We start from the raw sequence: 57,671 nt of genomic DNA on the forward strand, positions 1-57,671 counted from the left end.
ATTCCCAGTTCCTTAGCTTTTTCAGCCAACCGCATATTAAAATCAGGGTAATCTATGACTACTAGCACATCAGGCCGCTCAAAAGCCATTAATTCGACAAGGCTGTCGCGCAGCTTAAATAATCTTGGCAAATTTTTTATTACTTCGACAAAGCCAATCACGCCTAAATCGGCGATATCGTGCACAATCTCCACTCCGGCTGATCGCATAGCTTGTCCGCCCATACCAAGCAGCTTAATATCGGGCTGAATATTTTTCAAGGCAGCAGCTACACTGGCCCCATGCAAATCTCCTGATGCTTCGCCTACAGAAATCATGACTTTGTACATAGTTTGCCTCCAAAATACTAGAATACGACTATGAACCGCAGAGTACGCGGAGGTCGCAGAGGGAACGCAAAGTAATATTTGCGCGATAGTTATCGCGCTAAAAAAGCATTTTACTCTGTGTACTCTGCGTACTCTGCGGTTAAACCGTTTATTTCCACAAATAGATAAAAACGCGAAGACGCTTAGTGACAAAACATCCTCCGCGCCCTTCGCGTCTTATTATTAATTATTTACATGGCAACAATAGTTATTCCATTATCGTCAGCCATTTTAATTACTTTTTCTCTTTCAACCACTAAGGTTTTTCCAGCTTCGATCGCTAGTGCTTTTGCGCCTGCTTCAATCATGGAATGTATTGTATTAATACCGACTGCAGGAACATCAAATCGCATATCCTGGTTAGGTTTAGCTACCTTAGCAACAGTCGCATTGCCGCGGCTAAGCTGTCCGCTGCGACGAATGCAGGAATCTGTTCCTTCAATTGCCTCAACCGCAATCACTGCTAGGTTTTTTACGACAACGGTTTGTCCGATATCTAAGCCACCTATTGCTTTAGCCATTTTAAAGCCAAATTCCATATCGGCCTGTTCTTCTGGCGTAGGTTTGCGGCTTGATAAAACACCAGGCGCTGGCATTAGAGTACGAATCAAGGTTGTTTGGTCAAATACACCAATTCCGTCACTTGCTAATTCCCTGACAAAAGCCAACATTATAGTATCATCACTATTGTCTGTCAGTGCTGCAAACATCTTTCGAATGCGAGCATCTAGCTGTACTGAACCGCTAAACATAAGTTCCTTTGTTACTTTGCCCAGCATAGTAACTTGTTCTACGCCTTCACTTTTTAAAGCGGCGATGACCTTATCAAGTTCGCCAATGCTGATATTATATATTGTATCAGCAGATTCACTTAGCTCAGGGTCTACACCCGGCACTAAGGCCACTGCCGTCACGCTAAAGCCCATGCCGCGAGCGGCACGGGCAAACTCTACTGGCAAACGTCCAATTCCTGCTAATAAACCTATTTTCTTCATGCATATCTCCTCCGGATAATCATATCGCCAGGGCAGTTAATCGTTGGAGTCCCTGCGCCCACGGCAGATACCACGTTCCGCATTGCGGAGAAAACGCAGGAAGTGTTCTACTTCTTCACAAGAATCAACTTCTTGCTCTATCATAGCTATAGCCTGCGCTAAGCTTAGGCCTGAGCGATACAACAGTTTGTAAGCTTTTTTGATTTGACTGCGAGAAGCTGCAACAACTCCGGCACGTGACATTCCCACACTGTTTAGACCGGAAACCTTTGCCGGATGGCCATCAACTATAACATATGGAGGCACATCCTGAACTACTTTAGTAAGTCCGCCAACCATCGCATTGCGGCCAATTTTAACAAATTGGTGAACACCAGATAAGCCACCTATGACTGCTCGGTCTTCAACAACAACGTGGCCAGCTAACGTCGCAGCATTAGACATGATAACATTATTTCCAACTATGCAGTTGTGAGCCACATGAGTATAAGCCTGAAGCATACAGTCAGAACCGATACGGGTTTCTTCACCTTCACCAGTAGCTCGGTTAACTGTAGCGAATTCTCTTATCTTAGTATTGTCACCAATAAATACATAGCTCTTTTCGCCACGGAACTTGAGATCCTGTGGTTCTGATCCAATTGAAGCACCAGGGTAAATAATGCAGTCTTTACCGATACTAGTCCAGCCATCTATAACCGCGTGGGCACCGATTTTTGTTCTATCATCAATAAGAACATGCTCCCCAATTACCGCATATGGACCAATTTCAACATCTTTGCCGATGCGGGCGCCAGGATGCACAACCGCCGTTTCATGTATCTTGCGTAAAGCGATTACAACCTTTTCCGGTTTCATCAGCATATCACTCCTTCTAACAGGTAATCTTAAATTACCCAATACTATATTCTAAATAGTTATACTGTGTTAATTTTATCCGATGACTAATCCGCTCAAATAATCCCATATTCTATAAGCGGGAGTTATACCCAAAGGGCACAGGAAAGCAGCTAAGTCCCTGGATAAATTCGATAAAGGAAACACGGCTTGCGTCGAGCCTTAGCGACAGCGCAAGTCGATGTTGCACTTATCCTGCCTTTAAGAAAGTTATACTTTCTGTTAGGACTAGAAATTCAGATGGGGTTCTACCCGAAGAGCACAGCAACTCCACTAAATTAAGTCTCATTTGATACATCTATTAAATATAGTCCGACTAGTCAGACCAACTATAACAATCATTTTTTCGCCAAAACAAGCCATTTTAAGCAATTAAAATACTTTATCTCAATAATTCAAATAAGTTTGACCACTTTACGGCTTTTTTCAAAGCATGATACCGTTTATGAACCGCGAATGTGCTAAAACGCAAATGTTTACTTCGCGATATGCTCGCGTTGAAAAACTATTCCCTTATCTTCCCTTTGCGTCTTTGCGGTTAATCCTCGTACCTACGACATTGCAAACATTAACTCGCCTTCAGCAACGAGTTGACCATCTACAAAGGCCTCACACCATAGTTTACCCATGCCACCACGAACTTTAACCAATTCTGCAACCATTTTAAGTTGGTCACCTGGTACAACTGGTTTTCTGAATTTAACCCGATCTATGCTGGCGAAAAATGCGACTTTACCGCGATTTTCAGCTGGATAAAGAGCGGTTACTGCTCCTACTTGCGCCATAGCCTCCAAAATCAACACACCTGGCATTACAGGCTGTCCAGGAAAGTGTCCTTGGAAGAAAGGCTCGGTGATCGTAACATTTTTAATACCTACAGCACGCTTCATTGGCTCTAATTCGATGATACGGTCAACAAGCAAAAATGGATAACGATGTGGAATTATTTTTTGTATTTCAGTCGATGATAACATTATTAAATTCAACTCCCTCGCAATTTAGGATCGACCTCTATGCATCTCTCTTGAGATACTAGACCGTCTCTATTATATTAGCTAATATTTTGTTGGCTAGTGCTGTATTTAGCGTATGACCAGATTTAACAGCAATAATATGGCCACGTACGCAGCCAGCAAGTGCTAAATCGCCTATAACGTCTAATATTTTATGCCGTACAAGTTCATCCGAGAACCGAAGCGGCGTTAATACATTTTCAGCATCATATACTACTGCATTCTCGAGGCTGCCGCCAAGCGCTAGCCCCTGTGCTTTTAGTGCTTCAACTTCATGCATAAAGCCGATAGTTCGAGCCGGGGCAATTTCCTTTATAAAAGTTTCTGGCGTTATTTCATAATCGCCAAACTGCACCCCTAATAATGGATGAGAATTAATAGAAGTAAAGGTTATTCTAAGTCCGTTATATGGAAGTATAGTTATAAATTTATCTTCATGCCTTATAGTCTGCTCGGCACTTACCGCTAGTATTTTACGTATAGCGTCCTGCTTTATAATACCAGCTTGTTGGATAAGCTCAACAAAAGGCATCGAGCTTCCATCTGCTACAGGCGGCTCTACTGAATCAATTTCAATAATACAATTATCAACCATCATTGCTGAAAATGCCGCTAGAAGGTGTTCAACTGTAAAAACCTTGGCATTACCTGACTCTAAAGTTGTAGCACGCATTGTAGAGGTTACATTGCTGGCCTTTGCTGCTACCTGCGGTGCACCAGGCAAGTCAACTCGAGCAAATACAATACCGGTATCAATTGGTGCGGGATTAAGCCTGATGGTTACATCCTGTCCGGAATGAAGTCCGATACCGGTATATGTCACCGTCTTGCCTATAGTAGTTTGGTGCTGCATGGAAAATCCTCCTGACATGATAACCTTTGTTTATTCTACAAAATATTCGCTCTTCCTGCAAGGGGGAGTGCTGCTAAATTTTTCATATTGGGGGAGTAGAAGTTTTATTAACCGCAGAGGGCGCAGAGTACACAGAGGGTTTACGAAGTGATTTAGCGCGATATTTATCGCGCATAGACATATTCTTTGTGTCCACTCTGCGCCCTCCGCGTACTCTACGGTTAAAAATTCCTTCTCCACAATGTCACTAGGCAATTCGTTTGCCGGCGAGGGTGAGGGCACTTGTGTTCATTTGGTATTCAATGAGTTCTTTGTACTGCTGACCAATTGAAGATGAAGGTTTAAGGAAAACTTGCGACGGTATGCCTTCTTCAACTATTTTCCCTTTATCCATCAGGACAATACGGTCAGCAACGTGAAGGGCAAAGGAAAGTTCATGGGTTACCACAAGCATAGTACTTGCACGGTATTTGGCCAATTCTTCCATAACTACAAGCACTTCACGCACCAATATAGGATCAAGTGAAGCTGTAGGTTCGTCCCACAGCATAAGTTCAGGTTCAAAAGCTAATGCTCTAGCTATCCCCACCCTCTGCTGCTGGCCTCCTGACATTTCAGTCGGTTTATGGCTACTATGTTTTTCTAAGCCAACCTTTTGAAGAGCCTCACTTGCTTTGGTCTGAGCAATTTCCCTCGGTATACCGCCCATAACTAAGCCAAGCATCACATTCTCTAAAGCAGTAAGTCTGCTAATTAGGTTAAAATGCTGAAATACAAAGCCAATCTTTTTACGAACTTGCATAAGTTCGTCCGTACTTAGCTTGATAACATCAGTATCACCAATAACCACACTACCACGGTCTGGTTCTACTAATCGATTAATGGTTCTAATTGTTGTTGACTTACCACATCCAGAAGGGCCCATTATTACAACGGTCTCACCACGACCTACCTGTAAGTTCAGCTCGTCAATAGCAACCAGGCTGCCAAACTGTTTATATAAGTTCTCAATCTTAAGCATAGGTATCACCTCGTTTCTGGTTTAGGAACTTCAACGGCGGATACACGGAGAGCACGAAGATATAATGGACGGTGATAACCGCGAAAGCGCAAAGGATGCAAAGGGTTACGATCGCGATAACTGTCGCGTTTGTGCTTATTTATTTGCGTTCCCTTTGCGCTTTTGCGCCTAAAAATCAGTCTATTTAAACATTACTTTGCGATTGTTTAATTTTTGCAGTAAGCCTGGGCGACCGCTAGGCACAACTATTTCACGCATAACTTCGTCAAAGGACATCCCTAGAGATTCTCCCGCCATAAGCTCTTCGCCAGATATTGGACTAATTTTATCAGCGTAGTTGGCTACAATTAATCCAAGAACAGCACCAATTAGCGGTACTCCAATCACTGGCAGGTAAGGAATACCACCGCCGCTAATTAAGAACATGGCTGTCAGCATTACTGCACCAACAAGCATGCCATATTGCCGCTCTGAAGATGTAAAAGTAATAGCAACACGAGTTGCTATACCTCGCCAGCCGCTAATCTTAATTTTCGCTTGGGATGCTAAACGCTTACGGCGCATAACAGTCATAACTGCAGTGTGGTCGAGCACTAAGAACAAGATAGTAACAATAACTGCTGCCATTCCCGCTAATATCGCTTTTACCTCGTTTAAGAGTTGATACACTTCACTTCGTGTATTAGGTTCAATCACACCCAGCGAACTTGAGTAAAGTGAAACATTATTATGACCAACCTGCTTGTGAACAACAGGCGTAACCGCCTCAAGGCTGAGTTTACCTGAAGTCAGCACCTGGATACGCTGACCTGGAATAACCTGGCCATCTATAAATTTATCCAAAACTGATACTGAATGGCTTATATCTTCATCTTTCAAATTTGGGGCTGAAGCTGCCATATATTGCAGCTGAGCAGTAATAAGAGGTACATCTAGCTGTTGCAATTTAGCCAGCCTGTCATCTGCACTTGTTAAGTTGCTTCTAGCGCCAGCTGCATCAAAATTTCTTAGTGATGCCAGAGTACTATTACCGCTAGTCACTACATTATCAATCGTATATTTAGCACTGCGAGCATCTGCAGCAATATTGTCCAGTGAACTTAATCCCGATTTTAAGCTGTTTAGGTTATTTTGACTTGCTGTGAGATTATCAATGGCCGTGCCAGCTTCAGGATTAAGCAGTTTGACAACTTGCAGTGTGCTTATTAGCCCCCCCATTGAGCGTGAAGAACTATCAAGCTGATTCTGAATTGAACTAGTGTTAATATTAGCAAGTCCACTTGTGGCTGCTTGTATAGCAGTTCCAGCAGTCTGCATGTTTTTTAGAGTTTGCTCAATTGCTCCAATGCTATTGCTGTAATTATCGAGCGCACCTAAAGCAATTTGACTCATATTTTTAGTGTCTTGGGCAAACCCTGGTATCTGCCCCACTAACTTGGACGTTTCTGTTAAGGCTGAACTGAGCTGCTGGCGAGGACTATGGTAGGTAGCACTGCCAATATACTCCCCAATTAAATTATTAGCTAGCTTATAGCCTTGGTTGTTGGTTAATAGAGAAGAATCACCTTGAGTAATTACTCCCTCCGCTATACCATCAGGACGAACAGCAGTAATTGAAACCAGCACATTCCCACTTATTGGAGCATTCCCAGCAGCAGGCTGAGTAGCTGCTGCACCTTGAAATGCAACAACATCTCCCTTCATGAATTTTGCACCAGCATTTGGCTTAATAGTTACTTGGGAAGCATATGCTGACAAAAACCTTTTTAACTCCATCATGGTACTTACCATATAAGTCATATCATCATTTTTACCATCAATAGATACATTCTGCGCATAATCAGCCTTTAGCTCCGTTTTAATATCCCCTGCGATAGCTTCACCGAGTCGAATAGGGTTAGACGGTTCAGCTCCAACCGGAAAACTGATTTCGATGACTTGGTATTCGTTTAGTATGGCTTTTATTTGCTGATTTACGGATGATGTTTTTTCAAGTGAGGTCATAATTACCCCAACAGAATTACCATCACGGAAAGCGAATTTAACTCCATCCATCTGCATAATTCTTTCGATAAGCATATTTTTGGCGCCTTCCGGTACACCTCGGACATTAAGCTTCGGCTCAGTAAGTACACCGGCTCCAGCACCGCCAGGAATACTTCCGAATATCTTACCCAGATTTTCATAAATTTGTTTAGTTCTATATTGCTCAGGCAGTGCAATAAAGAAATTGGTCTTACCAGTAATTGTAGGACCTTCTTTAAGGCGGGCACCCTGGAAGTTTTCATCGATAATCTTTTGAATCTGAACTGCCGTATCTTCTTTCATTTCTTCACGGGCTTGGATAATTAAGTCATATTCTCCGTAATCGCCGACAAGACTTGCCAAAGTCTTCGAGAAATACGCATTAGCACCATATGATATAGCCCCAGCTGCTATCGAACCAATAAGAATACTAACAATAAGAAGGGTTAATATATCACGGTTAAAGGAATCTTTTAAAACGCTTCTGGTTATTACTTCTTTAACTCTTTTTAGGTATTTAACCACTGCTTTTTCACCCCGTTTCTCAAGGAGACATTATATCACGTATATCACATTTTTGTCTAGTTATATATACTATATTTATATACTCCTAGCGTCTAATCGTATATACTTTTTATAGATTTTATACTAAATCCAATTCCATATCATTAGTAGAACAGATTGACTAAGTAAAAAAATAAGGGTCAGGCATGATAATCACTTGCGATTATCATGCCTGACCCTTATTTTACAAAGTTAATTTTTTAATCACTTATCTGGACGATTTTTCCATAAATTATGAAGCCAAAACCATTCATGGGGGTAGCTTCTTATATGTTTTTCTATAGTTTGAGCAAGATGCTGCGTCATAATTTCAACATCATGGTTTCTATTTTGTGTCGCTTCTATCCAAATTGGTTTATTAAGGTAAATTGTATGTGTTCCATCTTGATTCTCAGTAATGAATGCAACAACTATTGGCGCATTTTTCATTCTAGCTAGAGCAGCGGGGCCTTGAGGTATTCGTGTCGGACGATTAAAAAATTCACTTAAACTACTCTGATTTCCTGCAGTCTGGTCCATTAGTAAACCGATGATTTTGCCTTCTCCGAGCATACGAACCATCTCTCTAACACCAGTCTTGTAGGTAATATGCATACCAGTGAGGGTACGATATTCATTAATAAACTTATCCATTTGCTGATTGGATTGCTTCTTGGCTACACCGACCATCGGGAAGCCATTTAGAGCAAGCGCGCCTCCAAGCAATTCCCAATTGCCGCTGTGAGCTGTCGCTAATACTACTCCTTGCCCATAAGACAGGGCTTCTTCTAAATGTTCTTTTCCTTGGATGCGAACGTGTTTATTAACATCTTTTTTTATATCAGGAAAAGCGAGTATTTCCATGAACATTCTTCCAAATCTGGTAGAACTCAGTTTTGCAAGCCTATACGCATGATTAGCTTCAAGATCTAAACAGGTACGCACATTATTTATTGCAATATTTTTTCTATTTTGAGGTATTATCAGCCAGCAAACTTCACCCACCAGGTTCCCTAAGGTAACCCTAGCGTATCTAGGCATTATACATACAATCTTACTAAGTATTTTTACAAATTGATAAAGCATGTATACCTCCGTTACTTAGCGATATCATACATAAGTTAGTTAGTAAAAGTCACTCCAACATATGTCCGATCATCGCGCCAGCCAGCATCCACCTTAAGCCCAGGGACTATAGATAAGCGGGCCCCATAATTCATTTCACGGCCGTCATATTCTGCAATCAGCGTAGTTGCAGGGAAGGCACTGTCGCCAGTCAGAACACTTATAGGATTTATAGTTTTTTCAATGCCGGCAAATAGACCATCATACCGACCTTTGCCAACCCCTGCATGAATTCTAAAACCAAGCGGTAGTCCCTTACTAGCAACTGCGTAATAAGTGCGATCAGTTTTATCCGCTACATCTTCAATACCAATTGCTAATCCCGGTGAAAGTATTGTTTCGGGGAGCAAGCCGAGCTTGGCATTAAGATATGTCTGATCTTGGTCACCATCATAACGAAAACCTGCCACCCCTATTTCGAAGTTTTTAGCGATACCAGTATTAAAGGTGCCAACGCCACCCTCTTTAAGGTTGTAATAGCCAAGTGAAAACTGGCCTTCATGTAAAACATCAGCTGATGGTGTGCTAATCAATCCAGTAGAACCATTAATTGAAGGTGCTGCTGCTGCTGTAGCAGTTGCCATGAAAGCAGCACAGATAGTTGCAAGCAGAACTTTTTTCATTGTTAAATTCCTCCTTAAAGCATTGTCGAAAATGGTCAGATAATCTCGCTATATATTCAGCATTAAAACTATTATATCCTGCTTTTTTACTCTAGGTAATATATGTAGAAATTTTTTAACCGCAGAGTACACAGAGTACGCAGAGTGGTTACGAAGAAAATCCGCGATAATTATCGCGGAAAATATATTTCGTTTACCCTCTGCGACCTCCGCGTACTCTGCGGTTGAGTCGTAGCTATTTCTTTATTTCTTACCCTCGACTTCGGCTAGGCGTTTTTCTAATTCCCTAACCTTTTTAAGTAGATCAGGGAGCTTATTTACTGAAGCCTCGGTTCTCAGCCATTCTTTGTGAGGTTTTGCTGGGAAGCCTGCGTAGAAAGAACCTGCAGGAACATCACCTATTGGTGCTGATCTAGCAGCAAAGACACAATTGTCTCCGATAGTAATGTGACCTACGCTGCCGCTTTGCCCGGCAAAAGTTACATTATTACCAGCTTTCACACTACCGGCAATGCCTGTAAAAGCTACTAATAGGCAGTTCTCACCCATTACTACATTATGAGCTAGGTGGACAAAGTTATCAATTTTAGTACCATTCCTAACTACAGTGCTTCCAGTAGTGGCCCGGTCAATAGCTGTATTCGCACCTATTTCAACATCATCTTCAATAACTACATTACCGACCTGAGGCACCTTATGGTGGCGGCCCTGAGCTGTTATAAATCCAAAGCCATCACTGCCCACCACAGCGCCGCTGTGAATAATTACACGGCTGCCTATATGGCAATACTCACGAATGGTTACGTTAGGATATATAAGGCTGTCGCTGCCGATTACCGCATCCTGCCCAATATATGAGTGTGAATATATGATAGTGTTGTCACCAATACTTACATTGTCTGCTATCACCGCGTATGGTAATATTGCAACGTTTTCCCCAAGTTTAACATTCATCCCAATTACCGCAGTAGGGTGAATTTCACGCTTAATAGTAACAGGCGGTGTAAATATTTCAAGCAGCTTAGTAAAAGCAGCTCGAGGATTAGCTGCACGGATTGCTGGTTTAGGAAAATCGTAAATGGTGTCTGGAATAATCACGGCAGCAGCTTGTGAATTAGCCGCTTTGTCCAGGTGAGGTGGTACTGCAAAAGTAATATCTTTTATCCCTGCATCCTCAATATTCGTTACACCGGATATTTCTGTGTCTCCATCACCCAATACTACACCATCAACCAGTTCGGCGATTTCTTTTAATCTCTTATTCAAAGGAAAGCCTCCCGGATACTATTGCAATTTTTTAATTACTTCCTCAGTAATATCTGTTCCACCTTGTGCTACGCCATTTTTATATAAAATTACGCCAAGCTTCTTTTCTTGAGCTACTTGATCAAGCACTTGTTTAATACTTGCATCAATCTGCCCTTCCATATCCTGTTTAGTTTTTAAGAATTCGCCGTAAGCTGCCTCTTGACGTTTTTGGAATTCTTCTGCACTAATCCCTGCTTTTTCTTTTTCTAAGTTATCACTAAGTTCTTTACCTTTAGTATTTAGTTGATCCTGGAACTGCTTTACTTTCGGGCTTTCGGTCATGACTTTATTGACGTCTAGTACACCAACATTTTGGTTACTGGAACTGCAGCCACTAATGAAGATAACGGCAATAAAGGTTACCATAAGTAGTAATACGTGCTTCTTTGTTAATTTCATAAATTAATCCCCCAATTCATTCCTTTAGTTTTTCTATACAGGATAGGAGACTGCTGTAGCAGTCTCCTAATATTATGCACTACTCACTTATTTCTTAAACTCAGCAATTACAGACTCGGTGATATCTGTTGCATTTACATTCACCTGAATATTTGTTATCACACTATCCAGTCGGCCTTCAGCGGCAATCTTTGCTGCCTTATCACGTACGTCTTGAATAATAAACTGCTCTAAAACAGTTACTTCTTGGCGTTTCATGCCTAACTGCTGTTCTAATTCAGGATTTACAATTACTGCAGACGAAGCGGGCTGTAAAGCTTGAGATTTGTTACGTGCTTCGATTGCAGCACTTTTAGCAGCCGCCTTTTGCGCAAGCTCATTATTTAGTTGACTTGCATAAGCGGCAAGCTGCTGTTCAACAGCTTTTTGTTCAGGCCCCATAATAGCATCCATTTTTGCTGCTAACTGTCTTTCTTTATCAGCCAGTTTATTATTACGAGACTTTTGGAGCTGCTCTAACTGATTCTGTAAATCAGTCATCTCCTCTTTGCTCAATTGAACCGTTTTTAACTTGAGCTGGATGCTAAAGATCTGAGGATGGTATTCCTTGTCCACTTCGGCAGTATAGGCTTTAAGCTCATCAGTTAGCTTTCCGCGTGCTTGATCAGCTTTTGCGGAAAGTTTAGCATTTAGTTCAGCCTGCTCCCCTGCCATTTTTTCCTTAAACTCTTGTTCAAAAGCTGTATTTAAAGCAGTATTATCAGGCGATGTAATAACTGAAGACATTGAACTAAACTGGCGCGCTGCTTTTACCTTTTCAGCATCAATTTGAGCAGATATTGTGTTTAACTGCTGTTTCAGTAAAACTAACTGCTGATATTTAGGATGTGCTTGAATTGCCTTATTCATGTCAATAATGCCAATAGCAGAAGGAGTATTGGTGTCTTTGTCGGTCTTGCCGAAACAACCGGCAGTAAAGGCTGCAACAGATACCATCAATACAAGAAACGGTATAACAGTGCGTTTGATTAACACCAAACCACCCCTTTCTAAAGAAGAGCCGAGCTTGGTAGTCCCTGCTCGGCTGCAAAGGTTCTATTTTAAAATTCAATTATTTGCTAGTAAATTTCTTAGCAACCTCATCAGTAATGTCTTGACCGCCGTACACAACATTGCTTTTATCCATAACAACACTAAGTCCTTTTGCGTCCGCTACAGCTTTAATTGCAGCATCTACCTTATCAAAAACAGGAGCAATTAACTCTTGCTGCTTAAGGTTTAAGCGTTGCTGTAATTGCATATAGTAATCTTGCTTTTCTTTATCGCCCATAGAAGCAGACTTTGCGTCAAAATCTTTTTTTGCTTGCTCAACTTCGGCTTGCATCGCAGCTTGAGCCTTTGCCATATCTGGATGCTGGGATACTAGCATTTGATGGTTAACTACACCAACGTTTGACGAACTGCCAGCAGCGGCAGCATAAGATTTGCCTGATTGTGAAACAGCAATTCCTACTATGCCAAGTACGAAAAATACCGTAATAACTAAGGTAATTAATTTAATTTGTTTCTTTTCCAGTTTCAACATAGTTGACCCCTTCTCTCTGCCTAATGGCAATCAATTTGTCCAAGTTAGCTCAATAATAATCTCTCAATTTAGATGAGCTATTTTATGCTAATCCTGTTCTATTATAGCAAAATGCCATTTTTTATTCAACAATTGTCTATAAATTACCTACCAGTCTTAACCAGTTTTCATTGTCAGTAAATACATATTCAGCACTAAGAAATTCGTGAAGCTTATACCTAACGCCAAGTTCGTTTAAGCTCCATGATTGATTTCGTTCTAGGCGCAGCTGCCAGTTCGAGCCCAAATCTTGCTTAGTCCATAATACTCCGTCTTTTTCACTAATGTCATATTTAATACCTACTGTAGTGACCGAGCTTAGACTATGACCCCACCCTGGAAGAAAACGCCAAGTTACGCTGTTGGGGATAAACTCGATATCAAGAAAAAGCTCATCTTTAGGACTTGCATATTTTCCCACATGTAGTTTTAACGATGTACTGTCATCTTGACGTCCAATATCAAGGTAACCTTCTAACGATAAATTATATTTTGTTGTTTCAACGTCCAAACTGATTTCAGTATTAGCAGAAGCATCAATTGTCGGATTAACCGTCAGTTCATACCGCCTGGTAACAGGATGTTCAGCAGCTGCAGTCTTTATCTTTTCAGTAAAGTAACTACGGTGCCTTTCAACAAAGGCAACCGGTAATCCATTTAAAGTGTTAGCAGCTTCAGTAACAGTAGGCCTAGCTTGCAAAAGCAAAACATTCGGAATAGTATTAGATCTCAAAGATACTCGAACATCTTGAATTAGTTTACCTTGTGGTATTAAGGACAGCTTTACTATAGTGGTTGGTCCAGGAACTATTTCTAAATTGGAACGAAACTCCGGCAACTGAGCAGATAATAACTCACTAACAACTGATTTGGACACTCCCCCAGCCCAATCAACCGCATCTATCGGCAAACCAAGTAAAACACTGTCAATTCTTTCCTCAATATTACCTAAGTCACGTTGCATTAGGTTAGCCAGTTCCGGTGATAAGCCATTAAAATCAATGTCTAGAATTACATTATTTATTACCTCTCCCCAAGGCGTAACTTCAACCATGATTCTAGTCGAAGTACCTGGAGTAATATTTACTTGCTTTACCGAATATCCAACCAAAATGCGGTCAAAAACTTCTCTAACTAGTTTTTCATACGACGCTTTTTTTTCAGTTACGTCAACAATCGTGTGTCCTGCTAAAACGTTCTCACCAATAGTGTGAACACTTGCTGCCATTCGTTTAGTAATTCGCGCCGGTGGTGCCGGAGCAGTGTCACCGGTAGTAACTTGCACCGTAATACTATCAACAGTATCACCAGCTGCGGAAACTACACTAGGCATAAAAAGTAATACCGCGAGAAATATATAGACAGCCTGTAAGTTTTTCCTGAAAATAATCTGCACCTCCAGTCTGCGGCATTGAAGCTGTCCAACCTCATCATATGCCGTTGGTTATAGTAATAGAACTTTGGATTAACCGCGAAGGCGCAAAGGACGCAAAAGGCACGGTGCGGGTTTTGATGCGCAATATTATTGCGCGTATTTGATCCCTTTGCGTACTTTGCGATTTTGCGGTTTAAAATACGTTACCCTTATAACAAGAGCCAGGCTTTAGCCTGGCTCTTTGGTTTGTGATTAGAATTGTCCGCCAAAGCTGAAGTGAGTTTTACCACCATCTGCACCTTGAGCGTAGTCAATACGGATAGGGCCAATAGGTGTGGTTACACGGACACCGACACCAGCACTGGCTTCAAGATCATCAAGCTTATAACCTTCACCATTCCACGCTTTACCGATATCGGTAAAGACAACGCCTTGAACCTTCTTGGCGATTGGGAAACGGTATTCGGCTGTAGCTGTCAGCATTTTGTCACCTTTGAACTGATCATCATTATAACCACGCAGCGTATCGGAACCGCCGACAGCAAATAATCCGCTCTCTGGCATGTTACCATCAGCATAACCAGCTGCAACTTTGAAAGCTAAAACATGGTCGCGGCCTACTTTAAGGTACTGGCGGTTTTCAACGGTGTATTTATTAAAATCAAAATCTCCACCAAAACTGCGCCCAGCAAATTCAGCTGTTAAGGATAAACGCTGACCTTCAGTAGGATTGAACACATTATCACGCGAATCAAGGATACGAGCTAAGCTTATGCTACGAGTTGTTCCGAAGTTATCCTCTAGATACTGCTGGTTATATACAGGGTCAGTATTGGATTCATAGTCAATACCTTCACCCTCTACCCAACCAACATAGGTATCTTGTCGATGCTTCAAGGTTATATAGTTCTGAATATACTCCCCTTGCGGACGGCCTATGGTAATATCCCAACCGTGACGACGCTTATCATAAGTGGAGCGAAGATCACCATTATCATAATAATCGCTGTATTGGTTGGTCATGTCATATAGGCTGAAGCCCAAGGAAGTCTGTTTAGCATCCAGCCATGGACGAGTGTAGCCAAACTCGTAGTTCTTGTTGCTAGCTTCACCGCCAAACTCCCAGTGAAGCTTAATTTTATCACCTGTACCACGGAAGTTGTTGTCGCCAAGTTCAATAATACCAACTAAACCATCAGATTTGCTATAACCGCCCCCGATAGAGAAGGTACCAGTTTTTTGCTCAACAACACTTGTTTCCAGCACTACAGCATTTGGATCCTTACCAGGATTTAGTTTCATATTTACATCTTCAAAAAAGCCAAGATTGTACACTTTTTGCATACTGCGGCGAGCATCTTTAACGTTGAACGGCTCACCAGCCTTAAGCTTCATTTCACGGGTAATTACATCTTGTTTGGTTTTCTCATTACCCTTAACGACTATACCTTCCAAAGCACCTTCATTAATGCTAATGGTCAATACACCACCTGGACTCATCGCGACATCACTGATCTTAGCTAAAATGTAGCCTTGATCATGATAGTACTGCTCAACGGCCCGAGCATTGTCATTTAAGGCTTTAGTATTAAGAGTTTTCCCTTTAGTAACACCAAGCAGACTTAAAATCTTTTCTGTTGTTACCTTAGTGTTTCCTTTAATAACAATGTCCTTAAGAGCCGGGTTTTCCATCACAGTGTATACTACTTTCACACCTTCTGGAACTTCGGTGAAATTGGCTACAACGTCAAAGAAATAGCCCAATTCATAAATGGCCTGCATATCCTGTTTAACATTATCTGCTGACAATGTATCGCCAGGCTTGGTCTTAACAGCAGCCATTATTGCGCTTTCAGCTACTGAGTTATTGCCGGTAATACTCACAGCGGTAACTGTTTTGCCGGTGAGATCAGCAGCAAACGCAGGGGCAACAGCGGAAAGAATGATACTCATGCTGAAAACAGCTGCAAGTAATAAAAGCCCGTAGCGTTGTCTAGTTCTCATGCATTACCTCCTTATTAAATTACTGACCGCGTAAAGACTTTCCGGCGGCCCGCATAAGCTTTTGCATCTGATCAGGCGGCAGTTCTACCGCACTGTCTGCCTCGTCTGCAACGCTACGCCGCGGCTCGCGCTTTACTTCTTGGCGGTCTGTTGTTTTAAAACTTGTTGGTTGTGCTTGAATGGGTGCTGGTTTCTCCGCAATCAATGCTGAGTTACTTAACTCTTTGAACGGCTCTTGTGGTAATGTTTTCTCGCTTGATACAAGTTCAACCTTCGGCTCATTAAGCTTAACCGAATTAGCAGGACGCTGTCCCTCACTAGGCGGTACTAAAGCTTGACCATTTAAAAGAAAAAAGGCACCGCCAAGCCCGCCTACGGCGACCAGCATAGCTAGTCCAAAGGCGAATCCATGACGCATTACAAAATATTTGTAGCGCCATTCTCCTGCTCGTTTGGCCTCTTTAGCATGCTGAAGTTCGGCTTGTGCCAACATCAAATCAAGCTCACCGCGAATATCGCTTTGCTTGTCAAATGATTCTTCAGCCCTCGTAAGCCATTGCTTCGCTGATTGCAGATGCCGGGACATGTGCTGTTTAAAGTCAGCCATTTTCACCACCCCTACATTATAACCACAATATATAATCATGGGAAGAGGCCAGATTCTGGTCATTGAAATTTAGCCTAAATTCGTCTATTAAAGCTGTTTATTAGCTATTTTCATCACTTATCGCACTAAGTTAACCGTTTTACGCAGATTATCGTTAATATTAACATAAAAATATAAAGAATTTGCTTAACCGCAGAGTACGCAGAGGTCGCAGAGGGTTACGAACGCGATAATTATCGCGCCAAAAATTCTTCGCGTTCCACTCTGTGTCCTCTGCGTACTCTGCGGTTCATAAAACGTTTTCTTACCAGTTGTGCATGAATTTGGACAGCATGCCGCGGATACGGCGGATACCTTGTTTTTGCAGACGGTAGATGTGCGAAACGCTTAGGTCCATAGATTCAGCAAGCTGTTTTGGCTCCTGATCTTGTAGATATACACCGCTAAGCACTAGTTGTTCCTTGTTCGGAAGTCGGTTTAGTGCATTTTTTACTTGCTCAGCTAAGAAATTCCGCTCTGCCTGATGAGCTACTGCTGGGGCTGTATCAATAAGCGTGTCGCCAAGGGTAGCAGTTTCTTCACCATTCAATGGACTGTCGATATAAGCAAAATTTCTCTTACCTTCGCGCTCCATAAAATTGAGCATACGACCGCGAATGCGATGTGAAGCAAATAAACTAAAAGCTACTCCGCGGGTGTGATCGTAATTTTCCACAGCTTCAATCAGCCCCACCGTCCCCTCCTGCACTATATCCATCAGAGTGGATTCATCTGCCTTCCAATTTACAGCAGATTTAAAAACTAACGGCTGGTAACTTTCAATCAGCTTTCTGCGGCAATCAATATTATCATTTTCTTTATATTCACGCCATAAATATTGTTCTTCACTAGCTTCCAGCAAACGAACTTTATTTAGTTCGCTGAGGTATTGCTTTAACTGCATGTTCATCATCCTTAATTAAAACTTATACCGTGTCTCTATGCCAAACATATGACGATTAAGCTGATCATAGGAGCCGGTAAAGCTCATTCGTTTACTTAAATCATAGCGAAATGCAATTTTATTGATGTCATGACCAACACCCATAGTATAGCTGAGCATAAATCGGTCAGTTAGATATTTACCAAATTCAAGATTATACACTTCGCGATCTCTATCATACCCAAGCCCATTTTTATCATCGGTCGTTTGACCTGGCAAAAGTGTATCACGTACAATACGGAATTCATCTAAGCCAAACGCTTCACGAACAATATTCTCCAATTCACTTACAAAACGCATCTGCAAACCAGCGTCAAGTATAGTTAACAGCTCGTCCCGGCCTAGACCGGTGTCGCGTCCATCTGCACTGCCATTTTGTTTGTCAAAATAGCGACTGCGCAGCGTTAAAAGAGACATTATTTCCTGTTGACTCATTGCCGGTTCGGCAGTCAAGTTAAAATCCATAGTGCTAATAGGACCATTTACTGCTAGCAGAATTTTGGTCTTCTCCAGCCGTGTTTCAGCCTCTAGCTTGATTATCGGTTCAAAGGAAGCAAACTGGGTAAACTCGGCACTTGCTTCTTTCACCTTGAAGGAAGTTCGAAGATAACTGACTGTTCCCCTTGTAGCAGTAATCTTTCCTGACACATCAGGACGTTTTGTAGAGCCTTTAAAGTTAACCCGACCCTCTGCCCAGATATCGTATAGATAGGGATTATAGAGGCGAACCTTTTTACCTGCTATAAGTTCAACATCAAGTTCAATATTTGGACTGTCAGATGTAAACTCTGGGATATAAGGGATATCAATTATATTATTCTCAAATGTCAGCTTACCAGAAAGTTTAGGTCTTTTACTGCCACTAACAAGTGACAGCGCACCATCTACTGGTCCCTTGAAGTATTTGCTGTTTACACCAAGTTTATCCAGCTTAAGAGTAAAATCATAATCACTTAACACCACGCCTCTAAGCTGAGCCCATCCGGTAAGATTATATGACCCTGCCCCCATTACCCCTTCAAAGGTTTTAACATTAATTTTATCACCATTAAAACGAATATCAAGGACCACTTTTTGGATTGGGTCTAGAAGTGAAGCTAATTTAAGAACTCCATTTTGAACTGAAATTATTCCATTAATTGACGGATGTACTAGTGTACCACCGATTGTCAATTCACCTTGAGTACGTCCAGCGGCCCAAGATACTTCCTTCGTTAGCAGCGGCAGGATGCTTAAATCGGCTTCATCTAAGCGCACCTTAAGATCCATTTGGTCTTGGATATCACCTTGTTTGCGCCCCTCTGCAGTAAGAGCTGCTACAGGGATTATACCATAAGCACTGGCACGATACTGACCTTTCGTCAACATTATCTGGTTTACATGAATACTCCCTTGATCAAGCAGTAGCAAACCATAAAGCGAGTCAAATGTCGCATTTGCTACACCGCCACCTGCTATCTCTAACGACACTGCAGCCTTGGGGCTTTCGGTCGTGCCTGATACTTGCGCGGCAAAATTGAGTTTTCCCTTGGTTTCAATTTTTGCATCCAGCCAAGCTGTTATAAGGCCGGCATCAATATCACGTCCACCAACTTCAAAGTTTAGCGGTCCATCTAGATCTGCGCTGCCTTCAATAGCCAATATACCTTGGCCTTGCTTAGCCATGAACTTATTAACTGTAATAATATTATTGCTTAGTGCTATGTCTATCTCTACATTATCAAGCGGGTAGTTTTTTAGACTGCCCTTTGTTAAGGAGCCAGTCACCCACATATTGGGCCTTGAGGTATTACCACTAACCAAAACGCGGCCATTTAGCTGACCATCGATCTCTTTTGCTGGTAGATTGATTATGGCCAGTAGTGCAGCCAATTGGCCGTTTTCTACCCCAATATCGCCATATACCTCACTTGACAATAGGTTAATCCCGCCCGAAAAATTGAATTTACCTGCTCCTTGACTAAAGCAAAGCGAAGGTACATCGATCTGACTTCCTTCTATAGAAATATTACCTTCAACTTGCTTTAATTGCTCTGAGTTAAAAGAAAGACTATTAGCAGTAAGCTGACCACCGAAAATCGGGCTATCAGATGTACCTCTTAGTTTTCCGGTAAAGTCGATTTGACCATCAATAGGATAAGGGAAGTTAAAATGAAGTTTTGAGATATCAACATCTTTCGCAGCAATGTCCAAATCAAACTTGCTGCTTTGGTCAATAATCCCGCTTATCTTCACCTGCGTATTAAGAGAATTTATAGCAAAATCCTTTATTGTGGTTATGCCATTCTGTTTCTGATAACTACCAGCCCCCTTAGCAATAAGAAAGCCGCGGAAACTGCCGTCAGTAAGCGTAACATTGCCAACTGCATTAAAATTATCCAAGGTACCAGAAAGCACAACCTCATTATCAACATTACCAGTCAGTCGCTCACCTGGAGCTAATAATTTAACTAAGTTTTCAGCTCTAGCTTGTTTGGTAACAACTTTAATATTTAGACTATGTTCGCCTTTTAAACCTACGATACCTTGCGCATAATGCTGTGTTATGCCTTCGTTTAACACAATTTCAGTAATTTCAAGCATTTCAGGTGAAACTATCAAATTTCCTTGCGCATGTGTAAATGGCTGATTAAGTACCTGTCCATTAGCTGCTGAAAAAACTGTCTGAAACTTAGGGCTAATAATTGATCCCGTAACAGTTCCATTAAAGTTAGCAGTACCATCCATATTCAGTTTGGGTTCGTATTTAGTAACAAGATTCAGCGGCAAGCCATTTCCACGAACATCTAAACTCAATTTATCATCAGTAATAGTCCCACTGGCTGTGACGATTCCCTGACCTAAACCAATATTGATATAATCAATTACTGCATTACGGCCATTCTTATAAAAACTGCCAGCTAAATTAGTAAACTCAACACCTTGATACTTTCCTGCCCCTATAGCAGCAGTACCATGTATTGATGTTTCAGCGAAGGATTCATTACCTGAAGCATTTATATCAAAATCGACATATCCGTCTAAACCTGGTAAGTAATTTGACATTAACACAGTATCAAGCTGTTTACCAGTAACATGCAAATTATAGCGCTGAGATTCCGGTTCTATAGACCCTTGTGCTGTAAGCTGCCCTCCAAAGGTAGTGCCTTCAAATGATTTTATGTTAATAATTTTGTCCACATAAATTAAATCAATCTCGGCACGTTCTATTGTTTGGTCATAAACTCTAGTTTGTTCTAAGCTAAAGTGACCATCTATAGTTGGATTATCAGACATGCCAGTTATTTGTGCATTAAAGTCTACTTTCCCACTAATAGAATAGCTTGTCTCAATTGCACTTAGATCAAAACCCTCTGAGGACACGGACAAATCAAGTACAGGTTTTACAGTATCAGTAGCTATTTTACCGCGCAGCTTTAGCGGCTGCTCAAAAACTTTAGCGGTATTAAACAAATATATGTAGTTGTCGGTAAAAGTAATCATTCCTTGCAGATCTCGTACCGCTATTCCATCAACATTTAACGAACCATTTTCAATTCTGGCTTCACCGTCATAAACCGTTTGTCCGTTATTCCTGCTTAATAGCAATTCAGCCTCTGAAGCTGTTCCACCAAGCAGCTGAGTTGAGCTTTCATACTGAAAAAAAGGCTGGTAATTAGCTAACATCAAGTTCTTAGCCTTTATTGTTAATGAACCACGCTGACTATTCCAATTTCCTGTTAAAGCAACAGATGCTCCGGCCTGATTCAGGGAAAGCTTTATATTACTCAAAGAATGCTGATGAATTTCGAGCGATCCATTAACAGTTTCTATCAGCCATGTACCTAGCTCATTACTAATATTTGCTGTACCATCTTTTATCGTTAGTTTTATATCAAGAGCTTCTGTGTCAGAGCCTTTAGACTTAAGTATTTTTTCAATATTCCAAGTTTTATCCGGATATTGATTAAGGGATATATAAGGTCTAAAAATAGTGATTTCACTAATGGCTGCGGCTGCTGTGTGTCCCTGTATTATACTTAAGGGGCTAAACGACACTTCCAGTTGATCTGCAACTGCGATTTTTTCCCCCTCGTGATCATATAGTTCAAAATCACTTACACTTAGTGAGTCAAATGTCCCAACTTCGATCTTTCCGACTTTTACAGTTGTTCCGAACATCTGGGAAAGTTCAGCGGATAAAGTACCGCCAGCAGCAGTCATATATGTCTGGCTTTTGTTATGCCAAACAATAGCTAAAGCGGCAAAAATCATCAGTGCTATTATAATCAGCGCTTTGGCCTTTTGCTTCATGGTCCGCCTCCCAGGTATTTATTCATCAAATACTTCGCCATAAGGCCTACGCCTTCCTGTGAGTATTATTTGGAATATAGTTATTCTTTGCGGAAAAATATGGAATGATACTTAAAATCCCCGCTTTTGGCGGGGATGTTTTTTGTGGGGAACGATTTAACCGCAAAGGCGCGAAGGACGCGAAGGGTTCGCGAAGTGTGATGGAACGTTTAACCGCAGAGTACACAGAGGACGCAGAGTGGTTATGGGGTACGCGATCATATCGCGTAGAGTTTTTTTAAAATTTTGTGTTAAGTAAAGACTTTTCAGGTGTCAGCGGTGGTGATTTTCTCTGCGGGACTTGTGACCACAGCCGTCGACAGCTGTGCTGTCGGTACGGCGTAGGGAACGTCCGTAGCAGAGGAATTCACCTCCGCTTTGCCGGCTGACTTATTGTGGCGGAAACCATGGTTAGTTTTAACCGTAAAGGCGCTAAAGTCTCAAAGGTTCTGCGCTTTTATATTAAATTTATTCGCGTTCCCTTTGCGCTTTTGCGTCTTTGCTGTAAATAAGTCCTTATTTAACAGCTACACCCATGGCTTTTTCTAGTTTTGCTTTGCTGGTGTTGTAGTCATACATAGCTTGAATATAATTGGTTTTTGCTTGGGTTAGTGCTAACTGAGCATCGATTACGTCTAAGTTCGTACCTACGCCAGCACCATAACGGACTTGGGCAATTTTAAAGTCTTCTTCTGCCTTATCAACAGCTACTTGGCTGGTGTCGATGCGTTTTTCAGCTTCATTCATATTGAGATAAGCTTGGCGTACTTCAAGCTGAATATTATCCAGCGTTTGTTTTGTTTGTTCGTTAGCTTTATTTACACCAAAGTCTGCTTGTTTTACTTTTGCTTTAGTTGCGCCTGAGTCAAAGATATTCCAGGAAGCTGCTACAGAAAGAGACCAAGTGTTGTCTTCTGTGCCTGGGAAATCTTTATCGCTCCAGCCAGTATTACCGTTAAAACTTACAGTTGGTTTGTTGCCGCTGTTTGCTACGCGGACACCTTGTTTAGCATAGTCAACCGCAAGTTTAGCTTGAGCAGCATCCGGACGGTTGTTCAGTGCATATTTTATACTGTCATCTAAACTCGTATTGTATTTGGTGTATTTTAAATCATCTTTTATGGCAATTTCGCTATCTAATGGCAGACCTATAACATTATTTAAGCTGGAGATAGCAAGATCATAAGCATTTTGGGCTTTAATCAAATTCTGCTCTGCATTTGCAAGTTCCACTTCTGAACGTAATACATCGGATTTGGCTACTGTGCCAACATAGTATTGAGCTTGTACATTCTTTAAGTGAGCCTTAAGACTGGCAACTGACTGTTTGCTGACTTCAAGCAAATTACGTGTCTGAAGTACATTGAAGTAACCCGAGGTTGCATCTAATTTAATTTGCTGTTTAGTCTTTTCAAGCCCTAAATCCACCGATTGGGAGTTTGTTTTGGCTTGATCTATTAAGCCTTCAGTCTTACCTCCAGTATATATAGGTAAACTAAGATTTACAGTATTACTGAAATCATTACCTACAGCAGATACCCCATTATCAGCACGACTGCTTGTGTGCTTTAGTGTCACACTAGGCTGTTTGCTGCTTTTAGCTTCATTTATACCCCAGGAAGCTTTTTCTTTATCGGCTTGCGCTATTTTAATTGCTGGATTGTTTTTTAATGCAAGTTCAATACTCTCATCCAGCGATAGCTCTACTGGAGCGGCAAATACCGCAGCTGTATTCAATAATAAATACCCACCTGCCAACAGGCTAGTAATGTGTTTTTTCCAAAGATTTTTCCTTAGCATTTACATTTCCTCCTCGATACACGAAACCTTGACTATATAGTCATTTCCAGTTTAATTATATTATCTGATTTTTCCAGTGTCAACTAAAAGGTGGAATTATTTGGAGACGTTTTTTAACTTAAAGTGTACTCGAAGTACTCAAAGGGGACACGAAGGCACCGGGTTCGGAGGGGGTATTGTTAGCCGCAAAGACGCGAAGGACGCAAATGGATTCGGGCGATGTTATCGCACTTTGGGGTTTAGTGTTTAAAGTTTGTAGATAAGGACTTGCTGGTTTGGCGGTGGTGATTTTCTCTGCGGGACTTGTGACCACAGCCGTCGGCAGCTCTGCTGCCGGTAACGGCGTTGGGAACGTCCGTAGCAGAGAAATTCACCACCGCTTTGCTGGCTGGCTTTTGGGGAGGTCCAGGGGTTAGCGTTTAACGCAAAGTACACAAAGTACTCAAAGGGGACGCTACGGGGGTGATTTTTTAACCGCAGAGTACGCGGAGGACGCAGAGTGGTTACACTAAAAGTTATGACGGACACCTACGAAGGTGTTGTTGTCCGTGTCCTTGTTAATATTATTAGCCTGGCCGACGATGGAGGTATCGGATGTCATCTGATATTGGGTACGAAGTTTAACACGAACATCATTAGGGTCGTACACATCTACTGACATCTTCAGCTGTTTACCCAATTTTGTGTCAACACCAACACCGGCTTCGCCGTCTATAATACCGGCGCGACCAGCAAATTTATCAGTGCCAGAGCCGATTTGGAAATTATTTTTAGATCCTTGACCAATATCGTTTACACCAATTATGGCGAAATCTTTATCAGAGGTGTTAATTCTAATGTCAGCATTAGTACTGTACTTTCCGGTATCAGAGTTGTACAGCATCTCAACGCCAGCCTTAGCGCTTACCGATTCAACTTTATTTAGCATCTTGTCAGCTTTTTCGGTAACTGAACGCGCATTTTTCAGCGTTTCTTTTATATTTCTCGATGTTTCAGGATCGGTTACAATTCCTTCTAGGGAAGCTGCCATTTTTTCTACTCTTACACTAGTGCTGCGAAGGTTTGCTATTGTTTCTGTTAAATCTTTTGCTGTCTGTCCGTCGTTATCGACACTTGCTGCCATCTTGTCCACTCTGGCAGCAACATCACGCAGACTGCCAGACATTGCACTTAAATTTCTAACCATTGCGTTAACATCATCTTCATTATTTACTGCCATTCGCGCCATAGCAGCACTCATAGCATTCATGTTTGAGGTTATCTCCTTAACATTTAAAGCGCTTTCCTTCATAGACGCTTTTACCTTTTCATCACCTAAAACATCATTAAGGGAATTCACCAATTTTTGGACATCAATCAGCACCTTGTCTGCTGTAGCTATAAGCTGGTCGAGGCCTTGAGGGTTCTCGCCCCGCACCACTGCCCCAGGCGCTAATATACCTGAGTTATTACTTGGTGGTACAATATCAATAAATTTCTCGCCTAATAATCCATCAGAGCCAATATTAAATTTTGAGCCCTCTGGGATTTTAACACCAGGGTTGATCATTACTGTAACCTGAACGCCTTCAGGAGTGACTTTAACGGCACTAACTTTACCAATATCTACACCGGCATATCGTACTGTATTGCCCTCTTTCAAACCATTAACCTGACTGAACACTGCATGGACAGGATAGCCCTTATCTCCAAACGAAAAGCCACCAAGATGAATTATCATATATGCTAAAAGCGCTAGACCTATTACAGTAATTGAGCCAACTCTTGCTTCGGTACTTAACATTCTGTCTTGCCCCTCCTTCTTGCTAATAGTCCTGGTGTTTTTTCTCCGTGAATAAACTGTTGTACTATTGGGTTTTTTGACTGCTTAAACTCTTCGACAGTACCAAGCTCAATAATCTTACCACCATAGATCATGGCTATTCTATCGGCAATATTGAAAGCACTCGACATATGATGGGTAACAACAACTGATGTAACCCCCATAATCCGACGGGTACTTGTAATCAATCGATCGATTTTTCCTGACATTATTGGATCAAGTCCAGCGGTTGGCTCATCATACAGCACTATTTCCGGATTAACAGCAATAGCACGTGCCAAGCTTACCCTTTTTTTCATCCCACCTGAAAGTTCATTCGGCATAGTGTCTTCTTTTCCGAACAGACCAACCATTCTTAGTTTCCTACTGACTACTTTGGCAATTTCATCCTCAGTCATTTTAGTATGCTGTCGTAGTCCAAAGGCGACATTATCGCCTACTGTCATAGAGTCAAACAACGCTGAGTACTGAAAAACCATTCCCATTCTAAGGCGGATCTGATTGAGTTCTGTTTCGGAAAGCTGAGTTATCTCCTGACCGTCAATATATATTTCCCCGCTGGTCGGCTTAAGAAGACCGACAATTAGCCGAAGGAGCGTACTTTTCCCTGACCCGCTCGGTCCTATAATAACCATTATTTCGCCTGTTTTAATTTCGAGGTTTATGTCTTCAAGTATTTGCTTGCCTTTGTAATTCATATTTATATTTGATAGTTTTATCATTAGTACACCTCTTAGCGGTATAACAACAACGACAGAAAGTAGTTGCTGATGAAGATTAGAATAATTGAACTAACAACTGAGCCAGTCGTTGCCTTGCCGACTCCTTCGGCTCCGTCTGGTGCATTAAGTCCTTTGTAGCAGCCTACCATTGCAATTATACCGCCAAATGCTACAGACTTAATCAAACCGCCGATAACGTCATTTATTACGGCAAACACTTTAATCGATTGAATAAAAGTGAACGAACCAATTCCCGAATGTAATGTAGCCACAAGATAGCCGCCGATAGTGCCAATGACATCAGCAAATATGACTAAAACAGGAAGCATCAACATACAGGCAAGCACACGCGGTACTACTAAATAAGCAACAGGATTAATCGCCATTACTCTTAAGGCATCTATTTGCTCTGTAACCTTCATTGAGCCAATTTCCGCTGTGATTGCTGCACCGACCCGTCCTGCTGCTACAACTCCTGTTAAAACAGGAGCCAGTTCTCGCCCCATTGCTATGGCTATAACACCGCCAACTGAAGATTGCGCACCGTATTTTATGAATTCGTGCGATATTTGTACAGTCATAACCATGCCGGTAAATAAGATGGTGAGCATAACTATCGGAAGTGAATCTACGCCAAGATGTGACATTTGGTATAAAACATGTTTAATATTTGGTTTACTCAAAAGTTTATATGTATCCCAAACCAACATCATGACGCGTCCACAGTTTTCAAAACCAGCAATCATCGAATGCCCGATTTTTTCTAAGTATCTTACAAGCATGTTGTATTTCTCCTACTTGTATATTTGTAATTTATTAAACGCTAAGGTGCAAGAACGCAAAGAATTATGGATTTTTCATTATAAAGTAGAGATATTCAATATTTTTGGCGTGTTCCCTGCTTATTTCACTTGTTTTTATAATGGCATTATATTCATTTTTTCCATCTTTTAGCCCAAGAAAATACTATTTTTAACGCAAAGTACTCGAAGTACTCAAAGGGGACGCAATTGGGGGATATTGCTAACCGCAAAGGCGCTAAAGACACAAAGGGGATTGGGGCGATGTGAGCGCATAAAAGTTTTGTTTTTTTGCTTAAGGGTTTAGGTTTGTAGATACGAGCTCGCTGGTGTCAGCGGCGGGGATTTTCTCTGCGGGACTTATGACCATAGCAGTCGGCAGCTCTGCTGTCGGTAACGGCGTTGGGAACGTCCGTAACAGAGGAATTCCCCGCTGCTTGGCTGACTGGCTTTTGGGGGGATGTTAACCGCAAAGGCGCTAAGGTCGCAAAGGGATTCGGGCGATGTTATCGCTTAGGGTTTTTGGTTTGGAGAAACAGGCTACCTGTTGGCAGCGGCGGTGATTCTCTCTGCGGGACTTGTGACCACAGCCGTCGGCAGCTCTGCTGTCGGTAACGGCGTTGGGAACGTCCGTAGCAGAGGAATTCACCGCCGCTTTGCTGGCTGGGTTTTAGGGGATATCGCTGACCACGAAGGCGCTAAGGACGCAAAGGGATTAGCGATGTTTCACTTAGGATTAAGGATTTTAGGTTTGGGATACAGACTTCCTGGTGGCAGCGACTTGGATTTTATCTATGGGACTTGTGACCACAGCCGTAGGCAACTCTGCGTCGGTAACGGCGTTAGGAACGTCCGCAGCAGAGGAATTCACCGCTGCTTTGCTGACTTGCTTTTTTGGGGATGGACTTACGGAGGGAATAGATTTAGAAAACCCAGCCGCAGATTAATCTGGGCTGGGTTTCAACTTAAGGGTTTACTATATTTATTATTACTTGCGTATCATTATCAATGATATAGTCGGTAGCAAAGTTAGTCTTCGCAGCCTCCTTGCTGTCTGCAGCTGCACCAATTGCTACTGCCGGTTTAACGGTTTTGCTTGGGTTAGCCTTAGTTGCCTTTTTAGGCTCGATAGGCGAATCTCCGCCTGTTTGCTCTAGCATATTTCCGATATTCATATCCATGATTTCAACTACGATATCATTATTTCTAGGCCCATTTTGAAACTCTTTCAAAATATCTGCAAAAGATTTTTGCCTATCTTGATTTTTAGATAAATCAATACCCTGCTGTTTAAGAAGAAGCTGCGTAAGTGGTACCAGTCCTCCACCCCTTACTTGAAGCATCAGCGGTCCAGCCGGCTGATTTTTAGGAATAACAAATGGTACTATTCTTGTAACAGTTTCACCACGAAACGGCTTTAACTTTACAGTTAAACTGATAGTTTCACCTGGTCTAGCAGTAGCTACTGCTGAACGTGCTTCTGTAATGGAAGCCGTTCGACGTTCTTCAGTTAAATCAACGTTAATTTTAACATCCATTATGTCTACAGAATTGAATTTATTATTAGCAATCATATTCATAGCTTCGAAAAACTCAGCAACACTAAGTTCGCCGATACTGCCGGCACTGTAGAACATATTATCTCTTTTAATTACATCCCCCGGCATACCGCGGGCCATAATTTCGAAGCTGACCTTAGCAGTTCCTGGACCAACGCGATCAATAGTTTTATCAATTGCGTTGAAGGCAACCGTCGCTGCTAGTGCTGGCCCTAACTGATCGTCGTGAACTACTTGAACAGCATAATCCTGATTCACACCTAATTGCTGATCAGACACTTTAATACGGACAGGTATTACACTAGGGAATTTATTAAGTTGTCCGGCAATACCAGCACCGCGATCTTGATTAATTAAACCAATTGCTTCACCTGTTGCCCCGACCTTAAAGCCGCTCTCAAGACCATCAACCGCCGTGAAAATGTAGGCATTAGTCATGAAATAGCCTGTATTGCCTTTTTTAAGAAAAGGATGACCAAAAGCAAGAACTTTGCCATTCTCAACATAAGTAGCAGTACCTAAAGCACTCAAACTTATATCACCGCGAACTAACTCTACACCAACAGCACTTCCTGGTTCAATCGCCCCAAAGTCAGTATCGGAAGGCGCACCTCCAACAGAATAGGGGACCATATTTAATGGTTTTAACTTATCTGTAAGCATCTTTAAAGCTTGTTCGGTAAAACCTGAAGCCATTAGAGGAGTAGCAACAGGTACTGCTTCCTCGGCTGGTTTATCAATGTTTTCAAATAGATTAATATCTTCGGATAGATCAATCTGTTCAAATACTCTATTATTTACTTTATCCGGGGCTTCCCATAATTTCAGCATATCACCGATAGGTGTAACCATTCCAATTTTGTGGTCACTCAGCGGCCAACCATAAGCTATAGCACCAGCCAGCTGACCGTCGAAATATACTGGACTGCCGCTCATCCCCTGGACGATCCCGCCCGTACGATTAATAACGTCACCATATGTACGCACAAGTATTAAATCGCCGGATGGACCTTTATTTTTCATTATCCCTAAAACTTCAACACCGAACTCTTCTATCTTCGTGCCGTTAACTACAGTTTTGGCAATACCATTCATTCCTGGTTTTATTTTATCTACAGGCAAAAACCCAGCTGCCGCATTGGCAATAGCGGTAGGCAGTACTATCAACATTAATAGTGCTGCCAGGCACCGCTTAAACAATTTTAACAACAAAACCATCCTCTCTATTATCGGCGCGTTGACTGAATACGAGCTACAACATCACCGCTGCGAACACTATCACCTGGATGCACTAAAACTTCCTTGACTATACCGTCTGTTGTAGCTCTAGCTACAGGAAGCGATCCGGTTATTGTAGAGATGCTCGCAAGTGTATCACCTTCGCAAACGCTTGCACCTACAGCTACTACCCCAGTGACCTTGCCAGACAATACTGCTTTTTGATCAATTAAGGCATTAGCTGAAACACTCCAAATCCCAACTGCTGCAATTAAAACTAAAGTGAAAACTATTATGCTTTTTCTATGAAGCATAATTACACCCCCCTTGCTTAAAATTAATTATACATTATTAACGCTAATTATCAAGGTGCTCCCTCTGCTGCTGAACCACGATCAAGGCATTGCCAACCTTTCTTTCGCGGCCATCTGAGGGTTTGTTAACTATTGTTCCATTAACTACCATTTCACTTGAACCGCCACCATCAAAATTCATTGCATCTACGGAACCTGATTCTTGCATAAATAATGCCATTTCTAATAATGTAAAACCAACGCTGCTGTATTGACGACCATCGACAACTGCAAGCAATATGTGCCCATCTTTAGTCATGCCTAGTGCAGTACGAGGAGCTTTTCCACCTGCAACATCAGAACCGAACTGCTCAAGCTTGGTTGTCAGATACACACTATTATTCTTGACAAGCCTCGGTCCTGCGCTGAGAATATGGACAGCTTTATCCCATTTTTCTCCAAGCGTCTGGTTTACTTTAATTGTATCTCCAATTTTAAGTGCTGAAAACTTTTCTATCATTGTACCATGTACTGATAATACTATTCCGTTACTTGGAATTTCCGAATTACCCTTATTGATCGCAGTTACCTTACTATCTACAACTATGTATTCAATACCATAATCATTTGTATTAGTTTTGGAATCATAGTAGCTGTTGTATAAAACTAAACTATTTGGACCTCGCTCACAATTGATACCGCCTATAGGAATTAAAGTTTTATCCGGCAATAATACATTCCCATCGTAATCGACTTGGTCGATAAAAACTGTGCCCTCCGGAGTTATGCCCATCGCAGTTCTGGCTAGTCCAGCAGTACTTACTATTGTGCCATTCATCTTCAGTAAACCTAAGATATCACCACTTAGGGAAAAATACGACGCATTAGTTGCCGCAATTGCCTGAGTCCGGTCTGCCATTGATTTTACTGTTTCTAAATTAGCAACATACTCATTTGACAACACTGGTTTAAAGGCATAACCTGCCTTTGGATCAATGTCAAGGACGTGAGCAGAGATTGGTCCCTCCTGACGGCCCCGCAGCAAAGTCGTAAGCTTAATACCAGGTGCTACTTCTTCCTGTATTTTTTGATCATATACCTTAATTAGATCTACAACTAACCTATTTGGTCCTTTTAAAGTGAAAACCTTATACATTACCGCATGCTTTAATTCAATCACAGCTTTGACACTTAAACCGCTGTCAACAAACTTAAGTCCTTTTACAGCTGGATCATTAAAGGCTATTTGAGGTAACCCTGTTTTATTGGTGGCACCGACTAACTCTATCTCGAGACTTTCCGGTTTTCCGGTCATGGTTACATTATATTCAGGCAGTTTGTCAACGTCAAAAACAATACGCATAACTTCTGGAGTCTGGCTAAAGCGAACTTTACTAACAGCGGCCAATGCTTGTTTCTGAGCAGCCAATGATTTTGCGGGAGCCTGATTATTCGCTGGTACAGGAGCAGCCAACACTGCCTGTGCACTAAATACAACAACTAATAGCAGCAAACCTAGCTGCTGATAAAAATTCTTCATAATTATCCTCCTAAATGAGAGGTAACGTTAACCGCAAATACACAAAAGCGCAAAAATCATATGGTAATATTTATTATAATAATACCTTCGCGTAATTCGCGTCTTAGCGGTTTATACCCATCATATATTGAACGAAAACCAGGCTAGCGAGCCTGGTTTTTATTATTTGAGCCAGCTGTTGGGGTAAGCTGACGATAAAGCATATCAGCTAAGCCTATTCCACCTGCTTGGGCCATATTTTTAGTCATCTCACTGTCAAGCAGCGAGCGCATCATTTTTTCCTTTGATGAGTCACCTGTCAAGTTTGAGTGTTGGACAGTTTCGCGCATTTTAGATAGCATCATATTCAAGAAAACAGCTTCCATATCGCGACATACCGATTTTAACTTTGCTTCGTCTTTGGTATCTGCAGCACTAGCGACAGCTTTTTCTAGCGTAACGGCAAAGTCACCTTCAGATTTATACTGGGCAGAAGTAAGTTTATTTGACGTTATTGGTGATCCAATAGAGTTAATTTTCATATCTTCACCTACAGTTAGATAATTTGCAGATCGGCATGCAGAGCACCTGCTGCCTTCATAGCCTGCAATATTGATATTATATCTCTTGGTGTAGCCCCTATCGCATTTAATGCATTTACTACATCGCCAACACTAGATGTTGCTGGAAGCAACACAATATTTGCCTTATCTTCCGTTACATCTATATCAGTATTTTTCGTCTTTTCGGTATTACCCCCAGAAAACGGCGGCGGCTGTGAGATATCAGTATATTTGCTTATCTTAATACTAAGACCGCCTTGGGCAACAGCAACCTCGTCTACAGTTACGTTTGATCCCATGACTATAGTTCCTGTCCGTTCATTAATTACAACTTTTGCAATATTATCAGGTGTAACAGCCAGTTCCTCAATGGCAGCAATAAAGCCAACTATATTGTTTCTATACTCATGAGGTATGTTTATTTGAACCGTACCAGGATCTTTAGCAATCGATATTCCGCCAAAACGGCTGTCAATTGCCTCACTCACTCGGCTGGCTGTAGTAAAGTCTGGTTGAGACAGAGATAATGATATCGTACTGTTAGAGCTAAACTGCATTGGCACATCGCGTTCTACAATTGCACCATTTGGTGTTGTCCCCACTGTCGGAAAGTTTTTTTGCTGGCTGCTCCCGCCGCTCGAAGCAGCAAAACCGCCAGTTGAAACAGCCCCTTGGGCAACAGCATATACTAGACCATTAGCGGCTTGCAGCGGTGTCTGCAGCAATGTCCCCCCTTGCAGACTCTTAGCGTCACCAATCGACGATACTGTTATATCAATAGTATCACCCGGTTTAGCAAAGGGTGGCAGTTGGGCTGTTATTATCGCGGCGGCAACGTTTTTTGACTGCAGTTGAGCAGTATTAACCGTTACACCAAAAGTTTTAAGCATATTAGCGATTGATTGTATTGTCTCAAGACTCTTATTTGAGTCTCCAGTTCCCGCTAAACCAACTACTAATCCGTAACCGACAAGTTGGTTTGAACGAACACCTTGAACTTTTGCAATATCTTTGATACGGCTGTTTACAGCAAATGGCCCAGCCGAAACTAGTGATATTTGACTGCCTAGCAGCATTAACATTAGTGCTGCCGCAATTAATTTACGCATAAAGGCCTCCACTAAAATAAAAAGTTAAAAATTTGACTTAATATGCCTTGACGCTGCTTGCGGGAAATTGGGCCTTTTCCATCCATTTTAATTTGAGCATCGGCAACATAATTCGATAGCACTGTATTGTCAGATGTTATATCATCTGGACGTACAGTTCCCGATATAGTGATCCGATGTTCTTCACCGTTTTGCTTTATGGATTGGGTACCTGAAACGACGAGATTGCCATTTGGTTTAACTTCAGTCACTTCTACAGTAATTTTGCCATTGACTCTATTACTGTTATTGATTGAACCCTGTGCCTTAAAGCTGTCAGAGCTACTGGCACTAGCCTCTGCTAAAAATTTAAAAATGCCAACACCAGCATCAGCCCCAACTTCTGATGACTTAGAATTACTTGCGCTGCCTGTGCGGCTAGCAGTAGAATTCTCGTTAATTATAATTGTAAGCACATCTCCTACTGCCCGGGCCTTATGATCTATAAATAACCCAGCTGTTGAAGCACTATCACTCCAAAGTGATGTTGCCTGACCAATTGAAATAGGAAGAAACGTTATCATTAAACCTAACATCAGAGCTGCTGCCGCCTTTAATACGCTCTTCATTTGTGTCACCTTCCATTAAAAGTTACAACCTGGGCTGTACCTTCATCCAGCACCCTGGCCGAAACACTTTTCTTCGAGTTTGTATTTTGAACGCGGATAATCTGCCCTTGGCTTCCATCCTGCTGAGCTTGTCCTGCTGCTTTAACTTCAATGTCACCAATGCGAGCCAAAATATTTATTATACTGCCACGTTTCACAATAATCGGCTTCGCCAACATAGTTTCGGAAATTAATTCTCCTGGCACAATCGGTCGGCGAACTTGCATTCCTGCAACCTTTTCAGTATTCGTGAAATAACCTGCATTTAATCTGCCAATATCCGTTCGTTCATATCGTAAATCTTCTGCCGCCAAAACCTGGTTCCTAGAGATAGGCTTGGCAGCAACAACAACCTTACCGTATTGCTTCACCTCAAAGCTGCTGTTTAATCTTGTATAAAGAGTACCATCGGTACTAATACTGATTCTGGCAATTGTGGGCGCATTATATCGAATACCATACGGCAGCTCGATATTCAGGCTGATTTGACCTAGTGGGATCAGCACGTCCTGCAACTCATTTATTGGCGTGACACTTAAGTCACTACTTGCAATAGCTGAACCAACTTTATTTCTTATTGCGGAAATTGCTTCATCGACGAGTATCTGACCACTGATTACTTGTGACCCGGTAGTCACCCTTACTGATAAAGGAATATGCCAGGTAATCCCGGCATAGTTTGTACCCGCCGCTGCTAGACGCATTCCTAGTATATCGCTGGTAAGTTTTATACTGCCACCGGGTGTAGGTGCGCTGCCCAGCTTAGTCTGCTGCAAAGCCTGAACACGGCTACTATCTTCGCCGCTAATTTCGGCCAATTCACCTAGTGTTATTAACGGTCCCCTTACTGTAGCGTGTTCTGTAACTGTAACAGTAATAGCTTCAGCATACACTAGCGGAAAATTTATGTATAAACTTAATGCAACAACAAAGCAGATAGCCAATATTTTTTTTAGCATAATTTACACCTAGCGTTTTAGGTTATTTGCCTGCCCCAGCATTTCATCAGCTGTCGTGATTGCTTTGGAATTAACTTCATAGGCTCTTTGAGCAACAATCATGTTAACCATTTCCTCAACAACTTGGACGTTAGACATTTCAAGATACTTTTGTACTATTGTTCCAGACCCATCTGTGCCGGGATTAGTTACAACAGGAGCTCCTGATGCGGCTGTTTCCTTAAGTAAGTTACGGCCAATATTATCTAAACCAGCTGAGTTAACGAAGCGGGCAAGCTGTATCTGTCCAATTTCCTGCGGTTCTGTTTGCCCAGGGATTGTTGCAGTGACTCGGCCATCAGCCGATATAGTTACATCCGTAGCTTCAGCTGGAATTGCAATTTGCGGTTCAAGTGCATAACCCTCAGATGTACATATACGACCTTGCGAATCGCGCTTAAATGAGCCATCTCGGCTATAAGCAATAGTACCGTCCGGCATTGCTATCTGATAAAAACCATCACCCTCGATAGCCATATCAAGGGAATTTCCTGTCTGTTGAAAGCTGCCCTGTGTATATATTTTCTGAGTAGCTACCTGACGCACACCGTGTCCTATTTGAACTCCGGTTGGTAACTGATTATCCGGTCCAGTAGTGGCACCAGCCTGCCGAATAGTCTGATACATTAAATCTTGAAAATCAGTACGGCTTTTCTTAAAACCGGTAGTATTTACGTTAGATAAGTTATTAGAAATTACATCAATATTTCCCTGTTGGGCAACCATACCAGACCCAGCTGTCCAAAGTGCACGCATCATGTCTTTTTCCTCCTCGAAAACGGTAATCGCTTAGATTTACAAAACTGCCTCTGTCAGTCGGCAGCCAGCAGGGCCTCCCATTTTGGTCCAGCCCTTTCTCACATACTAATTATCGAATAAAATCCTAATAAACTTAAGCGGTATTTAATGGATACTAAACTCGTCCTACTTCTGTCACCGCTTTTTCAAGCATCTGGTCCTGGGATTGTACTGTTTTCGCATTTGTTTCATATGCTCTATAGCCATTTATCAGGTTGATCATTTCAGAAATTACATTGACATTTGAGCCTTCAGTATAGCCCTGTGATATTAAGCCTGAAGCCGGCCTTTCTTGATTCTCGCCTGCACTATACAAACTTGCGCCTTCTTTAACAAGTTGTTTCTCGTTTTCAAACTCAACAACTTGCAGACGACCGCTTTCAACCCCGTCAACCAGCACTCTGCCGTCCTCACCCACAGTAAACTTATTGCCGTTAATGCGGATAGGACCATTTTGACCTAAAACTTTATGACCTTCGTTAGTAATTAACTCACCAACTATATTTTTACTAAAAGTACCATTGCGGGTATATCTTACTCCAGCGTCGGTTTCTACTGCAAAGAACCCTTTGCCGTTAATTGCTAAATCAAAGTCATTGCCAGTATGACGCATTGAACCTTGGGTATGAATTGTGGCAACCTCATCAACAAACGTACCACGGCCCAGATAACCAACAGTAGAAGCATCTGCCCCGTCATTAATACGGTGGAGCAGCATCTCACCAAATTCCTTGTTAACTGCTGTATCCTTTTTAAAGCCAGCGGTATTAACATTCGCCAGATTATTTGCAGTTGCATCAGTACGGATACTCTCGGCAACCATTCCAGAAGCAGCGGTATAAAGTCCGCGTATCATAGTTTTTCCTCCAAAGATTATAAAATAATTGAGCGAAACAGAAATGAGGTACGATTAACCGCAAAGCCGCGAAAGCGCAAAGGGGAAGCATAGCATTATGTCTTTATATCCTTTGCGTACTTGGCGTCTTTGCGGTTCAAGTCATACCTTTATGCGATGCTGCTTTTCTTTAGTGTAGTCAAACTATCCTCAATATTTTCTAACGAGTCTAGTGCCTTACCAGTGCCTAAAGCTACACAAGACAATGGATCATCAGCTAGGTATGTAGGGATACCAGTTTCTTCTTTTATCAGCTTGTCCAGTCCGAAAAGAAGCGAACCGCCTCCAGTCATTACAATGCCACGGTCCATAATGTCTGCCGCAAGTTCAGGTGGTGTATTTTCCAGAACTGATTTTACGCATTGAACAATAAGCGAAACTGGTTCATGAAGTGCATCTCTAGTCTCGGCTGAAGTTATGCGGAGCGTTTTAGGCAGACCCGATAGTAAATCGCGTCCGCGGATTTCCATGCTTTCCTGACGACCGTCAATACACGCTGTGCCGATTTTAACTTTAATTTCTTCGGCTGTACGTTCGCCGATCATAATGTTATATTCCCGTTTGACGTAGCGAACGAGTGCTTCATCAAACTTGTCGCCGCCAATACGCAGAGATTCACTGACAACTATTCCGCCGAGGCTTAATACCGCTACGTCGGTAGTACCTCCGCCAATATCTACAACCATAGCACCACACGGCTCAGCTATTTCAAGACCTGCACCAAGCGCAGCTGCCAACGGCTCCTCGATAAGATAAGTCTTTCTAGCACCTGCTTGCATTGCTGCTTCTAACACAGCACGTTTTTCTACTGTTGTTACACCAGAAGGAATGCAAACCATTATACGTGGTTTGAAGAAAAAGCTTTTACCTGCCACTTTCTTAATAAAATGACGAAGCATACTTTCTGTAGTATCATAGTCCGCAATTACACCTTCACGCAGAGGTCTAATCGCAATAATATTACCTGGTGTCCGACCAAGCATGCGGCGAGCTTCTTCACCAATAGCCAAAACACGGTTTGTATCACGATCAATTGCAACTACCGAAGGCTCGCTAAGCACAATACCTTTTCCTTTAATATACACTAGAACATTGGCTGTACCTAAATCTACACCGATATCCATTGACATTCCAAACATCAAAATCCACTCTCCAAATAACCTAATAGTTGTCCAAAATTTTCGCCCGAAAAAGCGGCAGACTGCCGCTATTTTGGTGAATCAACAACAAATATATTATTATAACTGATTCACATAAAACGCGACTAAGGTTTCCCGCCGCTGTGTACGGACTTGGTATATTTCCAAGCAACATTTACCGAGCAACAGAGTAAACCTATATTGGCTGTAAATATTCTACATTTTACAATAAAATCCTTTATTCCTCGTCATTTTCTTTTGGTTCTTTATACTTCTTACGAGTAGCTTCTCCACCCCGAATATGACGTTCTGCTTTATTCTGCTCTAACACCGTTCTTACTCTTATTGCTAGTCTTTTATTTATAAGTGGCAGCCGTTCGATCATATCTTTATGTACTGTACTTTTGCTGACACCAAAAACTGTTGCAGCTTGCCGTACTGTATGCTTACTTTCAAGAATATGATTACAAATGTCTAATACCCTCTTGCGGATATAATCTTTCATATTATCGTTTCCCCCTCGCCCCCGTTTGCTAACATGTATATGCGGACAAAAGAGAAAGCATGCCATTTGAATTGTGAGTGAGAGTGGAAACGACTGATTAACGCAAAGTACGCTAAGTACTCAAAGGGGACGCTAAGGGGGAGTTAATTTTAACCACAGAGTACACAGAGGGCACAGAGTGGTATGCAACGCGATGTCATCGCTTGGGATTGTTTTTAAAAACGGCATACAATAGTTGCGGCGGGGATTTTCTCTGCGGTACTTATGACCACAGCCAAGCTTTTCTTACGATAACGGCATTGGGAACGTCCGTAGCAGATGAATTCACCGTCGCTTTGCTGGCTGGCCTGTTAGTGAGGAATTAGGTTATAGAGGTACGGTTTAACCGCAGAGTACGCAGAGTGATTACGGAGGGGATATTGTTAACTGCAAAGACGTAAAGGGCGAGAAGGGTTTATAATAATATTTCGCGATAACTATCGCACAAAAAACCACTCCCTTTGCGTTTTTGTGCCCTCTGCATCCATAAAAAAAACGTGAGCCGATGGCTCACGTTTAAGGGTTTATTTGAGGATTTTTCGTGGGTCAATGTACTTGTCCCCTTGCTGAACTGTTAAGTGCAGGTGTGTGTATGGTTCGGTATTGCAGACACCGGTAGTTCCAATTTTGTCACCACCATTAACATAGCTTCCTTTACGAAGGCTTACATTCACAGCAGCTAAAGAACCATAGCTTATAGTATATTTGCCGCTCTCGATGACGACAGTAAGACCGGTATTTTTGTCTGAGTAAATTTCAGTTATCTGACCACTAAAAATCGCCTGAATTAAAGTACCTTCTGCAACAGCAATATCTATGCCAGGATGATAGCGCCAATCATTGAATACAGGGTGAAGATGCCATCCAAATTCAGTCTTTATCTCACCCTTTACTGGCCAATGAGGAGTCTGATTGATCGCCGCAGCTGCCGCCACAGTGGGTGATTGTTGACTAGACGCCTTTTCATCCTTTTTAGCAGCCTCTTGTATTACTTTACTTGGAATATTTTCTTTCACAGGATCAGGCTCTTGTTTGGTATTAGGACCAACGTAGACAACATTATTTGGATTCTCAACAGGACTATTTTTTAAACTTACCGCTACTGCAAACAGCATAACGCCAGCAACTATTAAAAGACTGCAGGCGCCAAGAATGGGCTTAGGTTCGATCCAGCCCGGTTTAAGAATTTCTTTTAATTTTTCACGTAAATAAGTAATAGGCCTAAGGGAGCCAGGCATTAATATCACCTCGCTACCATTATGCCCATTATTTTCAACACTCAAACAGTTTAGGAGTTGAAGATATTTTTTATCGCTACTCCAGTATAATAATAAGTTATAATCTGGCGATAATCTCGTCCTTCCTTTGCCATACCATTGGCCCCATACTGACAAAGTCCAACACCATGGCCATAACCTATAGTTTTAAAAATCAGTTTATCGCCTTTAAGTTCTGCTGTAAAATTCGTCGATCGAAGTTCAAGTTTTTCTCTCATTTCAATACCTGTTAATGTTTTACTGCCAATACGAACTTTGTCAACGCGACCAGAACCTGTTAATTCAAGAATTTTCACAAGACTCGTATCTCCGCTTTTTGCGGCAGCTACAACTCCAGCATCTGCTCCTAGACGCTGCTCAATATCTGATAATGCTAATTGCTTTGTTTCTGTGTAGCGTGGTGAACCTTGATCCCATTTGCAGGCAACGCTCTGAAGATATGGGTAATCAAAACCCCATACTTCCTTGGAACTAGCGGTCTTTTCACCGCTTGTTGAGTGGAAGAGGGCATTTATTGGCTCTCCATTGTAGGTTATAACTTCACCGCTTGTTGCCTCAACTGCTTGACTTATTTTCTTCCAATACTGCTCATACTTAAAAGGTCCCCATTTTGTCTTAAGGCTGACCTCATCACTCCAGGCTTGGCTTACTCTATGGTCAGTACTCACATCGGCACCTGGCTTATCAGCAAGACCACTTCCCCCAAACACAAGCATATTTTTAACAGCGTATGTTCGAGCCGCTAACGCCTGTGCTTTTAGAGCTTCTTGATCAAATTCGGCAGGCATCTCGGCAGCGACTACACCTTTCACATATTCTTCTAAGCTCATTGTGACTATTCTATCTTGTTCATGCAGATAAACGTGAATAGGAACATCCTCATTTTTTACCTTCTTACTGGCTCCCCTTTCGCTCTTCGCTCCGGATAAGTCTAAACCAACAACTGCGACCGGAACAAGAATAACCATTATTATGACTAGCGCAATTGAAAACGCCAGTATTTTCTTCACAAAATGCCCCTCCCTTTTCGCCGCCTCGCCATTACCATAATATGCATGGGGCAGGCCAAGTATGACAGGCAGGGGATACGATTTTCTAACCGCAGAGGACGCAGAGTACGCGGAGTGGAAACGAAGGACATTAGCGCGATAACTATCGCGATGTAATAATAAATTACCGCGTCCCCTCTGCGATCTCTGTGTACTCTGTGGTTAATAGAGGCTCATAATCTTCATTCCAATAAAAAATGGACGACAGTTTGTCGTCCATTTAAGGTTAGCTTATTCTTGTTATATCAGCGCCGAGGCTGCGCAGTTTATCTACAAGTCCTTCGTATCCGCGGTCGATGTGATGGATATATCCGATGTGAGTCTCGCCTTTAGCGACGAGGCCCGCAAGAACCATTGCTGCACCTGCTCTTAGGTCGGTCGCTTTGACAGGACACCCGGTTAGTTGGCTGACTCCTTCTACAACAGCGCTGCGTCCTTCAATTTTTATATTTGCGCCCATTCGCTTTAATTCATCAACGTGCATGAAACGATTTTCAAAAACAGTTTCACTGACAATACTTGTACCTTGGGCGATAGTCAGCATAGCCATAAACTGAGCCTGCATATCTGTTGGAAACCCTGGATATGGGAGTGTCTTTATATCAACTGCTCGAATAGGACCATTACCTTTAACGCGAACTCCATTGATGTCTTCCTCAATATATACACCAGCTTCTTTTAGCTTTGCTACAACAGGCTTTAAATGTTCAATAAGTGCATTTTCAATATAAACATCACCATTAGTCATTGCCGCAGCAACCATATAAGTGCCAGCTTCGATACGATCAGGTATAATAGTATAATTAGTTCCTTTAAGCTCGCTGACGCCCTCTATTTTAATTACATTGGTGCCGGCTCCACGAATATTAGCTCCCATAACATTAAGATAATTCGCTAGATCGACTATCTCAGGTTCGTGAGCTGGATTCTCTAATATTGTCTGTCCTTTGGCCATCGATGCGGCCATCATGATATTTTCAGTCGCCCCAACGCTGGGGAAATCAAGATAAATCCTAGCCCCAGTTAGCCCCTTCGGTGCTTTTGCTTCAATATAGCCATGACCAATATCGATTTCAGCACCCAATGCCTCAAAGCCCTTTAGATGAAGATCAATTGGTCTTGTTCCAATTGCACAGCCTCCAGGCAATGAAATCTTAGCCAAACCACGTCGAGCTAAGAGCGGTCCCATGATGAGGAAAGATGCGCGCATTTTACGTACCAACTCATACGGTGCATCGCACGTCTCAATATTAGTACTATCAATAGTTAAGGTATTAGGACTGGTTGATGATACCGGCACCCCAAGATGCTGAAGTACTTCAGATATAGTGCGCACATCTTCAAGATCAGGTACTTCTTCCAGTACACTTGGACTCTGCCCCAATAAAGCTGCTGCAATTATTGGAAGTACCGCATTTTTTGCACCACTGATTTTTACTGTTCCATTAAGTTGTCTGCCACCATTTATTACTAGCTTTTCCATAAGATCCTCCCACAACTACTAGTGCTGACAGAGAGACTGTTGTCTATCTAAACTTCAGTTTCTATAGTTATTATGTACAAATATAAGATTATTTTTAATACTCCATGGTGATAACAGGTGAACCAATTATTACATATGTACGATTATCATACGGACTGTATCGCATCGCGATATTGATATTGATTTCGTCGCTGCCAACTTTCAACTGGTTGATTATCAATGGACTAAACCCAGTTGAACTTGTATATTGTGCGCTAGTATTTGCGGTAATAATTCTTGCGTTAACCGAAGCGAATGCATCTTTCAAACGCTTGTCCTGCTCATCCTTCACTAGTTTACCATCAAGCCATCCAACCAAGCAAGTAGTAATATGCGGTGTTCCACCAAAATTCTCCATTATATTAGCAAATTTAGTATTCAAGTCCTTAATCGTTATTTCATCCTGGGACTTTGAATCTACATTAATTACTAAATATACTTCTGGTTCTTTAGTTTTATCTAGTGATTTCAGTTGCTGTGCTGCTGCAACAATATGCATATTTCTCAGTAGTGCTTCAGCTTTTACTATTCGCTGATATCGAGTAGCACTTCGCGTTATTTTGTAATTTTCCTTTGTGATACCAAATCCACTCATCGCTTCCTTAACGGCGTCTTCTAAATCTTCATCACTGGCATCATTAATAGCCAATTTAGTCCAGCCATTTACATTAACTTCGCTTATTTCCGCCCCAGTTGCTTGCATTGCCGTACTCAGTGGCTCTTCAGTGGTCACAGGTACATTCTCGGCATGGCTAAAGTTAATTGAAATAATAAGTACCACTAGCATTACTATTCTTATATTTAGATATTTTTTCACTGTATATTCTCTCCCTAAATCATTCTCCCTAATTTCATTCTTGCCATTTTCTAGGTGAGATATACAATGAAATATATGGTTAACAAAAGCTCATTTAAGAATTGAATAACCGCAGAGTACGCTGAGGACGCAGAGGGCTACAGAGGAAATTATTATATTTTTAAACCACAGAGTACACAAAGGACACAGAGTGGTTCGGTGGTCGTTGTTGGTAACAACAAAGGCGAGAAAGCGCAAAGAGATTGGTAATGTTATTGTCTAGGTTTGGAGATAAACACGAGCACACTCAGCGGTGGTGATTTTCTCTGCGGGACTTGTGACCACAGCCGTCGGAAGCTCTGCTGACGGTAACGGTGTTGGGAACGTCCGTAGCAGAGGAATTCACCGCCGCTTGTCTGACTGACTATACGACTCGATCGAACTTTCGAGAACGTTTTATCCGCGGTTCCAAAATCACCCATGCCAATCAAAAAAGCAGGCTTTCGCCTGCTCAAGATATTTGTCTTAAATTTTTCCGCGATTTGCTAGCTGCAGTCTTAGTAAAGCACGTTTTAGCGCTGCTTCAGCACGAGCGGTATCTACTTTTTCACGGGCTTCTTTGTCAGCTTTAAGTCTGGCTTCGGCTCGTGACTTTGCCGCTTCAGCTCTGCCTACATCGATCTCTTCTGGAAGTTCAGCACATGCTGCAAGTACTGTAACCTTTTCAGGCTGCACTTCGATAAAACCGCTGCAAACGGAAACTTGCTTTTCTCCCTCATCTGTTAGCAGCCGCAGCGGCCATATTTGCAAACCAGCTATAAGCGGTGTATGCCCTGGCAGAACCCCGATGTCTCCATCTGTAGTCCTGGCTATAACCATGTTTACATCTGCACTGTAGACAACTCGTTCAGGGGAAACAATATCAAGCCTAATTTTTTTAGCCACTTGCTATTCCCCCTTCATTTTACGCGCCTTTTCCACCACTTCATCAATTGTTCCTGCCATATAGAATGCTGCTTCAGGCAGCTCATCATGCTTGCCGTTTAGAATTTCTTTAAACCCGCGAATTGTTTCTTTGAGCGAAACGTACTTGCCTGGTGTTCCAGTAAAGGCCTCCGCTACAAAGAATGGCTGACTGAGGAAACGCTGAATCTTACGGGCCCGTGATACAGTAATTTTATCTTCATCGGATAATTCTTCCATACCTAGTATAGCGATAATATCCTGAAGTTCTTTATAACGCTGCAGAACTTCCTGTACACCACGCGCGACCTGATAATGTTCTTCACCGATTATGTTAGGGTCAACTATCCGCGAAGTAGAATCAAGCGGGTCAACTGCCGGGTAAATTCCAAGTTCAGCGATTTGCCTTGATAATACTGTTGTAGCATCCAAATGGGCAAAAGTTGCCGCTGGAGCCGGGTCAGTCAAATCATCTGCTGGAACATAAACAGCCTGAACTGATGTTATTGAACCTTTTTTCGTCGATGTAATCCGTTCCTGCAATGCACCGACGTCGGTTGAAAGAGTTGGCTGATAACCAACAGCTGAAGGCATGCGTCCTAATAGTGCTGACACTTCTGAACCTGCCTGGATAAAGCGAAAGATATTATCAACAAAAAGTAGCACATCTTGTCCGCCGATATCACGGAAATATTCAGCCATAGTAAGACCGGTAAGTGCTACCCTCATACGAGCACCGGGCGGTTCATTCATCTGACCGTAAACCAAAGCAGTTTTCTCAATAACGCCAGACTCGCGCATTTCCATCCATAAGTCATTACCCTCACGAGTACGTTCGCCGACGCCGGCAAAAACCGAGTAGCCGCCGTGTTCTGTAGCTATGTTACGGATAAGTTCCATAATAAGTACTGTTTTACCTACCCCAGCACCACCAAAAAGTCCGATTTTACCACCGCGAGAATAAGGAGCAATAAGGTCAACAACTTTAATCCCAGTTTCTAAGATTTCGGTAGAAGTCTCCTGTTCTTCGAAGGTTGGAGCTGGACGATGAATTGGCCAATAATCTTCACCATTGACCGGTGTGGAATTGTTGTCAACAGTTTCACCTAAAACGTTAAAAATACGCCCCAAGGTTTCCTTGCCGACCGGAACCATTATCGCATTTCCGGTATCTGTAGCCTGCATGCCGCGAGTCAGACCATCGGTCGACGACATAGCAACACAACGGACATTGTTGTCGCCTAGATGCTGCATAACTTCAACTATCAAGCTGATTTGCATATCACCTGACTGACCTTCAATTTTAATTGCATTATAAATGGCCGGAAGCTGTTCCGGGGGGAATTGAATATCTACTACAGGTCCAATAACCTGAACCACTTTTCCTACGTTCACTAAAGTCCCCTCCTTACTTCAAGGCCTCAGCACCGCCCACGATTTCCGAGATCTCGCGAGTAATGGTAGCCTGACGCACTTTATTATAGTTCAAAATTAGCTTTGAAATTATGTCCTCGGCATTGTCAGTTGCCGCTTCCATCGCAGTCATGCGAGCACCCAGCTCACTTGCAGCAGACTGCAGCAACGCGCCGTAAATTGTTGTTTCAAGATATTTTGGCAGCAAGAGCCCTAGTACTTCATCCGCTGAAGGCTCAAATATATATTCGGTATTAGCTTGCTCGGCAGCCTGAGCTGTAATATCTGCTAGCGGCAATAGCTTTATTGTTGTTGGCTTAAGGTTAATTGGCGAGTAAAATTGCGTATAAACCAAATATATCTCATCACAATCACCGCTTTCAAACCGCTGAGCTAAGTCTCTAGCTATTGCCCAAGCATGATCATATGAGGGTCTTTCACTGAAGCCAGTGTATTCTGCATCAACAGTATAGCCGCGGCGCTGAAAATAATCTCGCGCTTTTCGGCCAACTGTCACCAACCCTATTTTTGACTTTTCAGTAATTTGTGGAACAAGTTCTTTAAAAACATTTGTTGAATAGGCTCCAGCCAATCCCTTATCAGAACTAAGCACTAAAAAAACGGTCCGCTTAACATCACGTATTTCGAGCAGCGGATGAGCAGCGTCCTTTGCACTAGCGGCGACACTTGCTAATACCTGCCGAATTTTTGTAGTGTATGGCTTACTGGTATTAGCTTTTTCCTGAGCACGACGCAAACGAGCAGCCGCAACCATCTTCATAGCCTTAGTGATTTGCTGAATATTTTTTACGCTTTTAATACGACGTCTTATATCCTGTGCGCTAGGCATTTACAATCACCTCGCAGCCGCTTTTTCGTCATATGTAACAAATGTATCTTTAAATTCTTTTATTGCTTTCTTAAGTGCTGCCTCAGTCTCGCTGTCCAGTACTTTCTTCTCACGTATGCTTTTACCAATTTCAGCATAGTTTGAGCGCATGAATTTAAGATAATCATGTTCAAACTTAACTATTTGGCTAACCTCTATATCATCCAGATAGCCGTTGGCTGCAATGTAGATAACCATAACTTGTTCTTCAACCGGCATTGGCGAATACTGTGACTGCTTTAATATTTCTACTGTTCGCTCGCCGCGATCAAGCAGAGCTTTAGTTGCTTTATCCAAATCAGAGCCAAACTGCGCGAAAGCAGCCAATTCACGATACTGGGCCAAATCTAAACGCAAACGGCCTGAAACTTGCTTCATCGCCTTGATCTGAGCTGAACCACCTACACGGGAGACCGATAAACCAGCATTAATTGCCGGACGAACACCAGCGTAGAAGGCTTCACTTTCAAGAATAATCTGTCCGTCAGTGATTGAAATAACATTTGTAGGAATATAGGCCGAAACATCACCAGCCAGAGTTTCAATAACAGGCAGTGCGGTTATTGATCCCCCGCCTAGCTCGTCAGAAAGTTTAGCTGCCCGCTCGAGTAGGCGAGAGTGTAAATAGAATACATCCCCTGGGTAAGCTTCGCGTCCTGGCGGACGTCTCAAGAGCAGCGACATGGCGCGATAGGCCATAGCATGCTTGGATAAGTCATCATATACGCAAAGAGCATGGCCGCCCTTGTACATAAAATACTCAGCTATTGAAACACCGGCATAAGGAGCTAAATACTGCAGCGGTGCGCTGTCCGATGCTGAAGCAACAACCACAACGGTATATTCCATTGCGCCAGCGTTTTCTAAAGTCTTTACTACACGAGCTACTGTAGAAGCTTTTTGACCAATTGCTACATAAACGCAAACTACGCCTTGGCCTTTTTGATTAATTATTGTGTCAATTGCGATTGCTGTTTTACCTGTGCCGCGGTCTCCAATTATGAGTTCGCGCTGTCCCCGTCCAATGGGAACTAAGGAGTCAATAGCCTTTAGACCAGTCTGCAGAGGTTCTCGCACTGACTGACGATCAGCTATACCTGGCGCATTATACTCAACTGGGCGAGTCTCAGTAGTTTCGATCGGCCCTTTTCCGTCAATAGGCTGACCAAGAGCATTAACAACCCTACCGACCATAGCTTCACCCACTGGCACTTGCATAATCCGACCAGTTCGGCGGACAGTATCGCCTTCCTTAATTAAGGTTTCACCGCCTAATATAACTCCGCCTACATTATCTTCTTCTAAGTTTAAAACCATTCCAAAAACGCCGTTAGGAAACTCCAAGAGTTCACCGGCCATGGCCTTTTCTAAACCGTGAATACGGGCAATTCCGTCGCCAACCTCGATTACGGTACCGACATCATCAACATTAAGATCTACTTGGTATTGCTCTATCTGCTGCTTTATAATCGCAGTTATCTCTTCAGGCCTCATCTTCATGATTAGCTTTTCACCCCAATCTTAGCCGCATCATTTGTCAGTAGTGCTTGCTGCAGCATATTCAGCTGCCTAGCAACACTGCCATCAATCAGTTTATCGCCGATCTTCACAATAACGCCGCCCAATATACGTTTGTCAACCTTAGTTTGGATAGTAACATTTTTCCCGGTCACAGTGCTAAGTTTTTGTATTAGGGCAGACTGCTCGCCTTCACTAAGCGGCATAGCTACAGTAACTTCGGCTTCAATAATATTGCGAGCTGCATTGGCGAGTTTGGTATACTCACGTACAATTGCCGGCAGCAGCACTTCCCGCCTCTTATCAACCAGGAGCAGCAGAAATTTGTGAACAAACTCGGCTAAATCCTGAGCAAACAAGCTAGTTATCGTCTCTTTTTTTGCCTCAATCTGAACCCGTGGATGATAGAGAAATATTTCGAGATCACTATGCTCCTCAATAGTAGCCAAAACCATGTTTAACTGTGCTTTAGCTTCAATCAGCATATCTTTATCGCTGGCTAGTTCATAAACAGCTTGGGCGTACTTTTGTGCTAACTGGCTTGTTAGCATGGCAGACCACCTATTTTCTTTTCATCTAACTTGTCAATAAACTCACTTACAAGTTTAGAGTTTGCTTGCTGATCTAAGTTTGCCCCGATGATTTTTGTAGCTGCTGCCATCGAAAGTGACACAACTTCACTACGCAATTCAGTTAAGGCTTTCTCTTGTTCACGGGCAATTTCATCTCTTGCGTTTTTAAGCATGCGAGCATGTTCAGCCCGTGCTTCTGCCAATATTTCTTCTTTACTTTCCTCAGCGAGTTTTACGGCCTTTTCAACAATTGCTTGGGCCTGAGCTCTAGCTGAGTTAAGCTGTTCCTGATGTTCACGTCTAAGCTGCTCTGCAGCCTTTTTTTCGTTTTCAGCTGTTTCAAGGCTTCCGGCAATTTTACTCTGCCGTTCCTCTAGCGTCTTCATAAGAGGTTTATAAGCTACTTTTGTCAATATTGCAACAAGTATAAGGAAATTTATAATTTGCGCAATTAACGTCGCATTTAAGTCAATCAATCAGAGCACCTCCTTGTCGGGCGTATAAGACGGGCGACGGCACTAAGCTATCGCCCTCATAACGCTGATCACTATTACTTGAGTAACGGGTTGGCGTACAACAACACGATAGCGATAACGGCAGCAATAATTGGCACTGCCTCAATCAAACCAACTGAAATCAGCATATTTACCAATAAAGTACCTTTAGCTTCCGGCTGTCTAGCTACACCTTCAACGAATTTTGCTGTAACAACACCGTTACCAATACCTGCGCCGATAGCTGCCAAACCAATAGCTAAGCCTGCACCGACAAGAGCTCCCATAACCATAATAGCATGTTCCACGATGCCCCCCCCTTTCTTAGAGATAAGTGTATATTATTTTTGTAGTTGGTAATAAGTAACTGACAATTAGAAAACTGCTTATCTCCTAATTATCATCAATGCTCACTTTTTATCGAATTAGCTAAATAAGCCATCGAAAGCATCGTAAAAATAAAAGCCTGAATTACTCCTACAAAAACGCTGAAACCAAGCCACACAACGTTAGGTATAGGAAACCACATTGGCACTAGCATACCTAGTATGATAATCAGTACTTCGCCTGCTAAAATATTACCAAATAGACGAAATGCCAGTGTAATCGGCTTTGCTAATTCTTCAAGCAGGTTTATGATAACAAATGGAATGTATGGTTCAAAAAAGTGTTTGAAATACTTAAACCCCTTATATGTTACCCCCAATATATGAACGAGTGCCACTACCATGAGGGCAAGCCCCAAAGTTGTGTTAACATCATTAGTAGGGGATGTAAAACCAGGTACCAATCCAAGCCAGTTTGATATCAGCAGAAATAGGAATAAAGTTATTAAAAGAGGTGCCAGTTTTCTGCCCCTTGGCCCCATCGTAGCATCTATTTGGTCTAATAACGCTGTAACGACCATTTCTAGCAAGTTCTGCCAGCCGCTCGGAACTATTGCCAAACGCCTAGTTGCTAAGAATGCTATTAAAATAACAATCCCCATAGCCAGCCAGGTCATATACAAGGTGTCCATATGCAAAGTCAAGCCTGCAATCTGCGCAACCTTATGAGCACCAATTTCATGTCCGCCGCCGCCATGCTCCATTTCTACCACTCCTCTCCTAGTATCTTTTATTAAGTTTACTTCGTAAAACTGCTGCTATAGCATTTGCAATAATGACTATATGAAATGACATTAATCCTGCTATAGTTGCCCAAAAATTAGTTTGAGAAACACGAACAGCCATTAATAGTATTGACACGATAAACCCGAATCTAATCACCCAGCCTATGCGCATATATCTAACAGCCTTGTCGATAGGCAAATCCGCCGACCGCCTTATCCGGTATGCCGCTAGGGCAAAGTATGCTAGGCTTGCAATAGTCCCCGAAATCAAACCGGGGATAATTAGATTAAAGCCTGCTATATAAGCGAATAAGCACAGAAGCCCACTCCATAGTAGCATCTGTGCTGCTGTACATCTAATTTCAGAAATAAATTCCTGCATAAGTGCCTCACAAATACCTTTAAACTATTGGCTGGACATAATCTTCTTGTATGTAGACCAAAGTCCCGCCAACATTCCAGTTACAATACCAATAACGGTCAGCCAGGGATTTGTATCAAGCCAGTTGTCCAGCAATTTTCCTAATATTACACCCACTGCTAGGGTTGCAACCATGTTTAAACCAATTGAAGCAGCAATACTAAATGCTGTTTGTAGCTGATTATTTCTTTTTCCAGACATAATTTAGCTTCACCCTCAGCAAATACTATCCCAGTATTCTTTTATCGATGATAATCCGCTCAATACTCCGATATTCTCCAATGGGGAGAATTACCCGAAGAGCGCAGACTGCTACATATGAATTAAGGCCCACTTTATCAGACTCCTTTATGGTTACCAATCTGACAAAATATATCAATAAATTTACTAATAATAACTAATATTCTGCCCATTTTACAACAATCCTGCAATTTTATTCAAGTTAATAAAGTAACTATCTTTGTAAGAGCAGAAAATATTTATCACAGTCAAGGTTGTCTTTTTATATCTATTAGAGTTTATTCGGTTTTAATAACAAAAATACCGATAAACAGACTTACCTGTTTATCGGTATGCATTATATTTCGCAGCAGAAAGAATCAGGCCTTATATCAACAATGCCACGTTTCCATAGTATAGCCTGGACAATGCGCCGCGACGCACGCCCATCACCATATGGATTGCAAGCATTAGCCATTCGGTCATATTCGGCTTTATCTGTCAGTAATAAACGAGCCTCGCTATAGACCCGTTCTTTATCTGTACCGATAAGTTTAACAGTGCCAGCTTCAATTGCTTCTGGACGCTCTGTAGTATCTCTCAGTACAAGCACTGGTTTACCTAATGACGGCGCCTCCTCTTGAATTCCTCCCGAATCGGTGAGGACAAGATAGGAGCGGGCTAATAAATTAGCAAATGGCTGATAATCAAGCGGGTCAATTAAATGTACTCGCTCCAGTCCACCAAGCTCACTTTCGACAACTTCGCGAACTAAAGGATTTTTATGCACAGGAAATACAATTTCGACATCGTTGAATTCTGTAACGATATCACGCAAAGCCTGATAAACATGACGCATTGGTTCACCAAGGTTTTCGCGACGATGTGTAGTAACTAGAATAACTTTCTTTTCAGTATAATTAATCGTCGATAAAAGCTTATCCTCGAATTTATATTCTTTATCGACTATTGCCAAAAGTGCGTCGATAACGGTGTTTCCTGTTACAAAAACACTGTTTTGATTTATTTTTTCCTGTAGAAGGTTAGTTCTAGCTGTTTCAGTAGGAGCGAAATGTAAATCCGTCAGAGAACCCGTAAGTTTTCGGTTCATCTCTTCAGGATAAGGGGAATATTTATTATGAGTTCTAAGACCTGCTTCAACATGTCCAACTTCAATTTGATGATAGAATGCAGTGAGTGCCCCAGCGAAGGTCGTTGTAGTATCACCATGCACCAATACAATATCAGGCTTTTCCTGAGCTAGTACTGCATTCAGGCCTTGCATCGCTCGGGAGGTTATATCAAATAAGGTTTGTCCCTTTGCCATAATGTCAAGATCATGATCAGGCTTGATATCGAATAAATTGAGCACCTGATCCAGCATCTCCCGATGCTGCGCCGTAACCGCGACTACAGGTTCAATCATTTCAGGATATTTAGCTAGTTCCAGCACTACAGGAGCCATCTTAATTGCTTCAGGACGTGTACCAAAAACTGTCATAACTTTTAGACGAGACATAATATTTACCCCTTCCGTCTGGTGAAGATTAATTCATACGGAGTTTGACGTTTACCGCAAAGTACGCAAAGAATACGCTATGGATCAGCGATATTTGTCATGAATTTTTGATTTCCCTTTGAGTACATTGAGTCCTTTGTGTTCAACTCAGTCTCCATTTTAAACATTGAAAGAGGCAGGCTGATGCCTGCCTGATTTGTGAATTAGTGACTTTCCGCCTGTTTAGCAGCTTTTAGGACACCGATTTTTCTAGCGCCAAAGAAGGCAACACAAACTATTGCTAAAATGATTAGTACACCTAATCCTTTATTCACTTCTGTCAGTGCAATAGCACTCAGACCTAGACAGCCGCTGATAACATACATTAAGAGTACTGCTTGTTTTTGGCTAAAGCCCATTTCCAGCAAGCGATGATGCAAGTGACCGCGGTCTGGTTTAAAAATAGGCTTGCCGCTCATATAACGGCGAATGATTGCAAATGCAGTATCCATTATTGGAAGACCTAGTGCAACAATCGGAACAATAAGTGCAATTGTTGCTGCACTCTTAACTGCACCAATTACTGATATAGCTGCAAGCATGTATCCGAGAAACATACTTCCTGTATCACCCATGAAAATTTTAGCAGGGTTAAAGTTGTGCTGTAAAAAGCCTAGCGCACTGCCAGCCAAAGCAGCTGTCAGGATAGCTACGATCCAGAAATCCTGCTGCAAAGCAATAAGCAGAATGGTAACAGATGCGATTATAGAAACACCTGCCGCTAACCCATCTAAACCATCAATAAGATTTACGGTATTGGTAAGACCTACTATCCAAAGTATTGTAAGCGGTATTGATAAGAAATCAACATAAATCATATCGCCAAACGGATTAGTAATCCAGTCAATACGAATGTCAAACAGTACGAGTACTGCAGCTGCCACTATTTGCCCAAACAATTTCGTTTTAGCCGGAAGCTGTTTTAAATCATCAATAATACCAACAATTAATATGACAGTCCCGCCTAACAGCAGGCCCAATATCTCATGGTTAACATGCATACTGGCCAGTACCGCCAGTACAAAGCCAACATAAATAGCTAAACCTCCCATACGAGGAATAGGTTTAGTATGCACTTTTCTGGCATCTGGAGCATCCATCGCTCCAGCCTTAACAGCTAATTCTATAATCCGTGGAGTTAAGAAGTAGGCAACAGCCAAAGCCACGGTAAATGCAACAATATATGTCTGCATAAATTTAACACCTCATTTCTATGCAACAAACCTATTTTACATCAGCCCATCAGCACTGTCAATCAAGACATAGCGGGGGTAATGCGGACATTTCGGCTGTTTTCCTTCACCTACAGAAGTATACGCCTCAGACAAACAGTTTGTCGCGGTTATCCGCCATATTTTGAAGCTATGCGCAATATCCTTTACGCCTAAGCTTTGCAATATGGTTTTGAGTCAGCATATTTATATCAACTTGGTATTTTTCAGCCAATATGTACATCATAGTAAAACAACATTGAGCAACATCCAAGAGTTCACTCGCACATCCGAGCAGTATGGATTCACTAGATAATGCTTGCTTTTCACCGGATGCCCCCGCCTTCTTACCTAGATATTGGGTAAGTTCACCTATTTCTTCTTGAATCTTGCACACAGTAGTAAGCAGCGTAACACCTTCGAGATTAAGCCTCGGCAGAGCCAAATACTTATAATTCCCAGCTGTTTCGATACGATAACACTGAGACTTATCAAAGGAATAGCCTTTTGCCTCAAGTTTTTCTAAATGAGAACTGACCAGAGATTGAGGCTGAATACCATAATAGTCTTCCATTACAAAGATCATTGTTACACACGTTTGAGCAACATCTAACAGTTCGCTAGAAACGTCGTCAAGGTATTTTAAAGTCTCTTGCTTGTCAGCAGCCTGCTCGCATGGCAGGAAAACAAGCACAGCTCTAGCAAGTTCGCCTGCTTCTTCCATGATCTTCAGCAGAGTCGACTGCAGTGTCGGTGAAAGGTTGTTTAATTTGGGAAGGTGAATAGCTTTAAACATGACATACCCCGCTAAAAATGCTTTCAATGGAATTTTAGCACAGTGTATGTCTAATTTTCAATTTCAAATTAAGAATATTTTAAATAATTAATGCTCCCGCATGGCGAATTGCTTCGGAAAGCATTCTTTTGGATATAAAAGCTCAATAACCCGCCCTTTTTCTGTCATACCTCTTTCATTAATAAAAACATTTGGTATACCACGAGCATATCCTCTTACCCTATCAGGACCAAATATTTCTTGAGCAGCTTCAACAGCTTTTACAAACGACGATTCAGACTCTTGATTCCTAATCCGCTGCATGTAATCAGATAATTCTTCTCCGCACAGCCAGCAGTCAGGTGCATTATCATGTTTCCCGACAATTACTGAGCAGTAAGGCCCTTTTCCTTTATAGCGTTTTTGCCTAGCCGAAAGTAAACTGCGGTAAATAACATCATCGGACGGCAGTGTATAGCCCATCATGACAATATGCTCAGCTTTTTCTAAGGCAATGCGCATATCCCTTTGAATTTCTTCAAGAAAAGGAGGGTGATTCCCCTTGAAGTTACTTTGCATAACAAGCGGCGTATGCCTAAGTTCAGTAAGTGTTCCGCAATACGCACATTGAACGGTATCTGACCGTCCCTGCCCATGGGCTATTTTCTCTTCTAATGATCTAGGCTTATACCAGCCAGCTGAGAACTTAGGCAATAATGGGGGTGGGAAAAGACTTACTGAGTTGTATTGCCATTGATCGCCTAGATACATAGTAAGTTTGCCGCAGCTTGGACATTCACGCCACCCTGAGCAACCATGAGGAAAATAAAATTTACCAATGCGTACCCGGCGTGAACTCTTTTGGTCCGGATCATTCAAACGTTGAACTACTGATTCATTAAGCGGATACCACACATCTGGGTTATTTGAATCGATACGTCTTACACCCATGAAATGACTTAAGTCATGAAAAAGCTTAAGCGGAACAGCCGGATTATCTATGAGCGGTACATCGCTAGCATTATTCAATCGGCGATGGGCGTTAAAAACAAGCCACAAAAGAATCGCATCCCAATTCATATTTATAATAGCATAACTAAATAAATAGAACTTTCTTTGGCTGAATCTATGACTTTTTTCGTAAAAACGTAAACCTTCTTGCTGCATCATCTCAGCTAATATTTCGGCAAATCCAATATATTGCTCATAAATAGTGCCATTTTGTTCAAGAGTCGTTTGATAGTCATGAAAATGCAGCAAACCAATAAGCATAATCAAAGCATTGCGAGCCAATACCAGCGCCTCTGGCGGTATAAACCTCTGCCCCTCGGAATTGTCCCCATAAACATAGAAACCATGTCTGCTCATTATATGCATATCCAGCAGGTTAAATAAGTCCTGCAGCCTAAGAAACTGCTCATTGTGTCCAGGGCATATGTGAATTAGCTGCCTAAGTGTGCCCCAGTCGTAGGTATAACGCAGTTCACGACCACGCTGCTCCTGCTCAAAGGCGGATAACCCATCAAATTGTCTATTTAAAGCGGCTGTCTGTTCTTCCGAGGGAAAAGCCGCTGCGCCAATTTCATCATCTCCAAGTATTATTAATAAATCAGCTATACAATTAAGCATTTTAGTGCGTCTAAACGCCGCCTCGACACGGTCTGTTAACTTTTTGTTTCTTCGAGCAAGACAATATATGGCCTGTCCAAGCTCATCGGTTGTATGCATATTAAGAGCACTAGTAGCCCCAGCTCCCCAAAAGATAACCGTTTCTGGCCAGATTGGTTTGTAACTTTCTAGTGACATAAATCCAACCTTTACCTCTCACATAGTAAAATTTTTCATAACCTTCACGCTAAGCATTCTCAATAGCCATAGTTTTTATGCAAACAACATTACAAGTGAAAGATTACGGTTAACCGCAAAGAACACAAAGAACACAAAGGTCGCAAAGGGTTACAAAAACAAAAAAGCGCGATGATTATCGCGCTAAAATTCTACTTAGATCCTCTCTGCACTGTTTTTAGAAAGGTGTATCTCTACCATTTATCTATGTTTTCGACGAATATTTTTACTAAATGCGGATCAAACTGGCCGTCTGATTCGATAATCTCCTTTAGTGCTTCACTTTTAGTTAATGCCTTTTTATAAGGTCTGTCATGAGTAAGAATATCGAAAACATCAACTATTGCAGTTATTCGTGTAATCAACGGGATCTCAGTTTCTTTTAGTCCGTATGGATAACCAGTTCCATCCCAGCGCTCGTGCATTGCTAGTATTGCCTCAGCTACAACTTGTTCGCCGATTGATTGAGCCATACGATAACCAATTTCACTATGCGCCTCTATGATATCCCATTCAGCAGACGTTAATGGTCCAGGCTTACCTAAAACTTCTTTAGGTATAGCCACTTTCCCTATGTCATGCAGCATTGTTAATAACTCCAAGTTTTTGCTCTCAGGTGAACCTTCACCAAACCCAAGAAGCTCAGCGAACATAGCTGCTTTAAGTTTTAATCTCTTAGTATGACCATGGTTTTCAAAACAGCGATCTTCCAAAGCCTGTTCCATTTTCATAATGATATTTTTTCTAATAGTTTTACTTTCAATAATCTTGTTGCTGTACATCCTGGTTTCGGCTATACTGAACAATTCAAATATACCTGCCGATATGCTGTCGGTAGACGCACTCCCAAGAGCGATACTCATTTCAATTGGATCTGGTGGTACTTGTTTGCAGGCTTCTTTTATTCTAGCACAAACTTTCTCACAGGAGTCCGCGTCAGTATTAGGCAGTATGATGAAGAACTCATCACCGCCCCAACGCGCAATAATGTCATTTTTACGGCAGCACTTAATCAGCAGCTGAGCTGCTTGAATAAGCAATCTATCGCCTTTATCGTGCCCGAATACATCATTGGTTATTTTAAGACCGTTCATATCAGCTAAAATAACACTGATCGGTCTATTACTGGTGCATTCTATTTGGTCTAAATGCTGCTCTACATATGCCCTATTATAAAGACCAGTAAGCTTGTCATGATAACTCAAGTATTTTATGGTCTGTTCTGCACGCTGCTTTTCTGTAACATCGGTCGAAATCAGCATTAATACCGTCTGATCAGTTTCACTTGTATCCTGCTCGATAATTTTGCATTCTAAGTTTATATATTTATCATCAAGCTTAAGAACCCTCGGAAGCTGACGTAGATGACTTAGCTTCTGGTCCGGATCATAACAGTCAAATACTGATCGCAAAATTTGTTCGATATTATGTCGTTGTTGTTCGTTATCGGCAAGTATATCCGCAACATTTAAACTACTAATTTTTTTCTCGAAAATCTTTAAGCATTCAGCACTATAT

General features: G+C 42.0%; 53 protein-coding genes (2 of these 53 running past the window's edge). 1 reads left to right on the top strand and 52 read right to left on the bottom strand.

Features of this window, described 5'->3' with window-relative positions:
- The 22 genes from lpxB to V6C17_RS05770 all read right to left on the bottom strand — a co-directional run.
- Window positions 1–329, bottom strand: partial view of a lipid-A-disaccharide synthase gene (gene lpxB, locus V6C17_RS05665; RefSeq protein WP_333521577.1) — the start only. It extends 832 nt beyond the left edge of the window; the window shows 329 of its 1,161 coding nt (coding positions 1–329); it begins with the start codon at window positions 327–329; its stop codon lies off the left edge, out of view.
- 230 nt (window positions 330–559) lie between these two features.
- Window positions 560–1,363 carry an LpxI family protein gene (locus tag V6C17_RS05670; protein WP_333521578.1) on the bottom strand — a complete coding sequence of 268 codons (804 nt, stop codon included), beginning with the start codon at window positions 1,361–1,363 and terminating at the stop codon, window positions 560–562.
- Window positions 1,364–1,399: 36 nt separating this feature from the next.
- Window positions 1,400–2,221: an acyl-ACP--UDP-N-acetylglucosamine O-acyltransferase gene (lpxA, locus tag V6C17_RS05675; RefSeq protein WP_333521964.1), complete on the bottom strand. Its 822-nt coding sequence runs from the start codon at window positions 2,219–2,221 to the stop codon at window positions 1,400–1,402.
- Between the two features lie 590 nt (window positions 2,222–2,811).
- Entirely contained in the window at window positions 2,812–3,234 is a 423-nt protein-coding gene (gene fabZ, locus V6C17_RS05680; RefSeq protein WP_333521579.1) for a 3-hydroxyacyl-ACP dehydratase FabZ, read from the bottom strand.
- A gap of 58 nt (window positions 3,235–3,292) precedes the next feature.
- Complete coding sequence (gene lpxC, locus V6C17_RS05685) at window positions 3,293–4,126, bottom strand: UDP-3-O-acyl-N-acetylglucosamine deacetylase (protein ID WP_333521580.1); 834 nt, start codon at window positions 4,124–4,126, stop codon at window positions 3,293–3,295.
- A gap of 247 nt (window positions 4,127–4,373) precedes the next feature.
- Window positions 4,374–5,147 carry an amino acid ABC transporter ATP-binding protein gene (locus tag V6C17_RS05690; RefSeq protein ID WP_333521581.1) on the bottom strand — a complete coding sequence of 258 codons (774 nt, stop codon included), beginning with the start codon at window positions 5,145–5,147 and terminating at the stop codon, window positions 4,374–4,376.
- Between the two features lie 180 nt (window positions 5,148–5,327).
- Window positions 5,328–7,697 (bottom strand): hypothetical protein, encoded by a 2,370-nt coding sequence (locus V6C17_RS05695; RefSeq protein ID WP_333521582.1) that lies wholly within the window; start codon window positions 7,695–7,697, stop codon window positions 5,328–5,330.
- Window positions 7,698–7,940: 243 nt separating this feature from the next.
- Window positions 7,941–8,801, bottom strand: coding sequence for a lysophospholipid acyltransferase family protein (locus V6C17_RS05700; protein ID WP_333521583.1), 861 nt, complete (start codon window positions 8,799–8,801; stop codon window positions 7,941–7,943).
- A gap of 35 nt (window positions 8,802–8,836) precedes the next feature.
- Window positions 8,837–9,463 (bottom strand): YjbH domain-containing protein, encoded by a 627-nt coding sequence (locus V6C17_RS05705; RefSeq protein WP_333521584.1) that lies wholly within the window; start codon window positions 9,461–9,463, stop codon window positions 8,837–8,839.
- A gap of 243 nt (window positions 9,464–9,706) precedes the next feature.
- Window positions 9,707–10,729, bottom strand: a complete 1,023-nt coding sequence (lpxD, locus tag V6C17_RS05710; protein ID WP_333521585.1) for a UDP-3-O-(3-hydroxymyristoyl)glucosamine N-acyltransferase — start codon at window positions 10,727–10,729, stop codon at window positions 9,707–9,709.
- Between the two features lie 18 nt (window positions 10,730–10,747).
- Window positions 10,748–11,170, bottom strand: coding sequence for an OmpH family outer membrane protein (locus V6C17_RS05715; protein WP_333521586.1), 423 nt, complete (start codon window positions 11,168–11,170; stop codon window positions 10,748–10,750).
- An 87-nt stretch (window positions 11,171–11,257) separates the two neighbouring features.
- Entirely contained in the window at window positions 11,258–12,205 is a 948-nt protein-coding gene (locus V6C17_RS05720) for a molecular chaperone Skp (protein WP_333521587.1), read from the bottom strand.
- A 76-nt stretch (window positions 12,206–12,281) separates the two neighbouring features.
- A complete protein-coding gene (locus tag V6C17_RS05725; RefSeq protein WP_333521588.1) occupies window positions 12,282–12,755 on the bottom strand; it encodes an OmpH family outer membrane protein in 474 nt (157 codons plus the stop codon).
- A 136-nt stretch (window positions 12,756–12,891) separates the two neighbouring features.
- Window positions 12,892–14,190, bottom strand: a complete 1,299-nt coding sequence (locus V6C17_RS05730) for a hypothetical protein (protein WP_333521589.1) — start codon at window positions 14,188–14,190, stop codon at window positions 12,892–12,894.
- A 231-nt stretch (window positions 14,191–14,421) separates the two neighbouring features.
- The gene (locus V6C17_RS05735; protein ID WP_333521590.1) at window positions 14,422–16,173 is read right to left on the bottom strand and encodes a BamA/OMP85 family outer membrane protein; all 1,752 of its coding nucleotides are present in this window, start codon (window positions 16,171–16,173) and stop codon (window positions 14,422–14,424) included.
- 19 nt (window positions 16,174–16,192) lie between these two features.
- Window positions 16,193–16,780, bottom strand: a complete 588-nt coding sequence (locus V6C17_RS05740; protein WP_333521591.1) for a hypothetical protein — start codon at window positions 16,778–16,780, stop codon at window positions 16,193–16,195.
- A gap of 304 nt (window positions 16,781–17,084) precedes the next feature.
- Entirely contained in the window at window positions 17,085–17,723 is a 639-nt protein-coding gene (locus V6C17_RS05745) for a sigma-70 family RNA polymerase sigma factor (RefSeq protein WP_333521965.1), read from the bottom strand.
- Between the two features lie 15 nt (window positions 17,724–17,738).
- Window positions 17,739–22,055: a translocation/assembly module TamB domain-containing protein gene (locus V6C17_RS05750; protein ID WP_333521592.1), complete on the bottom strand. Its 4,317-nt coding sequence runs from the start codon at window positions 22,053–22,055 to the stop codon at window positions 17,739–17,741.
- A 555-nt stretch (window positions 22,056–22,610) separates the two neighbouring features.
- A complete protein-coding gene (locus tag V6C17_RS05755; protein ID WP_333521593.1) occupies window positions 22,611–23,894 on the bottom strand; it encodes a TolC family protein in 1,284 nt (427 codons plus the stop codon).
- A gap of 508 nt (window positions 23,895–24,402) precedes the next feature.
- Window positions 24,403–25,677 (bottom strand): MlaD family protein, encoded by a 1,275-nt coding sequence (locus V6C17_RS05760; protein ID WP_333521594.1) that lies wholly within the window; start codon window positions 25,675–25,677, stop codon window positions 24,403–24,405.
- Window positions 25,671–26,438 (bottom strand): ABC transporter ATP-binding protein, encoded by a 768-nt coding sequence (locus tag V6C17_RS05765; RefSeq protein ID WP_333521595.1) that lies wholly within the window; start codon window positions 26,436–26,438, stop codon window positions 25,671–25,673. Before V6C17_RS05765 ends, V6C17_RS05760 begins: the two co-directional genes overlap by 7 nt.
- An 11-nt stretch (window positions 26,439–26,449) precedes the next feature.
- The gene (locus tag V6C17_RS05770; RefSeq protein WP_333521596.1) at window positions 26,450–27,220 is read right to left on the bottom strand and encodes an MlaE family ABC transporter permease; all 771 of its coding nucleotides are present in this window, start codon (window positions 27,218–27,220) and stop codon (window positions 26,450–26,452) included.
- Window positions 27,221–28,032: 812 nt separating this feature from the next.
- Between V6C17_RS05770 and V6C17_RS05775 the strand changes: the two genes are divergently transcribed.
- Window positions 28,033–28,185, top strand: coding sequence for a hypothetical protein (locus tag V6C17_RS05775; protein ID WP_333521597.1), 153 nt, complete (start codon window positions 28,033–28,035; stop codon window positions 28,183–28,185).
- An 18-nt stretch (window positions 28,186–28,203) separates the two neighbouring features.
- Here the strand turns inward: V6C17_RS05775 and V6C17_RS05780 are convergent, their stop codons facing one another.
- The 30 genes from V6C17_RS05780 to V6C17_RS05925 form a co-directional block, all read right to left on the bottom strand.
- Complete coding sequence (locus V6C17_RS05780; protein ID WP_442891441.1) at window positions 28,204–30,015, bottom strand: SpoIVB peptidase S55 domain-containing protein; 1,812 nt, start codon at window positions 30,013–30,015, stop codon at window positions 28,204–28,206.
- Between the two features lie 8 nt (window positions 30,016–30,023).
- On the bottom strand, window positions 30,024–30,329 hold the full coding sequence (locus V6C17_RS05785) for a biotin/lipoyl-containing protein (RefSeq protein ID WP_333521599.1): 306 nt from the start codon (window positions 30,327–30,329) through the stop codon (window positions 30,024–30,026).
- A 43-nt stretch (window positions 30,330–30,372) separates the two neighbouring features.
- The gene (locus V6C17_RS05790) at window positions 30,373–31,848 is read right to left on the bottom strand and encodes a phosphodiester glycosidase family protein (RefSeq protein ID WP_333521600.1); all 1,476 of its coding nucleotides are present in this window, start codon (window positions 31,846–31,848) and stop codon (window positions 30,373–30,375) included.
- A 143-nt stretch (window positions 31,849–31,991) separates the two neighbouring features.
- Window positions 31,992–32,369, bottom strand: a complete 378-nt coding sequence (locus tag V6C17_RS05795; RefSeq protein ID WP_333521601.1) for a rod-binding protein — start codon at window positions 32,367–32,369, stop codon at window positions 31,992–31,994.
- Between the two features lie 14 nt (window positions 32,370–32,383).
- Window positions 32,384–33,499 (bottom strand): flagellar basal body P-ring protein FlgI, encoded by a 1,116-nt coding sequence (locus V6C17_RS05800; protein ID WP_333521602.1) that lies wholly within the window; start codon window positions 33,497–33,499, stop codon window positions 32,384–32,386.
- 11 nt (window positions 33,500–33,510) lie between these two features.
- Window positions 33,511–34,107 carry a flagellar basal body L-ring protein FlgH gene (locus tag V6C17_RS05805; protein WP_333521603.1) on the bottom strand — a complete coding sequence of 199 codons (597 nt, stop codon included), beginning with the start codon at window positions 34,105–34,107 and terminating at the stop codon, window positions 33,511–33,513.
- A 5-nt stretch (window positions 34,108–34,112) separates the two neighbouring features.
- Window positions 34,113–35,105: a flagellar basal body P-ring formation chaperone FlgA gene (gene flgA, locus V6C17_RS05810; protein WP_333521604.1), complete on the bottom strand. Its 993-nt coding sequence runs from the start codon at window positions 35,103–35,105 to the stop codon at window positions 34,113–34,115.
- A 9-nt stretch (window positions 35,106–35,114) separates the two neighbouring features.
- Window positions 35,115–35,903, bottom strand: a complete 789-nt coding sequence (gene flgG / locus V6C17_RS05815; RefSeq protein WP_333521605.1) for a flagellar basal-body rod protein FlgG — start codon at window positions 35,901–35,903, stop codon at window positions 35,115–35,117.
- Window positions 35,904–36,057: 154 nt separating this feature from the next.
- Window positions 36,058–36,798 (bottom strand): flagellar basal-body rod protein FlgF, encoded by a 741-nt coding sequence (flgF, locus tag V6C17_RS05820; protein WP_333521606.1) that lies wholly within the window; start codon window positions 36,796–36,798, stop codon window positions 36,058–36,060.
- Between the two features lie 149 nt (window positions 36,799–36,947).
- Window positions 36,948–37,976: a rod shape-determining protein gene (locus tag V6C17_RS05825; RefSeq protein ID WP_333521607.1), complete on the bottom strand. Its 1,029-nt coding sequence runs from the start codon at window positions 37,974–37,976 to the stop codon at window positions 36,948–36,950.
- 238 nt (window positions 37,977–38,214) lie between these two features.
- The gene (gene spoIIID, locus V6C17_RS05830; protein ID WP_333521608.1) at window positions 38,215–38,481 is read right to left on the bottom strand and encodes a sporulation transcriptional regulator SpoIIID; all 267 of its coding nucleotides are present in this window, start codon (window positions 38,479–38,481) and stop codon (window positions 38,215–38,217) included.
- 563 nt (window positions 38,482–39,044) lie between these two features.
- Window positions 39,045–39,758 (bottom strand): M23 family metallopeptidase, encoded by a 714-nt coding sequence (locus V6C17_RS05835; RefSeq protein ID WP_333521609.1) that lies wholly within the window; start codon window positions 39,756–39,758, stop codon window positions 39,045–39,047.
- Window positions 39,759–39,808: 50 nt separating this feature from the next.
- Entirely contained in the window at window positions 39,809–40,807 is a 999-nt protein-coding gene (spoIID, locus tag V6C17_RS05840) for a stage II sporulation protein D (protein WP_333521610.1), read from the bottom strand.
- A gap of 265 nt (window positions 40,808–41,072) precedes the next feature.
- Window positions 41,073–42,329 (bottom strand): UDP-N-acetylglucosamine 1-carboxyvinyltransferase, encoded by a 1,257-nt coding sequence (murA, locus tag V6C17_RS05845; protein WP_333521611.1) that lies wholly within the window; start codon window positions 42,327–42,329, stop codon window positions 41,073–41,075.
- 94 nt (window positions 42,330–42,423) lie between these two features.
- Window positions 42,424–43,185 carry a YwmB family TATA-box binding protein gene (locus V6C17_RS05850; protein ID WP_333521612.1) on the bottom strand — a complete coding sequence of 254 codons (762 nt, stop codon included), beginning with the start codon at window positions 43,183–43,185 and terminating at the stop codon, window positions 42,424–42,426.
- A gap of 504 nt (window positions 43,186–43,689) precedes the next feature.
- Window positions 43,690–44,109, bottom strand: coding sequence for a F0F1 ATP synthase subunit epsilon (locus V6C17_RS05855; protein ID WP_333521613.1), 420 nt, complete (start codon window positions 44,107–44,109; stop codon window positions 43,690–43,692).
- Between the two features lie 3 nt (window positions 44,110–44,112).
- Entirely contained in the window at window positions 44,113–45,522 is a 1,410-nt protein-coding gene (gene atpD / locus V6C17_RS05860) for a F0F1 ATP synthase subunit beta (protein WP_333521614.1), read from the bottom strand.
- Window positions 45,523–45,535: 13 nt separating this feature from the next.
- Window positions 45,536–46,390: an ATP synthase F1 subunit gamma gene (gene atpG, locus V6C17_RS05865; protein ID WP_333521615.1), complete on the bottom strand. Its 855-nt coding sequence runs from the start codon at window positions 46,388–46,390 to the stop codon at window positions 45,536–45,538.
- 6 nt (window positions 46,391–46,396) lie between these two features.
- Window positions 46,397–47,929, bottom strand: a complete 1,533-nt coding sequence (gene atpA, locus V6C17_RS05870) for a F0F1 ATP synthase subunit alpha (protein ID WP_333521616.1) — start codon at window positions 47,927–47,929, stop codon at window positions 46,397–46,399.
- Between the two features lie 2 nt (window positions 47,930–47,931).
- Entirely contained in the window at window positions 47,932–48,498 is a 567-nt protein-coding gene (atpH, locus tag V6C17_RS05875; RefSeq protein ID WP_333521617.1) for an ATP synthase F1 subunit delta, read from the bottom strand.
- A complete protein-coding gene (atpF, locus tag V6C17_RS05880; protein WP_333521618.1) occupies window positions 48,492–48,995 on the bottom strand; it encodes a F0F1 ATP synthase subunit B in 504 nt (167 codons plus the stop codon). The genes atpH and atpF overlap by 7 nt, the downstream gene beginning before the upstream one ends.
- A 74-nt stretch (window positions 48,996–49,069) precedes the next feature.
- Complete coding sequence (gene atpE / locus V6C17_RS05885; protein WP_333521619.1) at window positions 49,070–49,321, bottom strand: F0F1 ATP synthase subunit C; 252 nt, start codon at window positions 49,319–49,321, stop codon at window positions 49,070–49,072.
- A 95-nt stretch (window positions 49,322–49,416) separates the two neighbouring features.
- A complete protein-coding gene (gene atpB, locus V6C17_RS05890) occupies window positions 49,417–50,103 on the bottom strand; it encodes a F0F1 ATP synthase subunit A (RefSeq protein WP_333521620.1) in 687 nt (228 codons plus the stop codon).
- 16 nt (window positions 50,104–50,119) lie between these two features.
- The gene (locus V6C17_RS05895; protein ID WP_333521621.1) at window positions 50,120–50,506 is read right to left on the bottom strand and encodes an ATP synthase subunit I; all 387 of its coding nucleotides are present in this window, start codon (window positions 50,504–50,506) and stop codon (window positions 50,120–50,122) included.
- Between the two features lie 24 nt (window positions 50,507–50,530).
- On the bottom strand, window positions 50,531–50,746 hold the full coding sequence (locus V6C17_RS05900; protein ID WP_333521622.1) for an AtpZ/AtpI family protein: 216 nt from the start codon (window positions 50,744–50,746) through the stop codon (window positions 50,531–50,533).
- Window positions 50,747–51,122: 376 nt separating this feature from the next.
- Entirely contained in the window at window positions 51,123–52,283 is a 1,161-nt protein-coding gene (gene wecB, locus V6C17_RS05905; protein WP_333521623.1) for a non-hydrolyzing UDP-N-acetylglucosamine 2-epimerase, read from the bottom strand.
- Between the two features lie 203 nt (window positions 52,284–52,486).
- Window positions 52,487–53,515 carry a glycosyltransferase family 4 protein gene (locus V6C17_RS05910; RefSeq protein ID WP_333521624.1) on the bottom strand — a complete coding sequence of 343 codons (1,029 nt, stop codon included), beginning with the start codon at window positions 53,513–53,515 and terminating at the stop codon, window positions 52,487–52,489.
- 169 nt (window positions 53,516–53,684) lie between these two features.
- The gene (locus V6C17_RS05915) at window positions 53,685–54,329 is read right to left on the bottom strand and encodes a nucleotide pyrophosphohydrolase (protein WP_333521625.1); all 645 of its coding nucleotides are present in this window, start codon (window positions 54,327–54,329) and stop codon (window positions 53,685–53,687) included.
- 87 nt (window positions 54,330–54,416) lie between these two features.
- Window positions 54,417–56,114 carry a hypothetical protein gene (locus V6C17_RS05920; protein ID WP_333521626.1) on the bottom strand — a complete coding sequence of 566 codons (1,698 nt, stop codon included), beginning with the start codon at window positions 56,112–56,114 and terminating at the stop codon, window positions 54,417–54,419.
- A 233-nt stretch (window positions 56,115–56,347) separates the two neighbouring features.
- A protein-coding gene (locus V6C17_RS05925) for a bifunctional diguanylate cyclase/phosphohydrolase (protein ID WP_333521627.1) crosses the window boundary here: on the bottom strand, window positions 56,348–57,671 show its 3' portion. It continues 290 nt past the right edge of the window; the window shows 1,324 of its 1,614 coding nt (coding positions 291–1,614); the start codon falls outside the window, past its right edge; it ends in the stop codon at window positions 56,348–56,350.

Source organism: Dendrosporobacter sp. 1207_IL3150 (assembly GCF_036763085.1).
Lineage (GTDB): Bacteria > Bacillota > Negativicutes > DSM-1736 > Dendrosporobacteraceae > JBAIYU01.

Bases quoted from the DNA above. Each gene is read 5' to 3' on its own strand.
- V6C17_RS05670 (WP_333521578.1), bottom strand. From the start codon at position 1,363: ATGAAGAAAATAGGTTTATTAGCAGGAATTGGACGTTTGCCAGTAGAG.
- lpxA (WP_333521964.1), bottom strand. From the start codon at position 2,221: ATGAAACCGGAAAAGGTTGTAATCGCTTTACGCAAGATACATGAAACG.
- fabZ (WP_333521579.1), bottom strand. From the start codon at position 3,234: ATGTTATCATCGACTGAAATACAAAAAATAATTCCACATCGTTATCCA.
- lpxC (WP_333521580.1), bottom strand. From the start codon at position 4,126: ATGCAGCACCAAACTACTATAGGCAAGACGGTGACATATACCGGTATC.
- V6C17_RS05690 (WP_333521581.1), bottom strand. From the start codon at position 5,147: ATGCTTAAGATTGAGAACTTATATAAACAGTTTGGCAGCCTGGTTGCT.
- V6C17_RS05700 (WP_333521583.1), bottom strand. From the start codon at position 8,801: ATGCTTTATCAATTTGTAAAAATACTTAGTAAGATTGTATGTATAATG.
- V6C17_RS05705 (WP_333521584.1), bottom strand. From the start codon at position 9,463: ATGAAAAAAGTTCTGCTTGCAACTATCTGTGCTGCTTTCATGGCAACT.
- V6C17_RS05715 (WP_333521586.1), bottom strand. From the start codon at position 11,170: ATGAAATTAACAAAGAAGCACGTATTACTACTTATGGTAACCTTTATT.
- V6C17_RS05725 (WP_333521588.1), bottom strand. From the start codon at position 12,755: ATGTTGAAACTGGAAAAGAAACAAATTAAATTAATTACCTTAGTTATT.
- V6C17_RS05735 (WP_333521590.1), bottom strand. From the start codon at position 16,173: ATGAGAACTAGACAACGCTACGGGCTTTTATTACTTGCAGCTGTTTTC.
- V6C17_RS05740 (WP_333521591.1), bottom strand. From the start codon at position 16,780: ATGGCTGACTTTAAACAGCACATGTCCCGGCATCTGCAATCAGCGAAG.
- V6C17_RS05745 (WP_333521965.1), bottom strand. From the start codon at position 17,723: ATGCAGTTAAAGCAATACCTCAGCGAACTAAATAAAGTTCGTTTGCTG.
- V6C17_RS05750 (WP_333521592.1), bottom strand. From the start codon at position 22,055: ATGAAGCAAAAGGCCAAAGCGCTGATTATAATAGCACTGATGATTTTT.
- V6C17_RS05755 (WP_333521593.1), bottom strand. From the start codon at position 23,894: ATGCTAAGGAAAAATCTTTGGAAAAAACACATTACTAGCCTGTTGGCA.
- V6C17_RS05760 (WP_333521594.1), bottom strand. From the start codon at position 25,677: ATGTTAAGTACCGAAGCAAGAGTTGGCTCAATTACTGTAATAGGTCTA.
- V6C17_RS05765 (WP_333521595.1), bottom strand. From the start codon at position 26,438: ATGATAAAACTATCAAATATAAATATGAATTACAAAGGCAAGCAAATA.
- V6C17_RS05770 (WP_333521596.1), bottom strand. From the start codon at position 27,220: ATGCTTGTAAGATACTTAGAAAAAATCGGGCATTCGATGATTGCTGGT.
- V6C17_RS05775 (WP_333521597.1), top strand. From the start codon at position 28,033: ATGGGACTTGTGACCACAGCCGTAGGCAACTCTGCGTCGGTAACGGCG.
- V6C17_RS05780 (WP_442891441.1), bottom strand. From the start codon at position 30,015: ATGGTTTTGTTGTTAAAATTGTTTAAGCGGTGCCTGGCAGCACTATTA.
- V6C17_RS05785 (WP_333521599.1), bottom strand. From the start codon at position 30,329: ATGCTTCATAGAAAAAGCATAATAGTTTTCACTTTAGTTTTAATTGCA.
- V6C17_RS05790 (WP_333521600.1), bottom strand. From the start codon at position 31,848: ATGAAGAATTTTTATCAGCAGCTAGGTTTGCTGCTATTAGTTGTTGTA.
- V6C17_RS05795 (WP_333521601.1), bottom strand. From the start codon at position 32,369: ATGAAAATTAACTCTATTGGATCACCAATAACGTCAAATAAACTTACT.
- V6C17_RS05800 (WP_333521602.1), bottom strand. From the start codon at position 33,499: ATGCGTAAATTAATTGCGGCAGCACTAATGTTAATGCTGCTAGGCAGT.
- V6C17_RS05805 (WP_333521603.1), bottom strand. From the start codon at position 34,107: ATGAAGAGCGTATTAAAGGCGGCAGCAGCTCTGATGTTAGGTTTAATG.
- flgA (WP_333521604.1), bottom strand. From the start codon at position 35,105: ATGCTAAAAAAAATATTGGCTATCTGCTTTGTTGTTGCATTAAGTTTA.
- flgG (WP_333521605.1), bottom strand. From the start codon at position 35,903: ATGATGCGTGCACTTTGGACAGCTGGGTCTGGTATGGTTGCCCAACAG.
- flgF (WP_333521606.1), bottom strand. From the start codon at position 36,798: ATGATACGCGGACTTTATACCGCTGCTTCTGGAATGGTTGCCGAGAGT.
- V6C17_RS05825 (WP_333521607.1), bottom strand. From the start codon at position 37,976: ATGTTTGGAATGTCAATGGATATCGGTGTAGATTTAGGTACAGCCAAT.
- spoIIID (WP_333521608.1), bottom strand. From the start codon at position 38,481: ATGAAAGATTATATCCGCAAGAGGGTATTAGACATTTGTAATCATATT.
- V6C17_RS05835 (WP_333521609.1), bottom strand. From the start codon at position 39,758: ATGCCTGGCTCCCTTAGGCCTATTACTTATTTACGTGAAAAATTAAAA.
- murA (WP_333521611.1), bottom strand. From the start codon at position 42,329: ATGGAAAAGCTAGTAATAAATGGTGGCAGACAACTTAATGGAACAGTA.
- atpG (WP_333521615.1), bottom strand. From the start codon at position 46,390: ATGCCTAGCGCACAGGATATAAGACGTCGTATTAAAAGCGTAAAAAAT.
- atpA (WP_333521616.1), bottom strand. From the start codon at position 47,929: ATGAAGATGAGGCCTGAAGAGATAACTGCGATTATAAAGCAGCAGATA.
- atpH (WP_333521617.1), bottom strand. From the start codon at position 48,498: ATGCTAACAAGCCAGTTAGCACAAAAGTACGCCCAAGCTGTTTATGAA.
- atpB (WP_333521620.1), bottom strand. From the start codon at position 50,103: ATGGAGCATGGCGGCGGCGGACATGAAATTGGTGCTCATAAGGTTGCG.
- V6C17_RS05895 (WP_333521621.1), bottom strand. From the start codon at position 50,506: ATGCAGGAATTTATTTCTGAAATTAGATGTACAGCAGCACAGATGCTA.
- V6C17_RS05900 (WP_333521622.1), bottom strand. From the start codon at position 50,746: ATGTCTGGAAAAAGAAATAATCAGCTACAAACAGCATTTAGTATTGCT.
- wecB (WP_333521623.1), bottom strand. From the start codon at position 52,283: ATGTCTCGTCTAAAAGTTATGACAGTTTTTGGTACACGTCCTGAAGCA.
- V6C17_RS05910 (WP_333521624.1), bottom strand. From the start codon at position 53,515: ATGCAGACATATATTGTTGCATTTACCGTGGCTTTGGCTGTTGCCTAC.
- V6C17_RS05915 (WP_333521625.1), bottom strand. From the start codon at position 54,329: ATGTTTAAAGCTATTCACCTTCCCAAATTAAACAACCTTTCACCGACA.
- V6C17_RS05920 (WP_333521626.1), bottom strand. From the start codon at position 56,114: ATGTCACTAGAAAGTTACAAACCAATCTGGCCAGAAACGGTTATCTTT.